Here is a 55,461-nt window from a genome sequence, read left to right on the forward strand (position 1 = left end):
GGCGCGGGCGCTCGGTTATCCGGTGCTGCACAAGCCGGTGAGGCCGGCCGCGTTGCGTGCGCTGTTGACCGCCCTGCTGCGCCGCTAGTCGGGGAGTCAGCCTTCGCCGTCGGGCAGCGCCGGCATGCTGCCCTGGTCGACCGCCAGCTGGCTGGCGAGCAGCGCGACCTGGGTGCGGTTGTTGACCCCGAGCTTGCGCATGATCGCGGTCATGTGCGCCTTCACGGTGGCCTCGGAGACGCCGAGTTCCCACGCGATCTGCTTGTTCAGCAGGCCCTCGGCAATCATCGTCATCACGCGGAACTGCTGCGGCGTCAGCGCGGCGATCTGCGCGGCGGCGGCGGCTTCGTCGGGCCGGAGTTCGCCGGGGGCGCCGAGCAGGGCCGGCGGCAGCCAGACGTCGCCGTCGAGCACGGCGCGGATCGCCGCGACGATGCTTTCGCCCGAGCTGGATTTCGGAATGTACGCCGAGGCGCCATGCCCCAGCGCGCGGCGCGCCACCTGCGCCTCTTCGTGACCGGACACCACGATGGTCGGCAGTCCGGGGTATTGCCCGCGGATATGCGCCAGCGCGGAGTAGCCGCGCGCACCCGGCATGTGCAGGTCGAGCAGCAGCAGCTCGGCGTCGGGGAATTGTTCGATCAGGCCGAGCAGCGTGTGCACGCTGTCCGCGCTGTGCACGCGCGCCTGCGGCAACGCGGTCAGCACCGCCCGCTGCAGGGCGTCGCGGAACAGCGGATGGTCGTCGGCGATCAGGATGTCGGGCATAAGGCGAGTAGTGAGTGGTGAGGAGCGAGAAACGAGAGACAGCGTAGTCGGCATTTACTCACTTCTCACGCTTCTTCACTCACTCCTGCTCACTTGATCAGCCGCTCGTCGACCAGGTTCTTCACCACGCTGGGATCGGCCAGGGTGGTGATGTCGCCGAGCTGGTCGGGGAGGTTCTCGCCGATCTTGCGCAGGATCCGGCGCATGATCTTGCCGGAGCGGGTCTTCGGCAGGCCGGGCGCCCACTGCAGGTAGTCCGGCGTGGCGATCGGGCCGATCTCCTTGCGCACCCAGGCGATGAGTTCCTTGCGCAGCGCGTCGCTGCCGGTTTCGCCGGCGATCAGCGTGACGTAGGCGTAGATGCCCTGGCCCTTGATCTCGTGCGGGCAGCCGACCACGGCGGCCTCGGCCACCTTCGGGTGCGATACCAGCGCGCTCTCCACCTCGGCGGTGCCCAGGCGGTGGCCGCTGACGTTGATCACGTCGTCGACGCGGCCGGTGATCCAGTAGTAGCCGTCCTCGTCGCGGCGCGCGCCGTCGCCGCTGAAGTAGTTGCCGGGGTAGGCGCTGAAGTAGGTTTCGATGAAGCGCTGGTGGTCGCCGTAGATGGTGCGCACCTGGCCCGGCCAGGAGTCGGTGATCAGCAGGTTGCCCTCGGCCACGCCCTCCTGCACGGTGCCTTCGGCGTCGACGATCGCCGGCTTGATGCCGAAGAACGGCAGCGTGGCCGAGCCCGGCTTGGTACCGATCGCGCCGGGCAGCGGCGAGATCATGATGCCGCCGGTTTCGGTCTGCCACCAGGTGTCGACGATCGGGCAGCGCTCGTCGCCGACCACGCGGTAGTACCACTCCCACGCTTCCGGGTTGATCGGCTCGCCGACTGAACCGAGCACCCGCAGTGAGGCGCGCGAGCAGGCCTTCACCGGGCCCTCGCCCTCGCGCATCAGCGCGCGGATCGCGGTGGGCGCCGTGTAGAACAGGCTCACCTGGTGCTTGTCGATCACCTGCCAGAAGCGGCGGTAGTCCGGGTAGTTGGGCACGCCATCGAACATCACCGTGGTGGCGCCGTTGGCCAGCGGCCCGTACACCACGTAGCTGTGGCCGGTGACCCAGCCGACGTCGGCGGTGCACCAGTAGACGTCGTCTTCGCGCAGGTCGAACACCAGTTCATGGGTGTAGCTGGCATACACCAGATAGCCGCCGGAGGTGTGCAGTACGCCCTTCGGCTTGCCGGTGGAGCCGGAGGTGTAGAGGATGAACAGCGGATGCTCGGCCTCGACCGGCTCGGGCGGGCAGTCGACGCTCTGACCATCCATCAGCACGTGCCAGTAGCGGTCGCGCGGGGACTGCATGGGCACTGCGGTACCGGTGCGGCGCACCACCACCACAGTCTCCACGCTGTTGGTGCCGGGACGCTCCAGCGCGGCGTCGACGTTGGTTTTCAGCGCGATCTTCTTGCCGCCACGCACGCCCTCGTCAGCGGTAATCACGACCTTGCACTGCGAGTCGGCGATGCGTCCGGCCAGAGAATCGGGTGAGAAACCGCCGAACACCACCGAATGCACCGCGCCAATGCGCGCGCAGGCGAGCATCGCCATCGCCGCCTCGGGAATCATCGGCAGGTAGATCGCCACGCGGTCGCCTTTCTGCACGCCCAGGTGCTTGAGCGTGTTGGCGAACTTGCACACTTCGCCATGCAGCTCGCGGTAGCTGATGTGGCGCGACTCGTTCGGGTCGTCGCCCTCGAAGATGATCGCGGTCTTGTCGCCGCGCTCGGCGAGATGTCGGTCCAGGCAGTTGGCGGCCACGTTGAGCTGGCCGTCCTCGTACCAGCGGATGTGCAGGTCGGCCGGGTCGAACGAGGTGTCCTTGATCCTGGTCGGCGCCTTCATCCACGCCAGCCGCTGGCCAACACGGCCCCAGAAGGCCGCCGGATCCTTCACGGACTCGGCGTAGGTGCGCGTGTAGTCGTCCCGGCCCACGCGCGCGCGGGCGGCGACTTCGGGTTTGACCGGATACAGCTTGGACATGGCGTGCTCCTCGGGTTCGGTAGGCGCGGGGTTCGGTGGGCGCGGCGGACCGGGGCAGGCGGTCGGCTGCCAGCGCCCGGGGGCTGGCGAGTCATCGACGGTCGAGTGTAGTCGCGCGGGAGGCGATGCACCGGAGCCGGTGCGCTTCGACTTTGGTCGATTCTCGACCAAAGCCGTATAGCTGCGCGCGACCCAACATCCCCATGCTCCGAGCGTCTTCCGGCACGCAAGTACGTGCGCTTCGCAGCGTGCATGGCGGGAGGCGAGGCAAATCGGTGCACTGGCGGCACCAGCCAGTGTCGACGACGCGGGACCCGGGCCGGGGGGCGGCCAAGTCCGAACGTTCTGACCGCGGTGACGCGGTACCTGCTCCGCCGATGTGCGGAGTAAACCGAAAAACTTTGAGGGGAGTGACAGCATGGCCACCACCGGCATCGATGCGACCAGCGCACTCGACGTCAGCCACAAGCGGGTGATTTTCGCATCCAGCCTGGGCACCGTCTTCGAGTGGTACGACTTCTACCTTTACGGCTCGCTCGCGGCGATCATCGCCAAGCAGTTCTTTTCCGGCCTCAACGAGGCGTCCGGTTTCGTGTTCGCGCTGCTGGCCTTCGCTGCCGGCTTCGCGGTGCGTCCGTTCGGTGCGATCGTGTTCGGCCGCATCGGCGACCTGGTGGGACGCAAGTACACCTTCCTGATCACCATCCTGATCATGGGCCTGTCGACCTTCCTGGTCGGCGTGTTGCCGAGCTACGGCTCCATCGGCGTGGCTGCGCCGGTGATCCTGATCGCGCTGCGCCTGCTGCAGGGCCTTGCGCTCGGCGGCGAGTACGGCGGTGCGGCCACCTATGTGGCCGAACATGCGCCCCACGGCAAGCGCGGCCTGTACACCAGCTTCATCCAGATCACCGCGACCTTCGGCCTGTTCCTGTCGCTGCTGATCATCCTGGGCTGCAAGGCAATGCTGGGTCCGAAGTTCGACACCTGGGGCTGGCGCATCCCGTTCCTGCTGTCCTCGGTGCTGCTCGCCGTGTCGGTATACATCCGCCTGCAGCTCTCCGAGTCGCCGGTGTTCCAGCAGATGAAGGCGGAGGGCAAGCACTCCAAGGCGCCGCTGACGGAGTCGTTCGCGCGTTGGGGCAACCTCAAGATCGTCATCCTGGCCCTGCTCGGCGCAACCGCTGGCCAGGCCGTGGTGTGGTACGCGGGCCAGTTCTACGCGATGTACTTCCTGGGCACGACGCTGAAGATCGAGGCGACCACGACCCAGCTGATGATCGCGGCCGCCCTGCTGCTGGGCACGCCGTTCTTCGTGCTCTTCGGCTGGCTGTCGGACAAGGTGGGGCGCAAGCCGGTGGTGCTGGCCGGCTGCCTGCTCGCGGCGCTGACCTACTTCCCGATCTTCAAGGGCCTGACGCACTACGGCAATCCGGCGATCGAGGCGGCCAGCGTGTCGGCACCGATCCGCGTCACCGCCGATCCGCAGGACTGCAACGTGCAGATCGACCTGATCGGCAAAAAGGTGTTCACCAGCTCCTGCGACGTGGCCAAGAGCTTCCTGGCCAAGCGCGGCGTGCCGTACGAGAACGTCTCGGCGGCGCCGGGCACGGTCGCGGTGATCTCGGTGGGCGGCAAGGACTTCACCTCGTTCGACGGTAGTGCGATGGCCAAACCGGACTTCACCGCACGTAGCACCGCGTTCGCCGAGGCCGTTGGTGCCGCAGTGAACGAGGCGGGCTATCCGGCCAAGGCCGATCCGGCCACCATCAACAAGCCGATGGTGATCCTGTTGCTGTGGATCCTGGTGATCTACGTGACCATGGTCTATGGCCCGATCGCGGCCTGGCTGGTGGAGATGTTCCCCACCCGCATCCGCTACACCTCGATGAGCTTGCCGTACCACATCGGCAACGGCTGGTTCGGCGGCTTCCTGCCTTCGGTGTCGTTCGGCATCGTGGCGGCCACCGGCAATTTCTACGCGGGCTTGTGGTACCCGATCATCATCGCCGCGATGACGTTCGTGATCGGCGCCCTGTTCGTCAAGGAAACCAAGGACGTCGACATCAACGCCTGACCTCGAGCGGACTCTGCCTCGCCTCCTGACGGCCGTGCCGCAGGAGGCGAGGGTTCGCCGGCCGAACGTGCGGGCGGGCTCGAGCACTCGCGGCAGGGACGACCAAAGTCTTAGGGCTAAAGCCGAGAAATCGCTATCTACCCGCTTTAACGCTCTTGTAATCTTTCAGACATATCCGAACGACGGCCCTTGAGGCGCTTGCAGCCACTGCGTGGCCTCGCTGTCGGCGGTCTTACCACCGGGGAAAAAGCCATGAAACGTAACCCTATGTTCTTCGCCGTGGCGGCAGCGCTGGGCCTGGCGATGGCCGGACCGTCGTTCGCCGCGACCAAGCAGACCGACGTCAAGGCGTTGCAGGCGCTGATCGAAAAGCAGCAGGCGCAGCTCGACCAGCAGCAGAAAGAACTGCAGGCACTGCGTGACAACCTGCAGCAGATCGCCGGCAACCAGCAGGCGCAGCAGCAGCAGATCGAGAAGGTGGCCGCTGCGCCGGCCCCGGCGCCGGCCGCCGCACCCGTGTTCAGCAGCGCGCCGGGCGTGACGGTGGCCCTGCACGGTTTCGTCAACGCCACCGCATTCTCGCAGGACAAGGCCTTCACCTTCGGCAACGGCCAGAACGCCGAATTCCCGAACGCGGGCACGCATGGGCGCAACACCGGCGTGGATATCCGCAACACCCGCTTCTGGCTCGACTTCGCCGGCGCCAAGTTCAACGACAACTGGTCCGGTGGCGGCCGCATCGAGATGGACTTCTTCGGCGGCTTCAACGGCACCGGCGCCTTCTCGGTGTCGCAGCCGACCCCGCGCCTGCGCCAGGCCTACATGGACCTGAAGAACGTCTCCTCCGGCAGCACGGTGCGCATCGGCCAGCAGTGGGACCTGCTGTTCCCGCTGGACAACGTGCCGGCCTCGGTCACCCACGTGGCGTTCCCGCTCGGCTACGGCACCGGCATGATCGGCTGGCGCTTTCCGGGCGTGGTGTGGATGCAGGACCTCAACCAAGGTGCGGACGGCCCGAAGTGGCGGCTTGACCTGGGTGGCTTCAACGGCAACTGGAGCGGCCCGGGCGACAACGTCAACTACCTGACCGCCGGCAACGCCGGGTTCCGTCCGCAGCTGCAGGCCCGCCTGCACGTGCAGGACAAGGACTGGCTGGCTTACTTCGTGGCGCACTACGCGCAGATCGACCTGCGCGGGGTGGACGGCACCGGCGCCGTGCCGGTCGCCTCGACCATCGACAGCGAGGGCTTCGAAGTGGGCGGCAACTGGCATCCGGGCAACTGGATGTTCAAGGGCAACATCTACAGCGGCAAGGGCCTGGGCCAGGTGTTCGGCGGGCTGATCCAGTTCGGCGACATCCAGGAGACCGGCGGCTACCTGCAGGCGGGCTACAAGTTCACCCCGAACTGGAGCGCCAACGTGTTCTACGCCTCCAGCAAGCCCAAGCGCAGCGACGTGGTCGAGTGGCTGGGCCGCGGTTCGGTCGGGCGCCTGAAGAACGACCAGGCGGCGATCAACCTGATCTACACCTCCGGTGCGTACGAGCTCGGTGCGGAATACCTGTACTCCAAGCTCGACACGACCTCGGCGGCGGATACCACTGCCACCACCAGCACCAAGGGCAGCCAGGTGTCGCTCAGCGCCAAGTACAACTTCTGATCACGCACCCGGCGGCCGTCGTGCCGCCGGGCCGGATCCGGAGTGCAGAAAAGCCACGCCGCACGGCGTGGCTTTTTCTTTGGCACGATTTCCCTGGCACGAACCTGGATGCTCAGCGATCCAGCGGCGGCTTGCCTTCGCGCAGGCGCTGCAGATCGTAGGGGGACAGCGATTCGTCACGCGCGCGGGACGCGATACGCGCCTGCGCAAACGCCAGCGCGGTGGCCAGCAGGCCCACCAGTCCCAGCAGCAGCCAGATCAACATGGCGCCGCCGCTGTGGCGGGTAAAGCACAGCAAGAAAGCCAGCACCGTTCCGGTCAGCATCAGCCAGCGCATGAGGTCTCGCCAAAAAGGTCGCCGCCCCGTCGGCAGCGCGACCGATCATAAACCGGCGCCGCGGTGGCCGGCATGCCACGGGACGTGACGTCGTTCATGCTCCGGCTACGGGCCGGTCGCGGCGCCTGAGATGGCCACGCGCTACGCTCCCGCGCATGTCCACGTCGCATGATCCATCTGCTCCACGGGCCCACAAGGGTCGAGGGGCGGCGTCCAACCCCGAGGGTCGCTTCGAATCGATCCGCCACCATGCCGAGGACGATGGCTGGCAAAGCGCGCTGCTGGAGGAGGACGCGCCCCGACCGCGCACCGAGGTCACCGAGGAGCGCGCGCGCAACGTGATCACGCGCAACGACTCGCCGGACATCCACTTCAGCCAAGCACTGAACCCGTACCGGGGCTGCGAGCACGGCTGCATCTATTGCTTCGCGCGGCCCTCGCACAGCTATCTCAACCTTTCGCCGGGGCTCGATTTCGAAACCAGGCTGCGTGCCAAGGGCAACCTCGCCGAGGTGCTGCGCCACGAGCTGTCGCGCCCCGGCTACCGGGTCGAGCCGATCAACATCGGCAGCAACACCGATCCCTACCAGCCGATCGAGAAGCGCTGGCGCCTGACCCGCGCCGCGCTGGAATTGCTGGCCGAGTGCGCGCACCCGTGCACGATCGTGACCAAGAACGCGATGGTGGAGCGCGACCTCGACCTGCTGGCGCCGATGGCGAAGGCCGGGCTGGTGCAGGTGCTCGTGTCGGTCAACTCGCTGGACAACCATCTCGCGGCGAAACTGGAGCCTCGCGCCAGCGCCCCGCACCGGCGCATCCAGGCGATCGGCGCACTGGCCGAAGCAGGCGTGCCGGTCGGCGTGCTGGTGGCACCGGTCATCCCGGCGCTCAACGACCGCGACATGGAGGCGGTGCTCGAGCAGGCCGCCGCTGCCGGTGCGCGCTGCGCCGGCTACACCGTGGTGCGCCTGCCGCACGAGCTGAAAACGCTTTTTCGCGAATGGCTCGCGCTGCACGCACCCGAGCGCGCCGCCCACGTGATGAGCCTGATCCAGCAGATGAACGGCGGTCGCGACTACGACAGCGATTTCCGCACCCGCATGCGCGGCCAGGGCGTGTTCGCCGACCTGCTCAGGCGCCGCTTCGAGATCGCCTGCCGCAGGCACGGGTTCGGCCGGGCGCGCGAGCTCGAGCTGGACACGTCGCGGTTCGTGCCGCCGCGCAAGCCGTCGCCGCAGGGGCAGTTGTTCTGATCCATGCCGCCTCGGCGCGGCGCGGGGGTTGAACGCCTCCGCCGCAGGTTCACGCCGCGCCCACTCCGCTCCGCGTCTGCTTGCCCGCTGATGTATGCCGCGCCGGCGGCGCGGTCCCTGCACTGCAAGGAGGTGCCCGTGTCCTCATTCGCGATCTACCTGATCGGCATGCTGCTGGTGATCGGCGGCCTGGCCTACGTCGCCTGGATGCTGCACACGCCGCTGCCCTGGCTGATTGCCGGCGTGGTGGTACTACTCGGCGTGGGCGTGATGGGTGCGGTCAAGAGCACCCGCCGCCGCGACCCACCGGAGTCCTGACCCACTCACGCATCGGGCGAAGCCGGCGCCAACGCGTTTCGGGAGCGGGCGCCGTCCCGGTCAGCTGCCCGCCGGTAGGTATTTGCCGAACCAGCGCAGTGCCCGTTCCAGCACGTCGCGCTGATGGTCGGGATCCTCGAAGTGATGGCCTTCACCGGGATAGACCACCAGCGAGGTCGGCACGCCCTGGGCGCGCAGCGCGTGCCACATCTCGAACGACTGTGGCGCCGGGCACTCGGCGTCGCGGTCGCCGACCACGATCAGCATCGGCGTCTTCACCTGCTTGATGTAGTTGATCGCCGAGCTCTTCGCATACACCGCCGGATCGTCGTACACCGACGCGCCGAAGAACGGGATCATCCACTGGTCGATCAGGTTCTGGCCGTAGTAGCTCTGCCAGTTGCTGATGCCGGCACCGGCGACCACGGCGTGGAAGCGGTCGGTCTGCGTGGGTGCGAACATGCTCATGAAGCCGCCGTAGCTCCAGCCGGTGAGTCCCAGCCGCTTGTCGTCCACCGGCAACTTCTTCTCGATGGCGTCGACGCCGGCGAGGACGTCACGCAGGTCGCCGTGGCCGAAGTCCTTGCGGTTGGCCTGCACGTAGGCTTCGCCCTGGCCGTAGCTGCCACGCGGGTTAGGCATGAACACGAAATAGCCCAGCGGCGAGAACGGCACGCCGCCAAAGCCCACCGACGGCCAGCGCGGCAGCACGGCGCTGGCCGGGCCGCCGTGCACCATCACGATCATCGGGTAACTGCGGGTCGCGTCGTAATTGGCCGGGTACAGTAGCCAGCCCTGCACGTGGCGGCCTTCGTTGTCCCATTCCACCGACTCGGCCCGGCCCCACGACGGCTTCAGCGCCGCGTTGATCGTGGTGACCGCCGGCGGCGCGGTAGTGCCGAGCGCGCCGACGTGCACTTCCGGAGCCTGCGCGTAGGAGCTGCGCGCATAGGCAACCCGCGCATGATCGCGCGACAGCGACAGCCCCATCGCGGCAATGCCGTCACCGAGGCTGGCGGCGTCCGAGAACAGCGGCGCCTGCGCGGTGGCGTGCGCGGCATCGATCGCATACGGCACCACTTCGCTGCGACCATCGTGGATCTGCGCCACCAGCAGTCGATCTGCGCCGGTCCAGGCAAACCACACGGGCGTGACCTTGATCTTGGGCGTCAGCAGCGTCACCGCACCGCCGCCCGCCGGCACGCCGTACAGATCACCGCCAGTGGCGCCCTGGTCGCTCATCAGGCCGCCGATGAAGACGATCCGCCGGCCGTCCGGCGACCAGCGCGGCAGGGCCATCTGCAGCCCGCGCAGCGGACCGCTGACGGCGCGCGGGTCGACCAGTTCGCGTGCGTTGGCGCCGGCGCTGGCCTGCTGTGCATACAGCCGGGCGATCCACCAGTTGTTGTCGCCCGGGGCCGAGGCCGCGACGTATGCGAGCTGGCGGCTGTCCGGCGACCAGGCGAATTCGTAGACGTAGCTCGCCGCCGGCGTGAGCATTTGCAGCGCCCCGCCCGCCGCCGGCACGGCGGCGACGCGCTGCACCTCCAGCCCGTCCACGCCTATTTCCCCTGCTGCCGGCTTGGCCGCGGCCACCGCGCTGGCCGCGCGCGTGGCGCCGTCGACATAGAGGAAGCCGATGCGCCGGCCGTCGGCCGACCAGGCCAGGTCATGCGCATAGCCGTGCAGCACGGCAAGACGCATCGGGGTCGATGCGCCGGTGGTGTCGGCGAGCAGCAGATCCTTCTGGCCCACCGTCGCGCCCGCACCGGGGCAATCGGACAGAAACGCGAGCTGGCGCGAGTCCGGTGCCCAGGCGATGTCCGTCTCGCTGCACGTGCCGGCCCGCTCGCGCGGGCTCAGTCGGTGGGCGTCACGGCCGTCCGCGCCAGCCAGCATGATCGCCGGCTTGCCCCCGGTCTGCACCACCCACGCCAACTGCCGGCCGTCCGGCGACAGCTGCACCGCCTCGATGCTGCGTACCTTGCCCAGCTCGGTCAGCAGGTGATCGATGCGCGGGTCGACCGGCGCGGTGCGTGCAAGGAGCGCTGGGGCGAGCGCGCTGGCGAGCAGGGCCAACGGCAGGCGGAGCAGGAATCGGGACATGAGGTTTCTCGCAGCTGACAGGCCTGCGACGCTAGCAGCGCGCGATGGGGTCCTCCAAGTGCGTCGTGCCGATGGCCGCTTCAGTCGGCCGGCGCGGCCGCGATGCGCGCTTGCCGGGCGGCGGCAATTCGCGCGCGGATCGCGGGCATCGCCGCCAGCGCCGCCCGCTCGCCCTCGAGGATCGCCTGGTTCTTCTGCGCAAAATCGGTGGCGCCGATCTCGCTCACGTGCGGCCGGATCACCACGTCGGCGCGGGCCAGCTCCTGCGCACCGAGCGTCTGGCCCATGATGCTGATCGACTGGTTGACGATGCCCACCATGCCGTCCGGATTGCGCCCGTTGGCCCGGCTGGAGATGTCCACTGCGATCACGAGGTCGGCGCCCAGCTGGCGCGCGGCGTCCACCGGCACCGGGCTGGTGACGCCGCCGTCGACATAGTGCAGCAGGCCGATCGCGACCGGCTCGAACACGCCGGGAATGCTGCACGAGGCGCGCACCGCTTCGCCGGTGTTGCCGCGGGTGAACACGGTGCGGCGACCATTTTCGAGCTCGGTGGCCACGGCGGCGAACGGCTTCTTCAGACGCTCGATCGGCGTGTGGTCCAGCTGCGTGTTGATGTAGTCCTGCAATGCCTGGCCACGCACGAGGCCACCGGAGAACAGCCGCACGTCGCGCAGGCGAGACTCGTCCAGCGCCAGCGCGGCCTGCTGCAGGGCGAACCCGTCCATGCCGCCGGCGTACAGGGCGCCGACCACGCTGCCGGCGCTGGTGCCGGCCACCACGTCGATGGCGATGCCGTTGGCCTGCAGCATCTTGATCACGCCGATATGCGCGAAACCCTTGGCCGCACCGCCGCCCAGCGCCAGCCCGATCCGCAGCCTTGCTGCGGGCGGCGAGGGAGCGGCCGGACGCGGCGCCTGACCGGCGCAGGCAGCGAGCGCGAGGCAGGCGAACAGCAGCCGGAGCAGGCGGCGGGGCGACATCAGCGGCGCCCAGGCGGACGTGGCAACGACATCGCTCAGCCGGTCGCGCCGTCGGCGGCGAGGTGGTAGCGGGTGGCGATCTCCACTTCCTGCTTCGAGCCCAGGAACACCGGCACGCGCTGGTGCAGCGCGGTCGGCTGCAACTCCAGGATGCGTGCGCGTCCGGTGGTGGCGGCACCGCCGGCCTGTTCCACGATGAACGCCATCGGGTTGGCCTCGTACATCACGCGCAACTTGCCGCCCTTGGCCCGGATCTTGGCGTCCAGCGGATAGAAGAACACGCCGCCGCGGGTGATGATGCGGTGCACGTCGGCCACCATCGAGGCGACCCAGCGCATGTTGAAGTCCTTGCCGCGCGGGCCCTCGGTGCCGGCCAGCAACTCGCCCACGTAGCGCTGCATCGGTGCCTCCCAATGGCGCTGGTTGGACATGTTGACGGCGAACTCGGCGGTCTCCTCGGGGATGCGGATGTCACGCCGGCTCAGCACGAAGCTGCCGACCTCGCGATCCAGCGTGAACTCGTGCGTGCCGTGGCCGAAGGTCAGCACCAGCACGGTAGCCGGGCCGTACACCACGTAACCCGCCGCCAACTGTTCGGTGCCCGGCTGCAGGAAATGCTCGGCCTTGGGCACGGTGACGCCGTCGGGGCAGCGAAGGATCGAGAAGATCGTGCCCACCGAGATGTTCACATCGATGTTCGAGCTGCCGTCCAGCGGATCGAACAGCAGCAGGTGATTGCCTTTCGGGTACATGTCCGGAATCTGCTGCGGATCTTCCATCTCTTCCGAGGCGCAGGCGGCCAGCTGGCCGCCCCAGGCGTTGGCCTCCAGCAGGATCTCGTTGGAGATCACGTCCAGCTTCTTCTGCGCCTCACCCTGCACGTTGATGCTCTGCGCGCCGTCGCTGCCGGCCATGCCGAGCACGCCGCCCAGCGCGCCCTTGTTGGTGGCCACCGCAATGCGCTTGCAGGCCCGCGCCACCACCTCGATCAGCAGCGACAGCTCGGCGTTGACGTGGCCGGCGCGGCGTTCCTCGATCAGGAACTGGATCAGCGAAACGGGCTTCATGGCATCTCCATGGCAAGAGGGATCCGCCATTCTCCCGGCTGCCGCCAGGAGACGCCAGCGCAGACGCGAGCCAGCCCTCGGTCTGCCCGCCTGCTGACAGCACGGTGTCAGCAGCCCGGCGGCATGCTTGGCCTTCATCCACGGAGGGCATGCCCATGCGCGATACGGTCTACGTTCTGGTGTTCGACGGTTTTGCCGACTGGCAGGCGGCGCTGGCGCTGTGCGAGGTGCGCCGGCCTGGCGACTGGCAGGTACGGACGCTGGGCTTCAGCGGCGCGCCGGTGGTCTCGATGGGCGGGCTCACGGTGCAGCCGGATGCATCGCTGGCCGAGCTGGCGCCGGATCGCGCGGTGTTGTTGATCGTGCCCGGCGGCCACCTTTGGCTGCGCGGCGAGGGTGCGGTGGCGGTGCAGCGCCTGCGTCAGGCGCATGCCGCCGGCGCCACCGTGGCGGGTATCGACACCGGCGTCGTGCCGCTGGCGCGTGCCGGGCTGCTCGACCACGTGCGCCATACCGGCAACTGGCCCGGTCAGCTGAATGAGGTAGCAGGCTATGCCGGTGAAGAGCAGTACGACGCCGACGTGCTGGCGGCCAACGACGGTGGCGTGATCACCGCCAGTCACCTTGGCAGCGTGGAATTTGCCCGCGAGGTGATCCGCACGCTCGATCTGTACGGTCCCGCCGATCGCGAGGACTGGTTCCGCCTGTTCAAGCACGCCCAGCTGCCATCGTGGTGCACGGGCGAATCGCCGGCCGGGGCGGTCGTGTGAGCACGCGCCTGGATCGCCTGCTGCGGGCATATCGGCCGCTCTACCTGCGCGGCACGCTGATCGAGGGCGCCGTGCCGCCGCTCGTTCGGGCAGCGCACACCGCGGAGCGGCCGACGCGACTCAGCCTGCTGGCCTGGGTCGCGCTGGTGCTGCCGCGCCGCAGCCGGGGCTTGCGGTGAGCGCGCGGGCGGTGCCCCATGCGGGCGTGCTTGAGCTGCGGCAGTACACGTTGCGGCCAGGGCAGCGCGAGCGGCTGGTCGCGCTGTTCGAGCGTGCCTTCGTCGAGTCGCAGGAAGCGCTCGGGATCGTGCTGCCCGGGCAGTTCATCGATGCCGGCGACGCCGATCGCTTCGTCTGGCTGCGTGGCTTGGGTGATCTGGCCTCGCGCGCCAAGGCGCTCGCTTCGTTCTACGACGGCCCGGTGTGGCACGCCCATCGCGACGAAGCCAACGCCACCATGATCGACTCGGACGACGTGCTGCTGCTGCGTCCGCTGCGGCCGCTCGAACTGGGCGGCCCGGTGCGCCCGCCAGCGGGCACGTCGGCGGCCGCGGGCCGGGTAGGGGTGATGATCTGCCCGCTGCGCGCCGGCACTGCCCGTGCGGTGGCACGCGCCTTCGAGACCGGTCCCGGCCCGCGGCTGGAGGCTCACGGAGCACGCGTGCTGGGCACCTACGTGACCGAGCCGGGGCAAAACGATTTTCCGCGCCTGCCGGTGCGCGAGGGCGAGCCGGTGTTCGTGTGGTTCGCCGGGTTCGAGGATGCGCCAGCGTGCCATCGCTGGCAGCACGCGATCGCGACCGACGAGGCCACCGCCACAGCGTTTGCGCAGTGGCAGCGCCGGCTCGACGGCCCGCCGCAGTATCTGGATCTCATCCCCACGCCGCGCTCGCTGCTGCGCGGTGGATGTTCCGCGGCCGCGACGGGCGGCATGCCGGACAGTTCCGCCACCGTGTGAAACCATCCGTCTTCCATCCAACGAGGGAACGAACCATGACTGCAGTGCCCCGCGTCACTTTTTTCTACGCTCCCCAGACCCGCGCTGGCGGCACGCTGGCCCTGTTCGAGGAGCTGGGCGTCGATTTCGACCTGCATCTGCTCAGCCTCAAGGACGGCACGCAACGCGCGCCGGAGTACCTGGCGATCAATCCCATGGGCAAGGTGCCGGCGATCGTGCACGACGGCGCGCTGGTGGCGGAGCAGCCGGCGGTGTTCATCTACCTCGCCGACTTGTATGCCGACAAGGGTCTCGCGCCGGCGATCGGCGACCCGCTGCGCGGGCCCTACCTGCGCTGGATGGTGTTCTATGGCTCGTGCTTCGAGCCGGCGGTGGTGGACCGGGCCATGAAGCGCGAGCCGGCGGCACCGTCCACCTCGCCCTACGGCACCTGGGAGCAGGTGCTCGGCGCGCTCACCGCGCAGCTGTCTTACGGGCCCTACCTGCTGGGCGAACGTTTCACCGCGGCGGATGTGCTGTGGGGCACGGCGCTCAACTGGACGACCAAGTTCCAGCTGGTTCCGGAGTCGCCGGTAATCCGCGGCTACATTGACCGCGTGCTGGCCCGCCCCGCGATGCAGCGCGCCATGGCCAAGGATGCCGAGTTCGCGGCGCAGCAGTCGCCCTGAGGGTGGGGTTGCCGCCGCGCGCCCGGTCACAGCCGCGCGGGCGCCGAGCGGCGCCGGCGCACCCGCATGACCTGTGTCGCAAGCGCTGGGACGGCGCTGCCGGCATCATGCGCGGATGCGCCGCGCCGACCGCCTGTTCCTCATCATCCACGCCTTGCGCGGGCGCCGTACCGCGCTGCAGGCGCGCTCGCTGGCCGAGACGCTGGGCGTCTCGTTGCGCACCGTCTACCGCGACGTGGCCGACCTGCAGCGCTCCGGCGTGCCGATCGAGGGCGAGGCCGGAGTCGGTTACGTGCTGCGCAAGGGCGCGGACATCCCGCCGCTGATGTTCACGGCCGATGAGCTGGAGTCACTGGTGGTGGGCACGCGCTTCGTGCGCGCGTTCGCCGGCGATCGCCTGGCCGGCGGAGCGCAGGCCGCGCTGATGAAGATAGAGGCGGTGCTGCCGCCGGAGCTGCGCGAGCGTTCCTCGCGCACGCGCATCTATGCGCCGGTGTGGCGCGACGCCCATCAGGCCGCCTTCGCCGCACGCATCGACCAGCTGCACGCGGCGATCGAGGAGCGGCGCGTGCTGCGCCTGACCTACCGCGACGAATCCGGCCGCGCCAGCAACCGCGAGATCGAGCCGCTGTGCCTGGCGTTCTGGGGCGGCGCCTGGACGCTCGGCACCTGGTGCCGGCTGCGTGCGGACTTCCGCAACTTCCGCCCCGACCGCATCGACGCGGTGTCCGACACCGGCCAATGTTTCACCGAGCGACCGGCGACCAACCTCGACGCCTACCTCACGGCCATGCGCTCCTACTACGCCGGCATGGATTGAGACTGGCAACGGGCGCAATCTCTGCCAAGATCATCGGCTGATCCTGCGGAGGGAACGCATCAATGAAGTACCTGCTGGGCGGCCTGCTGGCCGCGGCACTGAGCTTTGCCGCCAGCGCGGCGCCGACGAGCAATGCGGACGGCCGGTTTCGCGACATCTACACCCAGGAGTGGGCCTGGCGAAGCGGACAGAGCGGGATCAGCAGTTCCGGCGAAAGCCAGCCGGGCGATGGCCGGCTGGACAGTGTCGACCCCCTCGCGCAGCAGGCGCGGCTGGAGAAGTGGCAGGCGGTGCTGGACCAGCTGGACGCGATCGAGCCGGCGGCGCTGTCGCCCGGGGCGCGCGTGAACTACGCCATCTACCACGCGCAAATCGCCAACCTGCTTGCCGCGCAGCAGTTCAAGACGTGGCAGATGCCGTTCAACAGCGACTCGTCGTTCTGGGGCGACATCGGCTACCAGCTGCACGGCGACCAGCTGCGCAGCGCGGCCGACTACCAGCGTTATCTGGACCGGCTGGGCCAGATCCCCGCGTATTTCGATCAGCAGATCGACAACATGCGCGCCGGCCTGAAGCGCGGCTTCAGCGTGCCGCGGGCGGTGCTCGACGGACGCGATGTCTCGATCGCCGCGGTAGCGACCCTTGCCGATCCCACCGACAGCACGTTCTATGCGCCGTTCAAGCAGCTGCCGGCCGGCTTCACCGCCGAGCAGGCCCAGGCGCTGCAGGGCGAGGCGCTGCGGCGCGTGCGGGACGACGTGATCCCGGCCTACCAGCGTCTGCTCGCCTTCTTCCGCGACGAATACGTGCCGCAGGCGCGCACGACCCTGGCCGCCGAGGCGTTGCCGGACGGGCGCGCCTTCTACCGCCAGCAGATCCGCGAGTACACCACGCTCGACCTCGACCCCGAGGCGATCCACCAGACCGGCCTGGAGCAGGTGGCGAAGATCCACGCGCGGATGCTCCAGACGATGCACGACACCGGCTTCAAGGGCAGCTTCGCGCAGTTCCTGCACTTCCTGCGTACCGATCCCCGGTTCTACGCCAGGACGCCCGAGGAACTGCTGATGCGCACGGCGTGGGTGGCCAAGCAGGTGGACGGCCAGCTCGGCAAGTTCTTCGGCCGGCTTCCGCGCCAGCGCTTCGCGATTGTGCCGGTACCGGCGGACATCGCGCCGTACTACACCTCCGGCCGGGGCGGCGCCGATGCCTACCTGGTCAACACCTACGATTTGCCGTCGCGCCCGCTGTACAACATGCCGGCACTCACCCTGCACGAGTCCGCCCCCGGCCATGCGCTGCAGCTGGCGCTGGCGGCCGAGCAGAGCGGGCAGCCGCCGTTCCGGCGCAACAGCTACATCTCCGCCTATGGCGAGGGCTGGGGACTGTACGCGGAGTACCTGGGCAACGAAATGGGCATCTACGCCACGCCTTACCAGCGCTTCGGCTACCTCACCTACCAGATGTGGCGTGCGGCGCGACTGGTGGTGGATACCGGCATCCACCACGATGGCTGGACGCGCCAGCAGGCGATCGACTACCTGACCCAGAACACCGCGCTGTCCGACCGCGAGATCGCCAACGAAGTCGACCGCTACATCAGCTGGCCCGGGCAAGCGCTGTCCTACGAGATCGGTTACCTGAAGATCCTGGAGCTGCGTCGCAGGGCCGAGCAGGCACTGGGCGACCGCTTCGACCTGCGTGCCTTCCACGACACCGTGCTGCAGCTCGGCTCGGTGCCGCTGCCGGTGCTGGATAAGCGCATCGATCGCTTCATCGCCGACGGCGGTCCTGAGCCGGATTTCAACTGCGATTGCAAGGGCCGACCGGCCGGCTGAAACTCAGCGGGGCGCAACTGGAACGTACTGACCGCGCTCGCCGTACCGCCTGCCGCGGGTCTCGACGTTCGCGCACAGGCGCCCGCCGCACAGGGTGACGTCGGCGCGGTTGTAGGCCTGCAGCAACTCCGCCGGCAGTCGGTTCTGCTCGATAACCCCCGCGTAGTGCAGCGACAGCCAGGCGCCGCCGGCCAGCAGCAGCGCCAGGCAGACCGCCACGGCAGCCACTGTCTTCCACAGCAACAGCCGGTGCAGTCGCTGCAGCCGGTCGATCTGGCTACCAAGCCTGAGCGCGGCTGTCTCCAGCTCGTTGCCGGCACGCTGCAGTCGTTGCTGGTATTCCTGCACCGGCCGCTCAAGGCCGCCGCCCAGCCGGTCCATCACCAGCCCCGGCAGCGCGTGCAGCGAGCCGTCGGCCGACTGCCGCACGATCGCCGGCACCTGCTGGCTGAGCCGCTCCAGCTCGCCCGAGTGCGTGCGCAGGCGCAGTTCGATCTCCCCGCAGCGGCGGTCAAACTGCTCCATCAGGACGGCGGTCTTGCTGATCAGGCTGGCCAGCTCCGCCGGCTGCATCGCGCCCGACACGGAGGCGCTCATCGCTGCCAACCCTGCACTGGTGCGGTCGGCAGATCGGGCCGCTGCGGCGGCAACTCCCGTGTCTGCGTCTGGTTGTCCACGGCAGTACGAGTCTCCTGCCGCAGTGCCTGGCCCGGATCCATCGCCGCGAAGCGTTCAGTGCCCTGCCGGAACGCCGACCACTCGTTGGTGCGCGCGGCTGCGAGCATGCGGTCGACTTCGGCGGAGATGGACCGCGACAGCGGATCGACCGTAGCCGCAGGTAGGCCGGGTACCGGGCCATCCGGCATCGCCTGCCGCGCATAGCCGGCATTGAGCGCCTCGTCCCGCGCCTCGTTGTTGAACGGGTCGGCAACCTTCCCAACATTGCGGCGAGGCACGAGCAGCTCGCGATAGCCTTCGGACTTGAGCCGGTCGACCTTTGGCGTGACGCGGTAGATGAACATGCCTTCCTCGGAGCGATGGACCACGTTGAGGCGTGGATCGTCCGGTTCGGGTTGCTTGGTCAGGAACGGCTGGTCGCTGAGGCCGTTGAGATAGTCGATGACCAGATTGCCGGCCCGGTTGGAGAGGCCGTTGCGGTGATAGCTTCCACCGACATCCGAGTGTGCGCCCGGGACGTAGATGCCGGCGAGTCGTCCATCCGGCGTAATGCCCGGGTCGATGATGTGGTCGGACTTGAATAGCCAGCGATGTTCGTCCGTGGAAGTCAGCTGGATACCGGAGATCACCGACGGCGGCAGCCGACGATCGTCGTTGCGGACCTCGCTGCCGGTTCCCACTGGATCCATCAGCGCGACCGCCTGTGCGACCTGGCCGGGTGCTATCAGCGGAGGCAGGGTGTACTCGACGTGCTTCACCAGCCCGTCGGAGGTGTAGGTGTACTTCGCGCCAGCCGGATCCTGGAGACCGCGTTCATGCACCAGGCGCGCGAAGATGGCGGCCTCATCGGCTCCGCGACTGAAGCCGACTGAAGCGACGGAGACACGGGCATTCGGATCAGCCTCACGCCACTCCTTGGCCTGCTCGATGAATTTCTTGTACATCAGCTCGGCGCGTTCTTCGCAGGTGTAGCCATCTGCACCATCAACAGCGCGTTTCAACGCGCTGCTCTGGGTTCCCGCGCCAGCTACGTAGTCAACCTGAATGTTCGGATGCTCGTGTGTGCGCGCTGCGATCGCCTGCCTTATCCGACCTACATTCGTCGCGTGCTCGGGATCTCTGTTGACGTCATTACCCGTTCCATCGAGCGCCGCAACGAAGAGGTATTCGTGAGGATTCCCGGCATGGATAAGCACGGGCTCATCGAATTGGGTCAGCTGCTCCCGTGCCCGCTCGTACATGGCCAACCGCGTACTGTTGGCTGGATAGAAGGTGACCCCGTCACCGAGAACACCATCCGACTGCATTTGATGCTTCTCTGCCATCCTTTGGCACTCCCGTCAGTTCAGTACGTGTGAGTCCAGGCGAGTATCAAATCGTGTCTGGTGTTGCTGTTTTTGTTCCCGGGAATCTGAAGGTGCTTGGTGGGAATCATTGCCTTCATGTACACGCTGATCGTCCGGTCGTTCACCTCGACGAAAATGCCCGGATCGAGATAGAGACCCTGTGGATACATGCCGTCCGGAATTTCTTCATCCGGCACGCGATGCAGTATCTCCTCGCCCTTGAAGATCTCCGCCAGATCGATCGACGCGTGGTGGTCTTGCCCATCCAGCGAGGTCCAGGTCACCTCGACCGGGCTCGGGAAGTTTCGGATGCCGCTGTAGGAGCCAAAACCCCAGGTTGAGCGGTAGTCACCCTCGGGGGGCGGACCGGAGGGCGTCTCGGCGTCCTGTGCCGTGAAGTCCTCGTTGAAGTAGATGACCTTGCACTTCAGCGTATTGAATGCATACGCCGAAAAGCTGTGGATCTTGAACTGCAACGGCAGCAGATTGCCGTTGACCATGTGTCGTGCGACCGGCGTTTTGGTCATGGCTTGGATGCACCCGGACAAGGGGAGAAGGGCAAAGCATGCGGCAAGTAGACGCGCGAGGTTTATTGAGCGGCTTGGCCGGCTCCCGGCTTGCGTCGATGCTCGGGAAGAAAGCAAGCGGGGCGGGAGGTCGTCAGATCCGTGTGCCAGTCCTGACAAAAGCGAGGAGGGTTGGACCGGCACGCATGTACGCCGCGCGTGAATCGAAGCCGAGCCCGGGCCCGCCCCAATCTCTTCCTCGGACAGGCAGGTGCGCGAGTCGCAATCTGCACGATGTCGTACTGCCACGGATCTCGCCCGAGTGGTCGCGGCCAATGGCGACCCTGCAAAACAGACAAGCTTCACGTGCCCTCCTCCTCCGAGCGATGCACCACATTCATCCGCTCCTCGTCCGGCTCGGGCTGCTCGCCGAGGAGCGGCGTGGTGCTGAGCCGATTGATGTATTGCACGAGCAGGTTCGCCGCGCGCGTGGAGAGTCCATTCAAACGGTAGCCGCCGCAGACGTCCGAAAGCGACCCGGGGACCGACAGACTGAGGAAACGTCCGTCGCTCGAGCGGCCACGACCGAGGATCGGCAGCGACTGGAAATCAGGACCCCTCGTCAGTCGCACTGAGCTGGAAGCCTGAGATGACTGAGGAGGGCAAGCGCAGCTCCGGCGGCAGATAGCCGGTCGGGGCCAGCAGGGCAAGAGCCTGCTCCGTCCGGTGCGGTGGCACGAGGACTTCCCCCGTGGCGGAGCGCAGCCCCAGGACATCCACCATCACCGCGAACTCGGCACCTTGCAGTCCACCCCAGCTGCCACCAACGATCAGCAGACTGATTCGGGCAGCGGGATCCTGCCGCCGCCAGGCCGCGAACTGCGCGGCGAGTTGCTTGTACATTGCGGCAAGACGGGTTCCGGCAAACTGTTCCCCATGGTCCTTCGCGGTCAGCCAGTTGTCGCGGGCACAGTCGGTCGTCACGTAACCGGTGGCAGTGCCTGCAGGCAAGGATCCCTGACTGAGCTGCTGATGAATCCAGGCGACCGTCGTGGGCCCGGCAGGTCCGCCTCGCGCATGCTTCCAGCTGCAATCGAACAGGGCGATGAAGAGGCGTCCATGGGCAGCCTGCTCCGATCCGACCAGTGATTCGGCAAAGCCGCCACTGCTGAGCGTTGCCGTATCGGACCGCAGTGGGGGAGACATCCAGGCGGTAATGACCAATAGGGCGACAAGACCCGCTCGCATCGTCCTTTGCATGACATCTTCCTTGTATCCACGCATCCACTCAGCGCCGGGCCGACGCCAGAGCACGGATGATAGGCATCAACAATGATTCTGGCTGTGAGCGCAAGCCTGTTTCCGGGTCATTGTCGGGCTCGCCGGAGTCGCTGCGCCGATAAAGAGGTGCCACTGCATGCTGTCAATAGCTTTCCCTGTGTAGTAAATTGCATGAAAGCTTTATACATGGATAAAGCATGACAGCCTTCCCACAAACAGCAACCACCTCCATTCCCGATCTCGGCGGTCCCGCCCTGCGCAGCTTTTTCCGGCTGGCCGAGGCGTGGCAATTGCGCGGGGCGGAGCAGCGGCGACTGCTGGGTGATCCGCCGGAGTCCACGTTCTACAAGTGGAAGCGCGAGCAGGACGGTGCACCTGGTCGCGACGTGATCGAGCGCATCAGCTACCTGCTGGGTATCTTCAAGGCGCTGCAGATCCTGTTTCCCGATCCGGCCCAGGCCGATGGCTGGCTGCGCCGGCCGAACCAGGCCGCATTGTTCGGTGGCCAGTCGGCGCTCGAGCGCATGCTCTCGGGTAACGTGGCCGATCTGTTCGTGGTGCGTCAGTACCTCGACGCGCAGCGCGGCTGAGCGACCGCGTGGCGCCGATCGCGGTGGACGAGACGACGGCGCGTGACACTGCAAATCCGAGTTGTTGCCGATCCCAACGGCGCGCGCACAGGGGAGCGCGCCTCGCCCGCGGCCGCGCCGCACTTCGCTGACTGCCGACGCCGCCGTACTCATGGAACTACCCCCGACCAAGCGCATCCGCTGGACCCACGCCTACCGCATCGTGCCGAGTCGTTTCCCGCCGGTGGGGCTGTTCGATCGCATCGCGGATCCGGCGGATCTGGAGGCGGTCTTTGCGATCGAGGCGTTGACCAATCCACGCCTGCGCGAGGAGGCGGATGCGCTGAAGCAGGTGCCGAAAGCCCGCCGCATCAGCGGCCCCGGCAGCACTCCCGTCATGGCCGCCTTTACCCATCTCAACCCGGAAGGCAGTCGCTTCTCCGACGGTAGCTGGGGCGTGTTCTACGCGGCCCACAGCGTGGCCACCGCGGTGGAAGAGACGGTGTACCACCGCGAGCGGTTCATGGCCGCGACCCGCGAACCACCGTGCGACATACCGATGCGCTGTTATCGCACCAGCATCAACGGCCGGCTGCACGATCTGCGTGGTGCATGGCCGGCCGAACACGACCCGGCCAGCTACGCCGCCAGCGTGGCGCTGGCCCGCCGACTGCGCGAAGGCGGCTCCAACGGCATCGTGTACGACAGCGTCCGCCACGCGGGCGGCGAGTGCGCCGCGGTGTTCTACCCCGATCTGCTGGCGCCTTGCGTGCAGTCGGAGCATCTCGTGTATCGCTGGAACGGCCAGCGCATCGCCATGGTGCTGCGGGTGTCGGAACTGCCGCGTCCGCGCTGAAGCGCGCGCCGCCGACCGCTGGCGGCCCTCGTGCACCGTGACGACCTGTTGAACCTCGCCGCTGCAGGATGACGGCCCTTGCCGGAGATGCCTGCTCCGGCTACCCCCTTGCCAGCATCGGCAGGGGCCTGTTTCCCCGACCGAGAGCACCGATGACCCGCTGGATCCTGCTGACGCTGTCCCTGCTGTTGCCCATGTTGGCGATCGCCCGCAAGCACGACCGCCCGAACGACCACGACCAGTGGGCGAACGAGCTCGCCGTGTTCGCGGCCGCCGATCGCGCGCATCCGCCGGCGCCCGGCGCAGTGCTGTTCGTCGGCAGCTCGTCGATCCGCCTGTGGGCCACGCTGGCGGAGGATTTTCCGATCTGGCGCACCGTCAACCGCGGCTTCGGCGGCTCGGAGATCGACGACGCCACGTACTACGCCGATCGCCTCGTGACGCCTCACCGTCCGAGCGCGATCGTGATGTACGCCGGTGACAACGACATCGCCGATGGCGACAGTCCGGAGCACGTGCTGGCCGACTTCCAGGCCTTCGTACGCGTGGCCCGGAACGACGCGCCGGGCGCGCCGATCGCCTTCATCGCGATCAAGCCGAGCGTGGCGCGGCGCGCGCTGCTACCGAAGATCCGCGCGGCGAACGCTGCGATCCGCCAATGGGCGGCGAGCCAGCCGGACGTGAGCTACCTGGATGTCTTCACGCCCATGCTTGGGCCGGACGGCCAACCGCTGCCGGACTGGTTCGGCCCGGATGGCCTGCACATGAATCGCCGCGGCTACGCCTTGTGGGCGCGCATCGTGACGCCGTGGCTGCGCGACCACGCGCCGGCCGCGCGCCGACGCTGAGGGCTCAGGTATCGGCGCCGGCGGCCCAGCCTTCGCGGGTGCCGTAGTTGAACACCCGGTCGCTGGCATCGATCACGTCGCCCGCAGCGTGCGGAGCACGCTCGGCGAGCCGCGCGTAGATCGGCGTGAAGTCCGGCGTGGTGGCCTCGAACAGTTGCTCGAAACCATCGATCACGAAGTAGGTCTGCTGGTAGGTGTCGATGCGATAGCGCGTGCTCATCACGCGCTCCAGGTCGAAACCGATGCGGTTGGGTGCTTCGGAATCCAGGCAGTAGATCGACTCGCCCTTGGAGCTGACGATACCGGCGCCGTAGATGCGCAGGCCGTCGGGTGTGTCGATCAGGCCGAACTCCACCGTGTACCAGTACAGCCGCGTGAGGTTCATCAGCGCCTCGGGGCCGATGGCGGACGCCTTCATGCCGCCGCGGCCGTAGGCCTGCATGTAGTCGGCGAACACCGGGTTGAGCAGCAGCGGCACGTGGCCGAACAGGTCATGGAACAGATCCGGCTCGCTGAGGTAGTCGAGCTGGTCGGGCTTGCGGATCCACCAGCTCACCGGAAACCGGCGGTTGGCCAGATGATCGAAAAACACCTCGTCCGGCAGCAGGCCTTCCACCGCCACGATCTGCCAGCCGGTGGCCCCGGCGAGCACTTCGTTGAGTTCGGAAAACTTCGGAATGCCCTTTTCGCCCATGCCGAAACGCGCCAGGCCATCGAGGAACTCCTGGCAGGCACGACCGGGCAGCAGCTCGCACTGCCGTGCATACAACGTGTTCCAGACCTCGTGATCGGTGGCGCTGTAGCTGTCCCACGGCTGCTCGACCACCCCGGTGGCGTACACCGGTACGTAACCGCGATCAGTCTGCTGATGCTCGACCCGGCGGGGCGTGGCGTTTTCCATGGGGAGACTCCGAGGATCAGGGGATAGCGAACAGAATACGGGCAAGCACGCGCACGGAACGTGTTTTCTTGCTGAACCTCGGGCTTTACATGCAATATCCAACCAACCAAAAGCAAAAATGACGAAGAATCGTGCATGAGCAGCCTTGACCGCACTGATCTGCGCCTGCTTGCCGAACTGCAGGCCAGCGGCCGCATCACCAACGCCGAACTGGCCGAACGGGTCAGCCTGTCGCCATCGGCCTGTCTGCGCCGGGTGCAGCGGCTGGAGGCGGACGGAGTGATCAGCGGCTACGCCGCCCAGGTGGATCCGCAGGCCGTGGGGCTGGGGCTGCAGGCATTCGTGCGGGTGCAGCTGGCCAAGCACGAGGCCGATGCGATCGAGCGCTTCGTGGCTGATGTGAGCGGCTGGGAAGAAGTGGTCGCCTGCCACGCGCTCACCGGCGACATGGATTACCTGATGCACGTCTACGTGGCTGATCTGGAACACTTCTCGCGGTTCCTGCTCGATCGCCTGCTCAATGCCTCGGGCGTGGCCGACGTCAACTCGAGCTTCGTGCTGCGTACGGTGAAGCGCTCGCCCTCGCTGCCGCTCGGGCAATTGGCCGGCTGAACCGGCGCAGCAGCCCCTGCCATGCGTCGCATGTCGTTGCGACCGACTAACGCTAAACTAACCGGCTGATGAACATGGACACCGTCACCGCCCCCGACCGCGCGCCCTGGCAGCCGATCCGCTACCTGTGGCGGGTGCCGCTGCTGCTGGCGCACATCGTGCTGGGCATCGGTCTGTGTTCGCTGATCCTGAGCTGGAACCAGCACCGGGTGATGAAGAATGGGCGCGCGCCGTTTGCCCATCGCATGATCAACTGGTGGTCGCGCATGCTGATGCGCATTTTCGGCCTGCGCTCGGTGCGGATCGGCGAGCCCTTGCCGGACCCGGTGCTGTTCGTCGCCAACCACACCTCGTGGATCGACATCGAGCTGCTGCACAGCCAGCGCGCCGCGTGCTTCGTGGCCAAGGCGGAGATCGCGCGCTGGCCGCTGGTCGGCTGGATGGCGGCCACCGGCGGCACCATCTTCCATCGCCGCGGCTCCAACCACTCGCTGGCCTCGGTGATGGCGGTGATGGTGGAGCGCCTGCGCGGTGGCCGCTCGGTGGCGGTATTCCCCGAGGGCGGCAGCGGCTACAACGGCGTGCTCAAGGTATTCCACGCGCGCATCTTCCAGGCGGCGCTCGACGCCGACGTGCCGGTGCAACCGGTGGCGCTGCGCTTCGCCCGCCACGGCCGCCGCGTGATCGACGCGGGCTTCCGCGAGCACGAGAGCTTCATGGGCAACTTCCTGCGGCTGCTCGGCAGCGCGCCGCTGGATGCCGAGGTGCACTTCCTCGAGCCGGTGCCGTCCACGCCGGACGCGCGCCGGCGCATGGCGGAGACTTCGCGCGAGCGGATCGACGCGGCGCTGCAAGACCCCACGCCGGACAAGGCGGGCGCATGACCCTGCCGCAAGGACGCGACTTCCAGCCGCCGTGGCCCCTGCGCAGTGGCCATATCCAGACCATGCTTTCCTCCAGTGGCGTGCGACGCGTGCTGCTGCCCAAGGCCGCGCGCACGGTCGTCGATGGCGCCGAGCACGTCATGGTCAGCGGCGGCCCCGGCGTGCGCCTCAGCGGTGCATACACGGCGCAGAGCGGCCGGCCGCAGGCGCGCGGACTGGCGGTGCTTTTCCACGGCTGGGAAGGCAGCGTCGACTCCACCTACGTATTGCAGACCGGCAGCCGGTTGCTGGCCGAGGGCTGGGACGTGTTCCGGCTCAACTTCCGCGATCACGGCGACAGCCATCCGTTGAACGAGGCGCTGTTCCACTCGTGCCGCATCGACGAGGTGATGCACGCCCTGGCCGAGATCGCCCGGCGCTGGCCGGCCCGGCCGATCGCACTGGCCGGTTTCTCGCTCGGCGGCAACTTCGCGCTGCGGGCGGCGATGGCGGCGGCGCGCTACGAGGTGCCGCTGAGCTACGCGCTGGCGGTGTGCCCGATCATCGACCCCGCCGAAGGCCTGTTCTCGCTGGAGAAGCAGGCGCCGTGGTTCTACCAGGCCTACTTCATGCAGAAGTGGCGCCATTCGCTGCGGACCAAGCAGGCGGCGTTTCCGCAGCACCAGTATTTCGAGCTGGCCGAGTTGAAGCAGAACCTGCGTGGGCTGACCGAGTCGCTGGTGCTGCGGCACACCGACTTCGGCTCGCTGGAGGCGTATCTGGACGGCTATTCGGTCGCCGGCGACGCACTGCAGGCGCTGCAGATCCCCGCCACCATCCTCACCGCCCGCGACGACCCGGTGATCCCGGTCAATGCATTCGAGCAGCTGCGCCTGCCGGACCATGTGGAGCTGGACATCGCCCGCCACGGCGGCCACTGCGGCTTCATTCGCGGCTGGGACATGACCAGTTTTACCGACGACTACATCGCGGCGCGCTTCAACGCGATCGCCGACGCCTCCTGAGTTTCCGGCTCAGGGCAGGGCGTTCGCCTCACGCCGGCGCATCCAGCAGGCGATGCTCATGCGCTCGCGCGTGGCCGGAAGCACCTCGTGTTCGAAGCGGTCGGACAGGAACAGCACCAGCGTGCCGGCCTGCGGCAGCACGTCGTGGCTGCGGCCATCGTCCAGGTACAGACGCAACGCGCCGCCGTCGTCCGGGTCCCACGCCTGGTTGAGGTAGTAGACCGCCGACACCGCCCGCGCATCGCTGTGGCGCAGGCGGTCCAGATGACGCCCATAGCGTGCGCCCGCTGCGTACACCGCGTAGTGCGCCTCGCTTTCCACCAGGCCGAGCATCAGGCTGCGGTTGAGCGCCTGCCGCAGTGCGTCGAGTGTCTCGACGAACGGCTGCTGTGCCTCGCTCAGCGCGGTCATCTCGAACCAGCGCGTGTGATCGCCCCGCAGCGCCGTGGCAGTGCGCGCCGCACCCACGCGCGCCGGCGTCATGCGATGCGCCGCGTGCATCGCGGCGCACTCCCGGGCCAGCGCCGTGGTGATTTCCTCCGGCAGTGTCCGTGGCAGCACGCACCAGCCGGCCGTGGCGAGGGCATCGGCGGCCGCATCGAATCGCGACGACAGGGAATCCATGGAGACGTGCACCAGCGAGGGGGCGGAACCGGCCCGCGGCGGCGGGCGGTAAAGCATACGCTGCCCGGGGCGCCACGCGTGCCGCCTCAGCGCAGCGGATCGAGCAGCCCGCGCAGGCCGTTGTGGTCCAGCTCCAGCGACAGCGCCAGCAGCCGGCCGAGCTGTCCCGGCGGAAAGTCCTTGCGCGCGAACCAGGCCAGGTAGGCGCCGGGCAGGTCGCCGATCAGCCGCCCCTGGTACTTGCCGTAGGGCATGCGCACAGCCACCAGCCGCTTGAGGTCTTCCGCTTCCACCCCGGCTACTTCGCGAACAGCCGCGAGCGGTCGGCGAACGCCTTGAACTCCAGCGCGTTGCCGCACGGATCGCGCAGGAACATGGTCGCCTGCTCGCCGGGCTGGCCGACGAAGCGCACGTGCGGCTCGATCACGAAGCGGGTGCCCGCGGCGGTCAGCCGGTCGGCCAGCGCCTGCCAAGCGTCCATGTCCAGCACCAGTCCGAAGTGGCGCACCGGCACCGCGTCGCCGTCCACATCGTGGGCGGTGACAGCGCCGGCTTCCTCGGGCGCCAGGTGGGCCACGATCTGATGGCCGTGGAAATCGAAGTCGACCCAGCTGTCGCTGCTGCGACCCTCCGGGCAACCGAGCAGATCGCCGTAGAAAGCGCGCGCGTGGGCCAGCGAGGTGACCGGGAAGGCGAGGTGGAATGGAGCGAGTGGCTGCGTCATGGGCATGAAAGGTGAGAGTGATCTGCGGCGCGGGCGCGCACGAGACACGGATCGTGACAGATCGGCCGAGCGCGGTCTGGCCCGTACCACGCCCGCGCGCCGGTGCGACGCTTTGCGCTGCGGCCATCGGGCATCGCCGGCCATCGCCCCCCTGACGATCCCGCCTGAGGTGTTCCGCAACGCCCGACTATTGCGCTCGTTCGCCATCACCGCCAGCGCGGCGCGTCGCGGCGCCCGGCCGGAAGCGCTGCACCCGTCGCCCGCAGAGCGGTACACCGGGCCGAGGGCGACGCGGGGTGCGCCGCAGCCGTGCAGCACCGCCCGCAGCATCGGCGCGAGCAGGCGGACCGATCGGCTCGTCGGGTTTCGCCGGTGTCGGCGCGCGTAGTCTAATCGGCCGATGAAACACATCGTGATCGCCACCGTGGGTTCGCTGGGCGACCTGTTCCCGTTCCTTGCGGTCGGTCAGGAGCTGCGCCGGCGCGGCCACCGCGTGACGGTCGCCACGCATGCGGTGCATCGCGACATGGTGGTGCAGGCCGGGCTGGCGTTCCACGATGCCAGCGGCATCCCCGAGCCGGAGGATCGCGAGGCGTTCACCGCGCGGGCGTTCCACCCGTGGCGCGGGCCGGCTTTCGTGGTGCGCGACTTCGCCGCGGCCGACGTGCACGCCAGCTACCGGCGGCTGCTCCCGCTGTGCACCGCGGCGGACGTGCTCGTCACCAGCACGCTGGCGTTCGCCGGACAGATCCTGGGTGAAACGCTGGAAGCCGCTGGCCGCCTGCACTGGCGGTCGGCGCTGTTGGCACCGGCGGGTTTCCTGTCGGTGCACGACATGCCGGCGACCGGGTTGGCCGTGGTGGACCGGGCAGTGCGTGCGTCCCCGCGTGCCGCCCGCGTGTTGCAGTGGCTGGCCCGCCGCGTGACCCACGGCTGGACGGCCCCGGTGCGCCAGTTCCGCCGCGAGCTGGGGCTGGCGCCGGTGTCGCCGTGGGGGGATCCATTCCATACCGGTCAGCATGCCCCGGGCGGGGTGCTGGCGCTTTACCCGGAGCTGCTCGGCGCGCCGCAGCCGGACTGGCCGCCGAACGCGCACGTATGCGGCTTCGCCCGCTACGCGCAGCCCGCTCAGCTGCCCGCGGCACTGCAGGCATTTCTCGATGCCGGGCCGCCGCCGCTGGTGTTCTCGCTCGGCTCCACCGCGGTGCATGCCGGCGAGGCGTTCCTGCGCGAGAGCCTGCACGCGGCGCTGTCGCTGGGGCAGCGTGCGGTGCTGTTCACCGGTTCGCCCGCCATGCGTGCGCGCCTGCCGCCGGTACTGCCCGAAACCATCTTCTGCGTCGACTACGCGCCCCACGCGGCGCTGTTTCCGCGCGCCGCGGTGGTGGTCCATCACGGCGGTATCGGTACCAGCGCGGAGGCCCTGCGCGCCGGCGTGCCGATGCTGGTGGTGCCGCACGGTTTCGACCAGCCGGACAATGCCGCGCGGCTGGAGCGTCTGGGCGTGGCCAAGATCCTGCCGGTGTCGCGCTACCGCGCCGCGCCGGCGGCAGCGCGCCTGCAACGCCTGCTGCAACCGCCGTATGCGGCCCGGGCCGCGGCTTGCGCCGAACGCCTGCGGGAGGATGGCGCCGCGCGCGCGGCCGACGTGATCGAGGCCGCCTGGGTCGCGCCACTGCCGCCCGCGGGCTAGAGCTGCGAGGCGGTCTGCGCGGCGAGCCAGTCCACGACCCGCTGGCGCCACGGCCGCTGCTGCCACTGCGCGTAGCTCAGCGGCCGGGCGTGGCGCAGGTCCGCGTCGATCACGTCGGTCATGTGGGCGGCGAAGTTGGCGTCGTAGATGTTGATGTTGGCTTCGTCGTTGAGCTGGAACGAGCGGTTGTCGAAGTTGGCCGAGCCGGCCAGCGTGAGGTAGTGGTCCACCACCATCAGCTTGTTGTGCAGCAGCGATGGCTGCCAGCGATAGATCCGGGCACCGCCCGCCAGCACCGGGCCCCACTGCGCCTGCGAGGCGTTCACCACCACGTCGCTGTCGACATACGGCCCCGGCACCAGCAGGCGGATGCGCACGCCGCGCTTGAGTGCGCGACGCAGCGCGCTGAGGGTGAGCTGGTCGGGTACGAAGTAGGCCGCCTCCAGGTCGATGCTCTCGCGCGCACCGTCGATTGCCATCAGGTACATCAGCTGCATGTTGCGGCTGCCACCCTCGGGCGAGCTGGCAAATGCCTGCACCGCCAGCTCACCGGCGGTGTGCACCGGCGGGTAGTAATCCTCGCCCAGCAGTGCCTCGCCGGTGGTGGTGAGCCAGTTGTCCTCGAAGATCGCCTGCATCTGCTGCGCGGCCGGCCCCTCCACCCGGAACTGCATGTCGCGCCAGTGGGTGGGGTCGTCGCCATGGCCGTCCCAGGAGTCGGCGATGCCGACGCCACCGTTGAACGCCACCTCGCCGTCCACGATCAGCAGCTTGCGATGGGTGCGGTTGTTGATACGGTCCAGGCTGTACCACTTGAGCGGGTGGAAGTACTCGAAGCGCACGCCGCCGGCGCGCAATGCGTCCACCGCGTTGGACTCCATGCGGGTGGAGCCGGCCCAGTCGGCGAGCACGTGCACCTTCACCCCGGCGCGGGCGCGTTCGGTGAGCGCGGCGATGAACTCTTCGGAGATATCGCCCGACCAGTAGATGTAGGTTTCCAGGTTCACGCTGCGCCGGGCGCCGCGGATCGCTGCAAGCATTGCCGGAAAGATCTCGGCGCCGTTCTGGTAGTCGGTGACCGCATTGCCGTCGACGATCGGCGGCCCGAGCAGCGTACCGACCTCGCGCCGGAACGCCTCGCTGCGCACGGCGCTGACCGGCCCCAGCCGGTACTGCAACGTCTGCACCTTCGGCCACAGGTTGAGTGCAAGGATGCCTGCCAGCGCCGCGCCCAGCGCGCCGGCACCGATCCAGATCACGCGTCGTTTCCAGCGGCGTGCATCGGCCACGTGCCATCTCCCGGAGTCAGTTCGCCAAAAGGGGGCGCGGCGAGCGACCCGCCAGCACCGAACCGGGCCGGAGCGTCTCAGCGTGCGGGTGACGAGAGCGTGGGCGTGGCTGCGCCGGCTCAGTCCGCGGGCACGCAGCGATCGCGGGCCCAGGCGCGCAGGCCGTCCACCTGTTCGCGCATCAGCACCGACAGGGGACGGGTCTGCGCCAGCGCCTCGAGCAGGGTGGGCTGGTCGAGCACGCCGGGGCCGGCGGCTGCGTCGTACAGGGCGCTGACGATCGCCTGCTCGATCTCGGCTCCGGAGAAGCCGTCGCTCGCGGCCGACAGCGCCCCGGTGTCGAACGCGTCCAGCGGCAGCTGGTGTCGGGCCAGGTGCAGCGCGAAGATCTGCTCGCGCACCGCCGGTGCCGGCAGGTCGACGAAGAAGATCTCGTCGAAGCGACCCTTGCGCAGCAGCTCGGCCGGCAGCTCGTGCACCGCGTTGGCCGTGGCCACCACGAACACCTTGGCCTTGCGCTCGGCCATCCAGGTCAGCAGGTAGCCCAGCACGCGGCGCGACACGCCGCCGTCTTCGCCGCCGCCGGCCAGGCCCTTCTCGATCTCGTCGATCCACAGCACGCAGGGGCTCAGCAGCTCGGTGCTGGCCAGCGCCTCGCGCAGGTTCTTTTCCGTTTCGCCCTGGTACTTGTTGTACAGCGTGCCGAAGTCCAGTCGCACCAGCGGCACGCCGAAACCCCCGGCGATCGCCTTGGCCGCCAGGCTCTTGCCGCAACCCTGCACGCCGAGCAGCAGCACGCCCCTGGGTGGATCCAGCGTTGGCGTCGCTTCGGGGGAGAGGAACACCGTGCGCCGCCGCTGCACCCACTCGCGCACGCGCTGCACGCCGGCGATGTCGGCGAAACTGGCGGTGGCGTATTCGAAATGCAGCAGGCCGGAGCGGTTGAGCAGTTCGAACTTCGATTGCATCAGCTCGGGCAGGTCGGCGTGGCCGAGTGCGCCGTCGTTGTAGATCAGCTTGCGCACGATGCGCCGCGCGTCCGGCGCCGACAGTCCCAGCAGGTTGCGCACGATGATCCGCGCGGCCTCGCCGTCGACCTCCACCCGCCGACCCTGCTCGCGCTGCCAGGCGGCCGCCTCGCCGCGCATGATGCCGGCCAGTTCCTTGATGTCCGGCAGCGCCAGCGGCACGCGTAGGGCCAGCGCCTCCAGTTCGTCCGGCAGCTCCACCTTTGCTCCCACCAGCACCATGGTGTGGGCCGCCGAGCGCTGCCGCTGCACGATCTCGCGCAGCATCCGCAGGCTCATCGCGTAGCGGACGAACGGGTGGAAATCGAACAGCAGAAACACGCCGGCATCGGCGGCCTGGCGGATCGCCTCGAGCGTGGCAGTGGCATCGGGCGCCGCGGCCTCGGCGCGCTGGACGAAGTCCAGCCGGGTCAGTCCGTCGGTCAGTGTCCAGCGCCACAGCGGGCGCAGCGACTGCGAAATCACGTGGCGGAAGCAGTCGATCACGCGCTGCTCGTCCACCGTCTCGATCACCAGCAGCGGCGTCGCGGCACGCACCAGCGTGGTGAGGTCTTGCAACTCGCCCATGAGTTCCCCCGGATGAGCTGCAACGGTATCAGAGAGCATGGCGTGATCCCTTCGCCGCGCGCGCCCGCCCGGAGCCAGGAGCGCCCGCAGCCTGGGTGCAAGCCCAGGCCCGGGGACTGATGCTCCGCCACGTGGGGTGGCGTCACCGCCCCGGCGCAGCCACGGCGGCGGCGCGATGATCTCCCGGCGCAGGGTCTGTCACGCGTGAGCAGCGAAACCAGGGCGGGCGCGCCAGCGCAACCGGCGCTGAACTGCGCGGCGGGCGTGGGCCGGTGCGGATGCGCCCTTCACGTGGGCAAGGCGCCGCATGTGGGTGAATGGCGTCGTCAGGCCGGGCAGGGACCCGACCGGCGGCACCCTTTCCGTCCTTACGAGGAATTCGTCATGCTTCACTACGCTCTGGTTTTTCTGGTTATCGCGATCATCGCTGCGGTACTGGGATTCGGCGGGCTGGCTGGGGCGGCCGCAGGCATCGCCAAGATCCTGTTCGTGGTGTTTCTGGTGCTCGCGCTGATCGCCTTCTTCCGCCGCGCGGCCAAATAGCCGCCGCAGTTCCAGCATGTCCTTTCTCCGTTCCGGCACCTCGCACGGCCGGATCCACTACCGATCCACTGCTCCGGAGTTATCGCAATGAACAACCCTGATATCGCCAGCAACAACCCCACCGGCACCCCGGCCACCAACAATCCTGCCGGCCGTAACCCCGCCGATCGCAGCCCGCTGGACCAGCCCAAGGCGCACCAGCGCATCGAGGAAAGCGCCGACCGCGTCAAGCAGGCCACCTCGCATGCCGTGGCCGGCACCAAGGATGCGGTGGACCGCGCCGCCGACCGCGTCGAGGAAGGCCTTCATCGCGCCACCGACAAGGCCGCCGGCGCTGCCAGCCGTGCCAGCGACAAGGCCGCCGAGTACGGCGAGCGCGGCCGCGAAGCCTACGGCCACGCGATGGACCGTGCCGATGACTGGACCGAGCAGGCACGTGCCTATGTCCGCGAGAAGCCGCTGCAGTCCGTAGCCATCGCCGTTGGTGCCGGCTGGCTGCTCGGCCGCCTGCTGCGTCGTTGAAGCGGCCCACCGGAGGGCTAGCCCATGGATGAGACGCCTCACGCAGGTTACGGCGCCGGCGACGGACCTGCGGGCGACCCGCCCCCGGGCGCAAAAGCCGCCGATGCACATGCCGCATCGGCGGCTTCGTCGCGCTTCCTGGCCGAATTGAGCCAACTGGGCAAGGCCCTCAAGCACCTGTTCGGCGCACAGTGGCATCTGTTTGTCGCCGAGTTGTCGCTGGCGCGCGGGGCGGTGTCGCTCTTGTTCGCCGCAGGACTCGCGGCCACGGTGCTGGGGGTCGGGCTGAGTCTGACCACGCTGGCCCTGATCGGAGTGGCGCTGGCGCGATGGTTTGGCTCGTGGCTGTGGGCGCTGGGCGCGTTGGCGGCTTTCCAGGGCCTGCTGCTGATCGTCGCGATCACCTACTTTCGCCGCGGCCTGCACTGGATGAGCCTGCCGGCGACGCGCGACGAGTTCGGTGCGATGATTCGCGATACCAAGGCCAAGGCCAGCGCCGACGCGGCGCCCGCCTCTGACGTGCCTTCCCCGGTTGCTTCCAGGAGTTCCGTGTCATGACGCTCTCGCGCAAGCTCGCTGCGGTTCGCCTGTCCCAGGCCGAGGTACGCGCCGCACGTGCCGAAGTGGGCGTGCCGGTTGATGCCCTGCTCGCTCGCGTGCGCAGCCACCCGCTCACCAGCGTGGGCGCGGCCGCCGGCGTGGGCCTGGCGCTGTCGCAGATGAACTTCCATCCGATGCGGGTCCCGGGTGCCACCGGCTTGCTCACCAGTGGCGTGTTCGAACTGGTGTCCCATGGCATGAGCATGTTTTCCGACAGCGGCTTCGGCGGCTTCGGTAATGCAGGGGCCGAGGCGGCAAGTTCGCCCGGCCAATGAGCACCCCCGAGGTCCTGCCCGGCGACACGGCGGCTGACGCCGATTTCAGCGACCCCGCGCCAGCGCCCCCGCGCGAGGTGGCGCCAGCGCCGGCGCGCGTGGCGCCCGGCTATCCGCCGCGCCGGCTCGCGCACGGGCTGCAGACTGCGCGCGGCCTGCGCCGGCACATCCGCGGCATCCGCCTGGTGCTCAACGGCATGCTGCTGCTGGCGGTGCTCTACACGATCACCCTGATCAAGGCGCTGCTGATTCCGCTGGTGCTGGCGGCATTCCTCGGCGTGGCGCTGAACCCGATCGTGGCGTTCAGCGCACGGCGGCGAGTGCCGCGCTGGCTCAGCGCGAGCGTGCTGATGATCTCGCTGGTGGCCGGCATCGGCTTCGGCGTCACCCAGCTCGCGCAGCCCGCGATGGGCTGGTTTCACGATGCGCCGGCGGCGCTTAAGAGCTTCGTGCCCAAGCTCAAGGGCATCACCCAGCCACTAGAGGCGGCCAGCCGGGCGACGCAGAGCCTGGTCGGCGGGCAGGAGGTGCGGGTGCAGCCGCCGCGCCAGGCAACCGTCGCGCTGACCGCGTGGGACGTGTTGTCGAATGCGCCCAAGGTGCTCGCGGCGGTGCTGACGGTGATGCTGCTGGTGTTCTTCTTTCTGATCTACGGCGACGATCTGTTGCGACGGCTGGTCGAGATCGTGCCCAACTTCCGCCACAAGAAGCACGCGGTGTCGATCGTGCGCAGCATCCAGACCGAGGTGTCGCACTACATCCTCACCACCGCGGTGATCAACATGTGCCTGGGCGCCGTCACCGCCACCATGCTGTGGCTGCTGCACGTGCCCGATCCGCTGCTGTGGGGGAGCATTGCGATGATCGCGAACTTCATCCCGTACGTGGGCGCGATCACCACCACCACCGTGCTGCTGCTGGTCGGCCTGATGAATTTCCGCGAGATCGGCCACGCCGTGCTGCCCGCACTGGCGTTCGCATCGATCACCGTGGTGGAAGGCAACATGATCACGCCGATGATCCTGGGCCGCCGCATGCGGGTGAGCCCGGTGGCGATCCTGCTGTGGCTGCTGCTGTGGGGGTTCCTCTGGGGCATCCCCGGCGCACTGCTGGCGGTGCCCATGCTGACCAGCGCCAAGCTGATCTCCGAGCGCGTGCGTGGCTGGCAGTGGTTCGCCCTGATGGTTCAACGCTGACCCGAGCGCGGTTTGCACTACCGAGGCCACGGCCCGCGCCCACGGGCGCGCGGGCCATTTCCACTCGCCGCGAAAGTGCGGGCGCTCAGTTGGCCTTCGCCACCGCGCTGCACTGCGCGTCGCCGCAGGCCTGCCAGCCGCCGCCGAGCGCCTTGTACAGCGCAATCGCCTGCAGGTTGATGCCGGTCTCGGCTTCGGCCAGCTGGTCCTCGGCGGCGAGCTGGGTGCGTTGCGCGTCCAGCAGTTCCAGGTAATCGGTGGCACCGGCGTCGTAGCGGACCTTCGCCAGCGTGGCCGCCCGTTCGCTCTGGTGCGCCTGTTCCACCAGGTGCTGCACGCGTTCGCGCTGCTGGTTGAAGCCGACCAGCGCGTTGTCGACGTCTTCGAGCGCGCGCAGCACGGTGCGCTGGTAGTTCGCCCGGGCCTCGTCGGCGCGCGCCTCGCTGGCCTTCACGCCCGAACGCACGCGCTGCACGTTGAGGCCGGACCAGCTGATGCTCGGGGCGATCGACCAGGCCCGCGTGGCCGGGCTGCCGAAGTCGTTGCTGCGCCCGGTCAGGAAGCCGACGAAGCCGCCCAGCGACACGTGCGGGAACCAGTCGGCCTTGGCCACGCCGATGCGCGCGCTCGCGGCGGCGAGTTCGCGCTCGGCCACGCGGACGTCCGGCCGGCGGGCCAGCACGTCATCGGCATGGCCGATCGGCAGCGTCACGTCGATCGGGGTGAAGCTCTGCGCCGATAGATCCACATCCAGCGCGCCGGGGCGTTCGCCCAGCAGCACGGCCAGATGGAACTGGTCCGCGCTGATCCGGGTGGCCAGCAGCGGCAGCTGCGCCTGCACCGCGGCGAGCCGGGCGCGGGCGCTGGCGACGTCCTGGTCCGAACCGGTGCCGATCTCGGCGCGGCTGGCGATCAGCTTCAGGGCGGCCTGCTGGTTGGCGATGTCGCGCGTGGCGACGTCCTGGCGCAGCTGGGTGCCGCGCAGGTCGAAGTAGTAGCGCGCGACCTCGGCGAACAGGCTGACCTGCGCGTCCTGCAACGCCGCTTCGCCGGCCTCGCTGTCGGCGCGAGCGGCCTCCACCGAGCGGCGCACGCCGCCGAACAGGTCCAGCTCCCAGCTGGCATCGAAACCGGCCTGGTAGCTGGTGAAGGTACTGCGCCGATCGCTGAAGCCGGGCTGCTGCTGGCGGCTGCGGGTGTAGCTGGCCTGCGTCTCGATATCCGGCCACTGCTGCGACTGCGCCGTGCCGAGCAGGGCGCGCGATGCCTTCAACCGGGCCACGGCGATCTGCAGGTCCGGGCTGTTCTTCGCCGCGCGGATGATCAACGTGTCCAGGGTCGGGTCGTTGAACTGCTTCCACCACGCGGCCTGGAACTGCGTGTTCGATTGCTGCGCCGTGTCGACGCCCTGCAGCGCCACCGGCTTTTCGGCCGGGCGGTGGTAGTCCGGCCCCACGCTGATGCAGCCGGCCAGCAGCAGGGCGCCGGCGAGTGCGCTCCAACGGATCAGATGATTCATCTCAATGCTCCTCGAAAGCCGGCGCGGGCAGCTGCGCGGCACGGGCGGCCTGGCGGGCGGCGCGACGCTCGGCGCTGCGCTCGCTCCAGCCGCGGATCAATACGTAGAACAGCGGGGTGAAGGCCAGCCCGAAAAAGGTGACGCCGAGCATGCCGGAGAACACCGCCACGCCCATCGCGTGACGCATCTCCGCGCCGGCGCCGTGCGACAGCACCAGCGGCACCACGCCCATGATGAAGGCGAACGAGGTCATCAGGATCGGGCGCAGTCGCAGCCGTGCCGCCTCCAGCACCGCCTGCACGCGGTCCATGCCTTCCAGGATCTGCGCCTCGCGGGCGAACTCCACGATCAGGATCGCGTTCTTGCACGCCAGGCCCACCAGCACGATCAGGCCGATCTGGGTGAAGATGTTGTTGTCGCCACCGCTCAGCCACACACCGGCGATCGCAGACAGCAGCACCATCGGCACGATCAGGATGACCGCCAGCGGCAGCGTCACGCTCTCGTACAGCGAGGCCAGCACCAGGAACACCAGCAGCACGCACAGCGGGAACACCAGCACCGCGGTATTGCCGGCGAGGATCTGCTGGTAGGTCAGCTCGGTCCATTCGAACGTCATGCCGTTGGGCAGGGTCTTGTGCGCCAGCCGTTCGATCGCCGCCTGCGCCTGGCCCGAGCTGTAGCCCGGTGCCGGGCCGCCGTTGATCTCGGCGGTCGGGTAGCCGTTGTAGTGCATCACGCGCTCGGGGCCGACTGTCTGGCTGACCGTGACGAACGAGCCCAGCGGCACCATCTGGCCGGCCGCGTTGCGGGTCTTCAGCTGGGTGACGTCCTGCGGCTCGCGACGGAAGCCCGGCTCGGCCGACAGGTTCACCTGGTAGGTGCGCCCGAAGCGGTTGAAGTCGTTCACGTACAGCGAGCCGAGGTAGGCCTGCATGGTCTGGTAGACGTCGGCCAGATCCACGCCTTCGGCCTTGGCCTTCTCGCGATCCACCTCGGCGTCGATCTGCGGCACGCTTACCTGGTAGCTGGAGAACAGCCCGGCCAGCGCCGGCTCCTTCTGGCTCGCCGCAATCAGGTTCTGTGTCTGCTTGTAGAGCTCCTGGTAGCCCCGGTCGCTGCGGTCTTCCACCTGCAGGCGGAAGCCGCCGATCGTGCCCAGCCCCTGTACCGGCGGCGGTGGGAAGATCGCGATGTAGGCGTCCTGGATCGCCGCGAACTTCTGGTTCAGCGCCCCGGCGATCGCCCCGGCCGAAAGCGACGGATCGCGCCGCTGCTCGAACGGCTTCAGCGTCACGAACACGATGCCGGAGTTGGTCGAGTTGGTGAAGCCGTTGATCGACAGGCCCGGGAACGCCACCGCGTTCTCCACGCCCGGCTGCTTCAGCGCGATCTCGCTCATGCGGCGGATCACGTCCTCGGAGCGATCCAGCGAGGCGGCATCGGGCAGCTGCGCGAATGACACCAGGTACTGCTTGTCCTGCGGCGGCACGAAGCCGGTCGGCACCTTGGCGAAGCCGAACAGGCCCAACAGCACCAGGCCGCCGTAGACCAGCAGCGCGATCGAGCCCTTGCCCAGCACGCGCTTCACGCCGCCCACGTAGCCGTCCGCGCTGCGCACGAAGAAGCGGTTGAACGGGCGGAACAGCCAGCCGAAGCCACGGTCGATGGCCAGGCTGAGCTTGTCCTTCGGCGCGTTGCGATCCTTGAGCAGCAGCGCGGAGAGCGCCGGGCTCAGGGTCAGCGAGTTGAACGCCGAGATCACCGTGGAGATCGCGATGGTCAGCGCGAACTGCCGATAGAACTCGCCGGTCAGGCCGCTGATGAACGCGGCCGGCACGAACACCGCGCACAGCACCAGCGCCGTGGCCACGATCGGCCCGGTCACTTCCTTCATCGCCTGGCGGGTGGCATCGCGCGGCGTCATGCCGTGCTCGATGTGCCGTTCGACGTTCTCCACCACCACGATCGCGTCGTCCACCACGATGCCGATCGCCAGCACCAGGCCGAACAGGCTCAGCGCGTTGAGCGAGAAGCCGGCGATGTGCATCACCGCGAACGTGCCCACCAGCGATACCGGCACCGCCACCAGCGGGATGATCGAGGCGCGCCAGGTCTGCAGGAACAGGATCACCACCAGCACCACCAGCGCGATCGCCTCGAACAGCGTATGCACCACCGCCTCGATCGAGCCGCGCACGAACACGGTGGGGTCGTAGACGATGCGGTAGTCGACGCCCTGCGGGAAGTCCTGCTTCAGGTCCTTCATCAACGTGCGGACTTCGTTGGAGATCTGGATCGCGTTGGAGCCGGGACGGGCGAAGATCGGCAGTGCCACCGCCGGCTTGTTGTCCAGCAGACTGCGCAGCGCGTAGTTGTTGGAGCCGAGCTCCACCCGCGCCACGTCGCGCAGGTGGGTCACCGCACCGTTCTTGTCGGTGCGCACCACGATGTTGAGGAAGTCGTCCTCGCTGATCAGGCGGCCGCGCGTGTTGATGTTGAGCTGGAACGCGGCATTGCCGCGACCGGGCGGCGCGTTCAGCGCACCGGCGGCCACTTCCACGTTCTGCTCGCGGATCGCGCGGGCGACGTCGCCGGTGGTCAGGCCGCGCTGGGCCATGCGGTCCGGGTTCATCCACACCCGCATGCTGTATTCGCCGGCGCCGAACACCTGCACGTCGCCGACGCCGTCCAGACGGGCCAGCTGGTCCTTGATGTGCAATCGCGCGTAGTTGGACAGATACAGCATGTCGTAACGCTGATCGGGCGAGATCAGGTGCACCACCATGGTGAGGTCGGGCGAGCTCTTCTGGGTGGTCACGCCAAGCCGCTGCACTTCCTCGGGCAGCCGCGGCAGCGCCTGCGCCACGCGGTTCTGCACCTGCACCTGGGCGTCGTCCAGGTTGGTGCCCAGCGCGAAGGTCACGGTCAGCGTCATGGCGCCGTCGCTGGTGGCCTGCGAGGCGGTGTAGAGCATGCCCTCGACGCCGTTGATCTGGGTTTCCAGCGGCGTGGCCACCGTCTCGGCGATCACCTTGGGGTTGGCGCCCGGATAGCTGGCGCGCACCACCACGGTGGGCGGCACCACTTCCGGGTACTCGCCGATCGGCAGCTGGAACAGCGAGATCGCGCCGGCGATCAGGATCAGCACCGACAGCACGCCGGCGAGGATCGGTCGATCCACGAAATATTGCGCAAGTTTCATGAGCGTTAGTCCTGGGCGCTGGTCAGCGCCTGGCCCTGGCGGGGGTTGCCGCCGCCGCGGGCGAGTTGGGTATCCGGGTCGAGGCTGCGGGTTTCCATCGCCACACGCGTCGGGTTCACCTGCATGCCCGGCCGCACGTGCTGCAGGCCGTTCACCACCACCACGTCACGGGCGTCGAGGCCGTCCTCGATCACTCGCAGGCCGTCCAGCAGCGGGCCGGTGGTGACCTTGCGGTAGGTCACCTTCTGGTCCTTGTCGAGCACGTAGACGAACTTGTTGCCGAGGTCGGTGCCGACGGCGCGGTCGTCGATCAGCGCGCGCGGGGTGGCGCTGTCGGTGCGCAGCTGCAAGCGCACGTACAGGCCCGGCGTGTAGCGGCCGTCGGCGTTGTCGAACACGGCGCGCAGGCGGATCGTGCCGCTGCCGGTGCTGAGCTGGTTGTCGACGAAGTCGATGCTGCCGCGGTGCGGGAAACCCGATTCGTCGGCCAGCGCCATCGTCACCTTCGGCACGGTGTGGTGCTCGCGGCGCAGGCGATCGAGCTCGAGGTAGCTGTGCTCGTCCACGTCGAAGTAGGCGTACACCGGATTCACGCTGACCACGCGCGTCAAGACGTCGGCGGGGCTCACCAGGTTGCCGGCGGTCACCATCGCGTTGCTGACGCGCCCGTCGATCGGCGCGCGCACCTCGGTGAACTCGCGGTTCAGCCGCGCCGCTTCCAGCGCGGCGGTGGTCGCGGCGATCTGCGCTCCGGCGCTGGCGGCGGCGGTATCGAGGCGGTCGGCCTCCTCCCGCGAGATGGCGTGCGCGGCCAGCAGGTTTGTTCCGCGGGCGGCGTTGGCGCGGGCGAGCTTCTGCTCGGCACGGGCCTGCTCGAGATTGGCCGAGAGCCGGTCCACTTCGGCCTGGTACGGACGCGGGTCGATGCGGAACAGCAGCTGGCCCTTGTGCACCAGCGCGCCCTCCTTGAACTGCACCGCATCGATGACGCCGCTCACGCGCGGATGCACCTGCACCGTGTCGACGGCCTGCAAGTGGCCGGTGAACGCGGCGGTGTCGCTGACTGCACGCACCAGCGTCTGTGCCACGGTGACCGCGGGCGGCGGCGGCGCGGCCTGGCTCTGGTTGCCATGGGCATGGCGAAGCACGGCCCAGCTGCCGGCCACGAGTACCGCGGCGAGCCCGATGAAGATCCAGCGTTTCTGCATGACGCACTCCCTGAACAACCGATGCCGCTCAAAGGCAAGCGGCGAAGGCCCGGGAGAATAGGTATACTTGTCGGTACAGAAAACCGTCTTTTGATGCAATGCAATAGTGACCTCGAGTCACCAATCCCGCAGGAACCCAGGCAATGGAAGACTTCTCGGCAATATCGGTATTCGTCCGCGTGGTCGAAGCCAACAGCTTCGCCGCCGCCGCCGCCCAGCTCGGCATGACCCCGTCCGGAGTCAGCCGCGCGGTGTCACGGCTGGAGGCGCGGCTGGGTGCGCGCCTGCTGTTCCGCTCCACCCGCTCGCTGCGGCTGACCGACGACGGCGCGGCGTTCCACGCCCGCTGCAAGGAGATCCTCGCTGATCTGGCCGAGGCCACCGACGCGCTGGGCGAAGCCCATCGCGAGCCGGCCGGCAAGCTGCGCGTGGGGGTGTCGCTCGCGGTGGGCCGCGCCGCGCTGATTCCTCGGCTGGCCGAGTTCGAGCAGCGCTACCCCGGTATCCGGCTGGAGCTGTCGATGACCGACCTGCCCAACGATCTCAATGGCGAAGGCATCGACTGCGCCATCCGTGTGGGTCAGCTGGAGGACTCCAGCCATATCGCGCACAAGATCGGTTACCTGCACAACGTGGTGGTCGCTGCGCCGGATTATCTGAAGCGGCACGGTGCGCCGCGAAGCATCGCCGACCTGAAGAACCACCGCTGCATCAACTACGTCTATCCCAACGGGCGCCAGCGGCAGTGGCAGTTCGACGGTCCGGGCGGGCAGGTGGCGGTGGATATCGACGCCCATCTGCTGATCAACGACGGCGAGTCCGTGATCCAGGCGGTGGCGGCCGGGCTGGGCATCACCCAGGCGCCGCACATGCTGGCCTCGTGCCTGCTGAGCAAGGGCATGCTGGAGCTGGTGATGACCGACGTCAGCTCCACCGGCAAGCCGGTGTGGATCGTCTATCCGCAGAAGCGCCACCTGTCCGCCCGCGTGCGCGCGTTCATCGGTTGGGTGCGCGAGCTGTTCGAGCAGACCAACGAGCCGGACCTGCGCAAACGCGCCGCCGGTGCGCCGATGGCAGTGCACGAGGCGCCGCCCGCGGGCCGCCCCGCCACGGCCGCGGCCGACGCCGCGCGGCTTCAGCCGCCGGCGGGCATCAGCAGCAACAGGGCCGCCCCCAGCGCGATCCGGTAGATCGAGAACACGGTGAAGCGGTGGCTGCGGATGTAGCCGAGCAGCCACTTCACCGCCGCGAACGCGACCACCGCCGACACCACGAAGCCGACACCCAGGGCCGTCCAGTCCTCATGGGCGGCGCCGCCGTGGTGGATCACCTTCAGCAACTCGTAGCCGCTCGCCGCGTACATCGTCGGGATACCCACCAGGAAGGCGAACTCGGTTGCCGCGGCGCGGTCGCCGGTGCCGGCCAGCAGGGCGGTGAAGATGGTCGCCGAGGAGCGCGAGGTGCCGGGGAAGATCCCCGCCACCATCTGCGCGATGCCGACCAGGATCGCCACCGGCCAGGTGATCGTGCTGCTCGGCGGACGCCGCGCCGCCAGCTGTTCGGCAGCGAGCATCCACAGGCCGCCGATGACCAGCGCCCAGGCCACCGGGGTCACCGTCTCGGGCAGCTTGAAACCCATCTTCACCGCGATCAGGCCGAGCACGGCAGTGATCCCGAACGCCACCGCCAGCTTGAGCAGGTAGTCGCGGTTGCGTGGATCGCGCCAGCCGGTGAACAGCTGCCAGATCCGCTTCCAGTAGATCAGCGTCACCGCCAGGATCGCGCCCGCCTGGATACCCACGTTGAACAGCTCCGAGCGCGCGCCGAGGCCGAGCTTCTCGGCAATCAGCAGGTGGCCGGTACTGGAGATCGGGAGAAACTCGGTGATGCCTTCGATGATGCCGAGCAGGATGACGCGGAGCAGATCGATCACGTGATGCAGATCCTGGAAAGCGCGGCCGCCGTGGCCGCTGGAAGGGGCGACAGCATACGGGCAGAGCAGGTGAAACCGACGACAGGCCATGGCACGTGCCGGTCGTTGACCTGCCCGCCCGGTTCACTCTGCGCTCTTCCGACCGCGCCGTGCTGCGGCGCAGCGCGCTTGTGACGAATGGTGATAAGGCAGGGCGCGTCACCATATTGCAACGCAGCAATGCATGGGGCAGGATCGAACTGCAGCAAAGGTTTCGATCCTTGCCGCGCGGCAGCCTTCCGCTCGCGCCCGCGGCTTGCCCGGATCGACCGATCGGGGGATCAGCACCGGCTGACGCGCGACATCCGCGCCGCCGCGCTACCGCCTCCATCGCCTTTGCTCCCGCTGCGCGCCGCCTCCCGTGCGGCCCGCCCGTTCTGCGTCGGTCGCCTGCGGCCGGCTCGACCCGCTACACACCGCCTCTTCCATTGCGCGCCCAACGCCGCGGTGACGGAGCCGGCTGCGCCCTCGCTGGCGCGGGTGATCGCTTGGTTCCAGCGTGCCGTGCATGGACGTCCAGACGTCCACACGCGGCACGTTCACTCTGGCGTGGGAGGGTCGCAATGAAACGACGCATACGAGCGATGGCGTGGGGCGTGGCATGGTGCGTGGCGAGCGTCGCCATGCCGGCAATGGCGGACGAGGCGCCGAGCAGCACGGTGGCCGGCAGCGTGGCGGTGGTCAACGACTACCTGTTCCGCGGCCTGTCGCAGACCAACTGGAAACCGGCGGTGCAGCCGGGTGTCGAGTACGACCACGCAAGCGGCTGGTACGCCGGTGCGTGGGGCAGCAACATCAGCTGGTTGTCCGACGCATCCACCGATGCGGCGCACATCTCCTCCAGCGTGGAGTTGGACTTCTACACCGGCTTCCGCGGCAGCTTCGCGGGTGACGTCAGCTACGACGTCGGCCTCTACGAGTACTACTACCCGGGCACCTACCCAACAGGCTTCACCCGGCCGTACACCACCGAGGTCTACGGCGCGCTGGGCTACAAGGGCGTGACGCTGAAGTACTCGCACGCACTGACCAACCTGTTCGGCTTTGCCGACTCCAAGCACTCCGGGTACCTCGATCTCTCCTACAACGTGGAGTTCAGCCCAGGCTGGACGCTGAACCTGCACGCCGGTCGCCAGAAGGTGCGGCACGTCGCGGGCGCTTCCTACAGCGACTGGAAGGTCGGCGTCACCAAGGCGTTCGACCACGGCTACTCGCTGTCGCTGGGCTACTACGACACCAGCGCAGCGCGCAGCGTCTACACCAACGCCGACGGCCATTTCGTCGGCCGCGCCACCGGCATTCTCACGTTAGCCAAGGCGTTCTGATCGGACATCGCATCGCGGTGGCCGCTGCGCCGCCGCGCCACACGGGGAGACAGGCATGAGGGGGAGCCAGCCATGAAATTGATCAGTTGCATCATCCGGCCATACAAGCTCGACGAGGTGCGCGACGCGCTCACCGCCGCGGGCGTGAGCGGCATCACCGTCAGCGAGGTACGCGGCTTCGGCCGGCAGAAGGGCCACACCGAGCTGTATCGCGGGGCGGAGTACGTGGTGGACTTCCTGCCCAAGCTCCAGGTCGACGTGGTCGTCACCGAGGAGCAGCTCGACGGCGTGCTGGAAGCGATCCAGCAGTCCGCCAAGACCGGCAGCGTGGGTGACGGCAAGATCTTCGTCAGCCCGGTGGAGCAGGTCATCCGCATCCGCACCGGCGAACTCGACGCCGATGCCCTTTAACCCGCCCGCGAGGTTTTCCATGAAAGAGATCGTGCTTTCCCGCCCCGCGCGCGCGCTGCCCGCGTGGGTGCTTGCCCTTATGCTGCTGTGCCTGCTGGCGCTTTCGCCGGCGTCCCATGCCGCCGATGCCACGCCGGTGGTCGACAAGGGCGATGTGGCCTGGATGCTCACCTCCACCTTGCTGGTGCTGCTGATGACGGTGCCCGGGCTGGCGCTGTTCTACGGCGGCCTGGTGCGTTCGAAGAACGTGCTGTCGGTGCTGATGCAGGTGATGACGGTGTTCTCGGTGATCGTGGTGCTGTGGGTGATCTACGGCTACACGCTGGCCTTCAACGGCGGCAACGCCTTCATCGGCAACCTGGACAAGCTGTTCCTGAAGGGCGTCAACAAGGACAGTCTGGCAGCCACATTCACTGCGGGCGTCGCGCTGCCCGAGTACGTGTTCGTGGTGTTCCAGTCCACCTTCGCCGGCATCACCGGCGCGTTGATCGTGGGCGCGTTCGCCGAGCGCATGCGCTTTCGCGCGGTGCTGGTGTTCTGCGCGCTGTGGTTCACCTTCGCCTACCTGCCGATCGCGCACATGGTCTGGTACGGGCCGGACGGTTTCCTGTTCGCCCGCGGCGCGCTGGATTTCGCCGGCGGCACCGTGGTGCACATCAATGCGGGCGTGGCGGGGCTGGTCGGTGCCTACATGGTCGGGCCGCGGCTGGGCATCGGCCACCAGTCGATGAAGCCGCACAACGTCACCTTCACCATGGTCGGCGCGGCGATCCTGTGGGTGGGCTGGTTCGGCTTCAACGCCGGCTCCAACCTGGAGTCCAACGCCGGCGCGGCGCTGGCCTTCATCAACACCATGCTGGCGACGGCGGCCGCGGTACTCGCCTGGTTGCTGATCGAGGCGGTGCTCAAGGGCCGGCCGTCGATGGTCGGTGGTGCCTCGGGCGCGGTGGCCGGGCTGGTGGCGATCACGCCCGCCTGCGGCACCGTCGGGCCGATGGGCGCACTGGTGATCGGCGCACTGGCCAGCGTGGCCTGCGTGTGGGGCGTCACCGGGCTGAAGAAGATCCTGCGCGCGGACGACGCGCTGGACGTGTTCGGCGTGCACGGCGTGGGCGGCATCCTCGGCGCCCTGCTCACCGGCGTGTTCACCGCGCCCTCGCTCGGCGGCACCGGCGGCGCGGATTTTTCGATTGGCCATCAGGTGGGCGTGCAGGCACTGAGCGTGGGCATCACCTTGCTATGGAGCGGCGTGGTGTCGGTGATTGCGTTCTTCCTCGTCAAGGCGATCTTCGGCCTGCGGGTGAGCGCCGATGCGGAGCGCGAGGGCCTGGACATCACCTCGCACGGCGAGAGCGCCTACGAGAGCTGATTCGCACGAGTTTGGTGCAATAGGGGCCACAGGTTGCCCATGTATGATGCGGGCGGCGTCCTTCCAGGCGCCGCTCCGCCTTGTTCCATGCCGGGCGCGGCGCGTCTTCTGCGTGGCATGACGCTTGCTAAATCACGCTGGCCATTCACACCCGAGGTTTTCCATGTCCGTCGCAAAAGTGCTTGACCTGTTCCAGGAGCATGACGTCGAGTTCGTCGATCTCCGCTTCGTCGACATGCTGGGCAAGCAGCATCACGTCACCTTCCCCGCGCACGCCATCGACGAGAGCACCTTCGAGGACGGCAAGATGTTCGACGGCTCGTCGATCGCCGGCTGGAAGGGCATCAACGAGTCGGACATGGTGCTGATGCCCGACCCGGACACCGCCTACCTCGATCCGTTCAGCTCGCACACGCAGGTGGTGCTGCATTGCGACGTGCTCGAGCCGAGCACGATGCAGGCCTACGGCCGCGACCCGCGCTCGATCGCCAAGCGCGGCGAGGCGTTCCTCAAGTCCACCGGCCTGGCCGACACCGCGTTCTTCGGCCCGGAGCCGGAGTTCTTCATCTTCGACTCGGTGCGCTGGCAGAACGACATGGGCCGCGTGTTCTACGAGATCGGCTCCGAAGAGGCCGCCTGGTCCTCGCGTTACAAGTACGACGGCGACAACACCGGCCACCGTCCGGGCGTGAAGGGCGGCTATTTCCCGGTCAGCCCGGTCGACACCCTGGGCGACCTGCGCGCGGACATGTGCAAGGTGCTGGAGTCGCTCGGCCAGGTGGTGGAAGTGCACCACCACGAAGTGGCCAATGCCGGCCAGTGCGAGATCGGCGTCAAGTTCAACACGCTGGTGAAGAAGGCCGACGAGCTGATCACCATGAAGTACGTGGTGAAGAACGTCGCCCACCAGAACGGCAAGACCGTCACCTTCATGCCCAAGCCGATCGTCGGCGACAACGGCAGCGGCATGCACGTGCACCAGTCGCTGTCCAAGGGCGGCGAGAACCTGTTTGCGGGCGACCTTTACGGCGGCCTGAGCCAGACCGCGCTGTGGTACATCGGCGGTATCTTCAAGCACGCCAAGGCGATCAACGCCTTCGCCAACTCCACCACCAACAGCTACAAGCGCCTGGTGCCGGGCTTCGAGGCGCCGGTGATGCTGGCCTACTCGGCCCGCAACCGTTCGGCCAGCTGCCGCATTCCGTATGTGTCCAGCCCCAAGGGCCGCCGCATCGAGGTGCGCTTCCCCGATCCGATGCAGTCGGGCTACCTCACCTTCACCGCGCTGATGATGGCCGGTCTGGACGGCATCCTGAACAAGATCGACCCGGGTGCGCCGTCGGACAAGGATCTGTACGACCTTCCGCCGGAAGAAGAGAAGAACATCCCGCAGGTGTGCTCCAGCCTCGACGCCGCGCTGGACGCGCTGGACAAGGACCGCGAGTTCCTCAAGGCCGGCGGCGTGTTCACCGACGACTTCATCGATGCCTACATCGAGCTGAAGATGCAGGAAGTCACCAAGTACCGCGCCAGCACGCATCCGCTGGAGTTCCAGATGTACTACGCGCTCTGATCGCATCCGCCCGGCGCAGCGAAGAAGGGAGCCGCGAGGCTCCCTTTTTTTTTCACCGGCGACACGTGGTGCGACTCAGCCGGAGGTGCGTTTCACCCGCAGCGCGAGCGCCGCGGCCACCACCAGCCCCGCACCGGCCAGCCGGATCACGTTGGCCGGGTTGTCGCCGAGCACGCGGTGGTAGAGCAGCGGAATGGTGAGGATCTGCAGCAGCATCGGCAGCACGATGAAGCCGTTGAAGATGCCCATGTACACGCCCGCGCGCTCGGCCGGGATACAGCCGGCCAGCATCGCGTAGGGGTTACCCATCATGCTGGCCCAGGTCAGGCCCAGCCCCAGCATCGGCAGCAGCAGCCACCACGGATCGTGGATCAGCGGCAGCGCGATCAGCCCCGCACCGCCCAGGGTCAGGCAGATTGCGTGCAGCGCCTCCGGGCCCATCCGCCGCGCCAGCGGCACCATCGCCACCGCGGCAACGAAAGCGATGAAGTTGTAGAAGCCGCCGATGCGTCCGGTGATCAGCACCGCCTCGCCAAAGCCCGGCGTGGCCGCGTCGGTGCTGCCGTACAGCGTGTGTGCCAGCGACAGCGTGATGTATTCCCAGTAGCAGAACATCGCGTACCACTGGAACAGCATCATCACCGCCAGCTGGCGCATAGTCGCGGGCATCTGCCGCACGGCATCGGCGATCTCCCGCACGGTGGCGGCGGCCGAGCGCGGCTGTGCCCGCATGTGGGCACGCTCGGCGTCCGACAGCGGCAGCTCCGGCGTGGTCCACGCCGACCAGCCGATCGACACCACCGAGAACACTGCGCCGATCACGAACGCGGTAACCACCGCATACGGAATGCCGTGCGCGTTGGTCGAGGTGATATCCATGCCCACGATCACCAGCAGCGACGGCGTGAGGTAGGCCAGCGTCTGCGACAACCCGGTGAACGCACTCTGGGTAAGGAACCCGGCGCTGTGCTGGCTTTCGTCCAGCCGGTCGCTGACGAAGGCGCGGTATGGCTCCATCGTCACGTTGTTGGCCGCGTCGAGAATCCACAGCAGGCTCGCCGCCACCCACAGCGCGGGACTGAACGGCATCGCCAGCAGGCACGCGCTGCAGATCAGCGCGCCGATCAGGAAGTACGGCGTGCGCCGCCCGAGCCGGCTGTCGGTGCGGTCGCTCATGGCGCCGATCAGCGGCTGCACGATCAGGCCCGTGATCGGGCCGGCCAGCCACAGGTACGGCAAGCTGCCGTCGGCGGCGCCAAGGTACTTGTAGATCGGGCTCATGTTGCTCTGCTGCAGGCCGAAACTGAACTGGATGCCGAAGAACCCCACGTTCATGTTGAGGATCTGCCAGAACCCCAGCCGTGGCTTGCGCAGCCTCACGCCGCCGAATCCGCCACGCGCGCCAGCGTGCATTGCCACGGCCGGTACAACGCCATCTGCGCCGGCAGCGCGCCGCGCCAGCCGCAGCTGAGGCTGGCGAACGCCACCGCCTGGCCCAGCATGTAGGCCAGCGGATGGCCGAGCGCGAGCCCGGCCAGCATCATCGCGCTGAAGGCATCGCCCGCGCCCACCGTGTCCATCACCTGCGGCACCGGTGGCGCCGCGGCGCGAGCCACGCAGCGCCCCTCGCCGTTCCACGCGGCGGCGCCATCGGCACCGTGGCTGACCAACACGTGGCGCGCGCCGGTACGTGTGCACAGCGCGCGCATCGAGGCGTGCTCGTCGTCGATGGCGGGCAGCCCGGGCATCGGCGCCAGCGCGAGCCAGTGCAGCAGCATCGCCAGCTCGGCGTCGCTCAGCTTCAGCACGTGCACGTCGCGCAGCAGCTCGAGGATCGCCGCCGGCTGCGGCCCGGCCTCGCGCCAGTTCAGATCCACGAACGCGCGATGCGGCATCGCTGCGCGCACCGCCGCCAGCGCCGCCCGCGAAGCCGGGGCGCGCAGCGCCAGCGTGCCGAAATAAATCCACGACGGTGCCGCGCCGGCCGCGGGCATGGCCGCCACCGCCTGCGCTGCGTCGATGCGGTCGAACGCCTGCGCCGGCGGAATCTCGAACACGTGCCCACCGTCGCGTTCGTGCACCAGCACGCGCGCGGTGTGCTCGTCGTGCTGCACCGAGTCCAGCGACAGTCCACAACGCGCGGCCGCCGCGCGCAGCGTGCTGCCGGCGTCGTCCTCGCCCAGCCGCGTGATCAGCCGCGGCGACAGGCCCAGCGCGGCCAGGTGGCAGGCCACGTTGAACGGCGCGCCACCGGGCACCGGACCATCGGCGAATGCATCCACCAGCGCCTCGCCGAACACGATTACCTGTGCGTCGCTCATCTCGCTCACTCCCGGTTGCGGAACCGCCACAGTGTCGCCCACGGTGCCAACGTGCGGACAGCGCCGCCGGCCGCCGCGCCGCTGGCGAAGGCGTCGTTCCAGCCGTTGCCGGCGTCCAGTGCGGCCAGATCCAGCGGCACCTCGTCGCGCCCGAAATGGAATACGCCCAGCGCATCGTCGCCGCGACGCAGGATCAGCAGTGCCGGATCGGGGTGCTCCACCAGCGTCGGTGCCGTGGCGGCCGCCCAGCGCGGATCGCGCCGCACCGTCATCAGCGCACGCAGCACGCCGACCGTTGCCGCAGGCACGCCGCGCTGTTGCGCCAGCAGGGCCAGCGCAGTGGTGGACAGCTGCGGACGCTGCAGCCAGCGGCCGTCCGCGGCGATGCGCGCAGCATCGGCCGGATCGGCATTGTTCGGTTGGCCCAGTTCGTCGCCCATGTACAGCAGCGGCACCGCGCCCACCCACAGCGCCAGCGCGTGCAGCAGCGCGTAGCGACGCAGCGCGGCGGGATCGATCGGCGCCAGCGGATCGTCCGGCAGGCCCAGCAGCGAGGCAGTCATGCCGTTGCTGCCGTGCACGCTGTGCTCGTCATGCGCCTGGAACGCCGCGCCGCGCGCGAAGCTGCCCGCCACGCGTCCTTCGAGGAACGCCGCGGCGCCGCCGATACGCTGCGCGAAGTCTCCGCCATGCGCTTCCACCAGCGGCCGCAGCACGCCCCACACAATGTCGTCGTGGCAGCGCACGTAGGTGATCCAGCCGGTGTCCGGCGGTGGCGCGGGCGTCTGCGCCAGCAGCCGGCGCGGCAGCGCCGCGCTGCCTTCGGCCAGTGCTGCCCAGGCGCCGGCCATCAGCCCGCTGTGATACGCCAGCTGGCACTCGCGCCCGCGCAGCTCGCCTTCGCCAAAGTACGGCAGCACCTGGGCGGCCGGCACGATCGCCTCGGCCTTCAGCAGTACGCCCGGCGCCACCAGCGCGGTGCAGGCGCGCAGTGCGGCCAGCACCGTGTGCACCTCCGGCTGGTTGAGGCAGGTGGTGCCCAGCCGCTTCCACAGGAACGGCGCCGAGTCGAGCCGGAACACCTCCACGCCGCGGTTGGCCAGTTGCAGCATCGCGTGCGCCATGGCCGCGAACACCGGCGGATGCGCGTAGTTGAGATCCCACTGGAACGGGTAGAACGTGGTCCACACCCAGCCGTCCAGCGCCGGCACGTGGGTGAAGTTGCCGGGCGCTGCCTGCGGGAACACCTCGCCCAGCGTCGCCTCGTACGCGTCGGGCAGGGCGCGCTCGGCAAACACGTGGAAGAACGCGCGCTTGTCTGCGTCGCCGGCCATCGCTGCGCGGGCCCAGGCGTGGTCGTCGGCAACGTGGTTGAGCACCAGATCGGCGCACAAGCTGATGCCCGCCTCGCGCAGCCGGGTGGTCAGCTGTTCCAGCTCGGCCATGCTGCCCAGCGCGGGCTCGATCTCCTCGAAGCTCGACACCGCGAAACCGCCGTCGCTCTCGCCCGCGCGGGCGCGCAGGAACGGCAGCAGGTGCAGGTAGTCCACGCCCAGCGCACGAAGGTGGTCGATGCGCCCGGCCACCCCTGCCAGCGTGCCGCCGAAGCGGTCGACGTAGGCGGAGTAGCCGAGCATCCGTTGGCGCACGAACCAGTCCGGCTGCGCCTCGCGTGCCGCATCGAGTGCCGCCAGCGGCTCGGGGCGTACGGCGGCCAGCTGTCCGAGCCCTGCGCACAGCCCGAGCAGCCAGCGGTCGGCGTCCGGTGCATGGCCGTACAGCGCCTCCAGCGCACCCACCAGTACCGCCCCGGCGCGGTCGAAGCGCTGCTCGCCAACGCGGCGCCGGGCTGGCGGCAGCGCCTCGACAAACGCCTGCCGCGCAGCCGCGATGCGCGCCGGGTGCGGCGTGCGCAGCGGCGGCGCGGGCACGTCCGGTTCGGTCACAGGCGATAGCGCCAGCTGGCGAAGACGGTGCGCCCCAGGATCGAGCGGGCAGTGTTGAGGCCGCTCGCGGTGACGGTGCCCGGACTCTGGTCGATCTCGGTCAGGCCGGTGGCGTTGAACAGGTTGTCCGCCTGCAGCGTGACGGCGCTGCGATCGCTGACGTTGTAGCGCACGAACGCATTGACCTGAGTGTAGCCCGGCATCACCAGGCCGTTCGGGTTGCCGGCGTAGGACTTGCTGGTGCCCAGCACCGTCGCGCCCAGGTCGAAGTCGCCGATGCGGTAGCTCGGGCTCAGCTGGTACACCCAGTCCGCCTGGCGCTGCGGCACGTCACCGACATTGGCCGGCGTGATCGCGTCCTTGGTGATGCGCGAGTGGGTCCAGGTGACGCCGCCACGCATGCTGAAGTCGCCGTAGTCCAGCGAACCTTCCACCTCCACGCCGTGCGATTTGTAGTTGCGGCTGATCAGGAACTGGGTCGGCGAGGTGACGTCCTGGTTCTGCTCCTGCGTAGTGGCGTAGAAGCCGGTGACGAACAGGCTGGTGTGCCGCGTGCTCCACTTCACGCCGCCTTCGTACTGCTTGACCGTGTTGATCGCCACCCCGTCCGGTGCGGTGCCGTCAGCGAGCAGGCCGCCGCCGAACAGCAGGCGATCGGCGTTGAAGCGCGCGCCGCGGCTGGCCCGGGCGAACAGCGCCACGTCGGTGCTGAGCAGGTAGTTGGCGCCGAACGAATACTCCAGATGGTGCTTGTCGTAGTTCACCGGCTGCGCGTTGGCGTTGTTCACCACCTGCACGTTCTGCTCCGGCACCGAGATCGCGCCGTCGCCGTTGACGTCCAGGGTGGTGCCGCTGGCGGCCGCGTAGCTGCCGCGCGCCTTCATGTGGTCGTAGCGCACGCCGGCGTCGAACTGCCAGCTGCCCGGCTGCCAGCTCAGCGACACGTACGGCGAGTCCATCGTGTAGTTGGCGTCATACGAGCGCGTGCAGCAGTTGCCGAAGATCGGCTGGCCGTAGGCTTCCAGCCCGCCCTCGGTGACCGGCACGCCATTGGCGTCGATCACGTCCAGCAGCACCGCGTCCTTGCCCTGCACGCTCTGCACGTACTGGTTCCAGTGCCAGTCCTGCTGGATGTCCTGGCGCGAGTGGTAATAGCCCAGCAGCAGCGTCATCGGGCCACTGGCGAGGTCGAAGTCGCGCTTGAGCTTGAGGTCGTTGGTGGTGTTGTCCATCGACGGCAGCGACACGTTGAACAGCAAGGTGCGCTGGGCCAGCCCGTTGCCGCCGACGCTGGACGCGTCCACCGCCTGGCCGGCCATCGGTCCGTTGGCATAGCGCAGCGTGGCGCCCGGGCCGCCGACTTCCTCGGCCAGTGCCGCGGCGGTGTTCACCTCGGCCGAGTACGGCCCGGTGAACGAGCCGGAGTTGGACGCGATGCGGAACTGCTCGTGCAGCGTCCAGCCCTCGCCAAGGGTGAACTGCCCCTCGCCACCGAACGCCTGCACCTTGGAGTGGTAGCCGTCGCCCAGGTCGGTGACGCGGCGGTTGCCGCTGGCGTCGATCGCCAGGTCGCGCTGCCAGTACGGCGTGAGCTGGGTGCCGTTGTGCAGGTCGAAGCCCGGCAGCGAGCTGACGTGCGGATTGCTGTTGCTGCCGGTGATCGACACCGGTACCGGCAGGTACGCCGGTGCGCGATCATCCAGCAGCTGCACGCTGGCGCGCAGGTAGCCGCCGTCGATGTCGTGGGTGAGGTTGCCCATCAGCTGGCCGCCGCGCTGGGTGGTGAAGCCGGCGGTCTTGGGGCCTTCGCCGTCGCGCAGGAACCCGCCGACGTGGAAGCGCGTGCTGTCGCTGACCGGCTGGCCGTAGTCGAAGTCCAGCCGCTTGCTGTCGTAGTTCAGGCCAGTGGTGAGCCCGATGTTGCCGCCCCTGTCCTGGCCGGTCTTGGTGATGAAGTTGAGCACCGCGCCCGGCGCGTTGCTGGCGAACACCGACGAGGAACCGCCACGCACCACCTCGACGTGGTCGATGTTGAAGTCCGGCCGCAGGAAGGTATCGGGCGTGGCGAACGCGATGTCTCCGAACTCCAGCACCGGCATGCCGTCGACCTGGAACTGCGCGAACTTGGCGCCACCGGAGGCCACCGGCAGGCCGCGCACGGAGATGTTGGCATTGCCCTCGCCACCGGAGGACTCGGCGCGTATGCCGGGCACGTCGCGCAGGATGTCCGCCGCGCCCAGTGCGCCGCTGTCGGTGAGCTGGTCCGCTTCCAGCGTGCTCACCGAGATGCTCGAGCCCATCTTGGTCAGCGCCGCCGGCGAGGCGGTGACCACCATCTGATCGAGGTTCACGGCCTTCTTGCCGGTGCCGTCGTCCTGGCGGCTGGCGTCGGGCCTGGATGGCGCATCGTCCTGGGC

Annotated in this window: 51 protein-coding genes (1 of these 51 only partly in view); 27 read left to right on the forward strand and 24 right to left on the reverse strand. The window is 68.6% G+C overall.

Annotation, left to right across the window (positions count from 1 at the left end):
- Window positions 1-96: 96 nt before the first annotated feature.
- Window positions 97-768, reverse strand: coding sequence for a response regulator transcription factor (locus VFG40_RS05280; RefSeq protein ID WP_324895643.1), 672 nt, complete (start codon window positions 766-768; stop codon window positions 97-99).
- Window positions 769-857: 89 nt separating this feature from the next.
- A complete protein-coding gene (gene acs / locus VFG40_RS05285) occupies window positions 858-2,798 on the reverse strand; it encodes an acetate--CoA ligase (protein WP_324895645.1) in 1,941 nt (646 codons plus the stop codon).
- Window positions 2,799-3,216: 418 nt separating this feature from the next.
- Here acs and VFG40_RS05290 point away from each other — a divergent pair, with 418 nt between their 5' ends.
- Together VFG40_RS05290 and VFG40_RS05295 are read left to right on the forward strand one after the other, a co-directional pair.
- Window positions 3,217-4,872: an MFS transporter gene (locus VFG40_RS05290; RefSeq protein ID WP_324895648.1), complete on the forward strand. Its 1,656-nt coding sequence runs from the start codon at window positions 3,217-3,219 to the stop codon at window positions 4,870-4,872.
- 252 nt (window positions 4,873-5,124) lie between these two features.
- Window positions 5,125-6,531: a putative porin gene (locus VFG40_RS05295; RefSeq protein WP_324895650.1), complete on the forward strand. Its 1,407-nt coding sequence runs from the start codon at window positions 5,125-5,127 to the stop codon at window positions 6,529-6,531.
- Between the two features lie 112 nt (window positions 6,532-6,643).
- On the opposite strand, the gene VFG40_RS05300 is transcribed toward VFG40_RS05295, so the two are convergent.
- Entirely contained in the window at window positions 6,644-6,868 is a 225-nt protein-coding gene (locus VFG40_RS05300; protein ID WP_324895652.1) for a hypothetical protein, read from the reverse strand.
- Between the two features lie 155 nt (window positions 6,869-7,023).
- Between VFG40_RS05300 and VFG40_RS05305 the strand changes: the two genes are divergently transcribed.
- Together VFG40_RS05305 and VFG40_RS05310 are read left to right on the forward strand one after the other, a co-directional pair.
- Window positions 7,024-8,121: a PA0069 family radical SAM protein gene (locus VFG40_RS05305; RefSeq protein WP_324895654.1), complete on the forward strand. Its 1,098-nt coding sequence runs from the start codon at window positions 7,024-7,026 to the stop codon at window positions 8,119-8,121.
- Between the two features lie 138 nt (window positions 8,122-8,259).
- Window positions 8,260-8,439, forward strand: coding sequence for a hypothetical protein (locus VFG40_RS05310; protein ID WP_324895656.1), 180 nt, complete (start codon window positions 8,260-8,262; stop codon window positions 8,437-8,439).
- 60 nt (window positions 8,440-8,499) lie between these two features.
- On the opposite strand, the gene VFG40_RS05315 is transcribed toward VFG40_RS05310, so the two are convergent.
- The 3 genes from VFG40_RS05315 to VFG40_RS05325 all read right to left on the reverse strand — a co-directional run bounded on the left by VFG40_RS05315 (window position 8,500) and on the right by VFG40_RS05325 (window position 12,595).
- Window positions 8,500-10,545, reverse strand: a complete 2,046-nt coding sequence (locus VFG40_RS05315; RefSeq protein ID WP_324895658.1) for an alpha/beta hydrolase family protein — start codon at window positions 10,543-10,545, stop codon at window positions 8,500-8,502.
- Window positions 10,546-10,625: 80 nt separating this feature from the next.
- Window positions 10,626-11,528 (reverse strand): patatin-like phospholipase family protein, encoded by a 903-nt coding sequence (locus tag VFG40_RS05320; protein ID WP_324895660.1) that lies wholly within the window; start codon window positions 11,526-11,528, stop codon window positions 10,626-10,628.
- Window positions 11,529-11,563: 35 nt separating this feature from the next.
- On the reverse strand, window positions 11,564-12,595 hold the full coding sequence (locus tag VFG40_RS05325; RefSeq protein WP_324895662.1) for a class 1 fructose-bisphosphatase: 1,032 nt from the start codon (window positions 12,593-12,595) through the stop codon (window positions 11,564-11,566).
- A gap of 155 nt (window positions 12,596-12,750) precedes the next feature.
- On the opposite strand from VFG40_RS05325, the gene VFG40_RS05330 reads away from it, so the two are divergent.
- The 6 genes from VFG40_RS05330 (at window position 12,751) to VFG40_RS05355 (ending at window position 17,649) form a co-directional block, all read left to right on the forward strand.
- Entirely contained in the window at window positions 12,751-13,365 is a 615-nt protein-coding gene (locus VFG40_RS05330) for a DJ-1/PfpI family protein (protein ID WP_324895664.1), read from the forward strand.
- Window positions 13,362-13,544, forward strand: coding sequence for a hypothetical protein (locus VFG40_RS05335; RefSeq protein WP_324895666.1), 183 nt, complete (start codon window positions 13,362-13,364; stop codon window positions 13,542-13,544). The genes VFG40_RS05330 and VFG40_RS05335 overlap by 4 nt, the downstream gene beginning before the upstream one ends.
- Before the next feature lie 26 nt (window positions 13,545-13,570).
- On the forward strand, window positions 13,571-14,323 hold the full coding sequence (locus VFG40_RS05340) for an NIPSNAP family protein (RefSeq protein WP_324895668.1): 753 nt from the start codon (window positions 13,571-13,573) through the stop codon (window positions 14,321-14,323).
- Between the two features lie 35 nt (window positions 14,324-14,358).
- Window positions 14,359-14,991 carry a glutathione S-transferase family protein gene (locus tag VFG40_RS05345; protein WP_324895670.1) on the forward strand — a complete coding sequence of 211 codons (633 nt, stop codon included), beginning with the start codon at window positions 14,359-14,361 and terminating at the stop codon, window positions 14,989-14,991.
- A 115-nt stretch (window positions 14,992-15,106) separates the two neighbouring features.
- Entirely contained in the window at window positions 15,107-15,811 is a 705-nt protein-coding gene (locus tag VFG40_RS05350; protein WP_324895672.1) for a helix-turn-helix transcriptional regulator, read from the forward strand.
- A gap of 62 nt (window positions 15,812-15,873) precedes the next feature.
- Window positions 15,874-17,649 carry a DUF885 domain-containing protein gene (locus VFG40_RS05355; RefSeq protein ID WP_324895674.1) on the forward strand — a complete coding sequence of 592 codons (1,776 nt, stop codon included), beginning with the start codon at window positions 15,874-15,876 and terminating at the stop codon, window positions 17,647-17,649.
- A gap of 3 nt (window positions 17,650-17,652) precedes the next feature.
- Here the strand turns inward: VFG40_RS05355 and VFG40_RS05360 are convergent, their stop codons facing one another.
- From VFG40_RS05360 to VFG40_RS05375, 4 genes are all read right to left on the reverse strand, one after another.
- Window positions 17,653-18,246 carry a relaxation protein gene (locus VFG40_RS05360; RefSeq protein WP_324895676.1) on the reverse strand — a complete coding sequence of 198 codons (594 nt, stop codon included), beginning with the start codon at window positions 18,244-18,246 and terminating at the stop codon, window positions 17,653-17,655.
- Window positions 18,243-19,652, reverse strand: a complete 1,410-nt coding sequence (locus VFG40_RS05365) for a phospholipase effector Tle1 domain-containing protein (protein ID WP_324895678.1) — start codon at window positions 19,650-19,652, stop codon at window positions 18,243-18,245. The genes VFG40_RS05360 and VFG40_RS05365 overlap by 4 nt, the downstream gene beginning before the upstream one ends.
- 20 nt (window positions 19,653-19,672) lie before the next feature.
- The gene (locus VFG40_RS05370) at window positions 19,673-20,200 is read right to left on the reverse strand and encodes a hypothetical protein (RefSeq protein WP_324895680.1); all 528 of its coding nucleotides are present in this window, start codon (window positions 20,198-20,200) and stop codon (window positions 19,673-19,675) included.
- A gap of 588 nt (window positions 20,201-20,788) precedes the next feature.
- Window positions 20,789-21,439, reverse strand: a complete 651-nt coding sequence (locus VFG40_RS05375; RefSeq protein WP_324895682.1) for a hypothetical protein — start codon at window positions 21,437-21,439, stop codon at window positions 20,789-20,791.
- Window positions 21,440-21,657: 218 nt separating this feature from the next.
- On the opposite strand from VFG40_RS05375, the gene VFG40_RS05380 reads away from it, so the two are divergent.
- The 3 genes from VFG40_RS05380 to VFG40_RS05390 all read left to right on the forward strand — a co-directional run bounded on the left by VFG40_RS05380 (window position 21,658) and on the right by VFG40_RS05390 (window position 23,733).
- Window positions 21,658-22,050, forward strand: a complete 393-nt coding sequence (locus VFG40_RS05380) for an MbcA/ParS/Xre antitoxin family protein (RefSeq protein ID WP_324895684.1) — start codon at window positions 21,658-21,660, stop codon at window positions 22,048-22,050.
- 151 nt (window positions 22,051-22,201) lie between these two features.
- The gene (locus VFG40_RS05385) at window positions 22,202-22,885 is read left to right on the forward strand and encodes an RES family NAD+ phosphorylase (protein ID WP_324895686.1); all 684 of its coding nucleotides are present in this window, start codon (window positions 22,202-22,204) and stop codon (window positions 22,883-22,885) included.
- Window positions 22,886-23,037: 152 nt separating this feature from the next.
- Window positions 23,038-23,733, forward strand: coding sequence for an SGNH/GDSL hydrolase family protein (locus VFG40_RS05390; RefSeq protein WP_324895688.1), 696 nt, complete (start codon window positions 23,038-23,040; stop codon window positions 23,731-23,733).
- Between the two features lie 4 nt (window positions 23,734-23,737).
- On the opposite strand, the gene phhA is transcribed toward VFG40_RS05390, so the two are convergent.
- The gene (phhA, locus tag VFG40_RS05395; protein WP_324895690.1) at window positions 23,738-24,634 is read right to left on the reverse strand and encodes a phenylalanine 4-monooxygenase; all 897 of its coding nucleotides are present in this window, start codon (window positions 24,632-24,634) and stop codon (window positions 23,738-23,740) included.
- A gap of 135 nt (window positions 24,635-24,769) precedes the next feature.
- On the opposite strand from phhA, the gene VFG40_RS05400 reads away from it, so the two are divergent.
- The 3 genes from VFG40_RS05400 (at window position 24,770) to VFG40_RS05410 (ending at window position 27,134) form a co-directional block, all read left to right on the forward strand.
- Window positions 24,770-25,246: an Lrp/AsnC family transcriptional regulator gene (locus VFG40_RS05400; protein ID WP_324895692.1), complete on the forward strand. Its 477-nt coding sequence runs from the start codon at window positions 24,770-24,772 to the stop codon at window positions 25,244-25,246.
- 68 nt (window positions 25,247-25,314) lie between these two features.
- Complete coding sequence (locus VFG40_RS05405) at window positions 25,315-26,130, forward strand: lysophospholipid acyltransferase family protein (RefSeq protein ID WP_324895693.1); 816 nt, start codon at window positions 25,315-25,317, stop codon at window positions 26,128-26,130.
- Complete coding sequence (locus VFG40_RS05410) at window positions 26,127-27,134, forward strand: YheT family hydrolase (RefSeq protein WP_324895695.1); 1,008 nt, start codon at window positions 26,127-26,129, stop codon at window positions 27,132-27,134. Before VFG40_RS05405 ends, VFG40_RS05410 begins: the two co-directional genes overlap by 4 nt.
- Before the next feature lie 9 nt (window positions 27,135-27,143).
- On the opposite strand, the gene VFG40_RS05415 is transcribed toward VFG40_RS05410, so the two are convergent.
- The 3 genes from VFG40_RS05415 to VFG40_RS05425 form a co-directional block, all read right to left on the reverse strand.
- A complete protein-coding gene (locus VFG40_RS05415) occupies window positions 27,144-27,758 on the reverse strand; it encodes a 2OG-Fe(II) oxygenase (protein WP_324895697.1) in 615 nt (204 codons plus the stop codon).
- Between the two features lie 86 nt (window positions 27,759-27,844).
- The gene (locus VFG40_RS05420) at window positions 27,845-28,051 is read right to left on the reverse strand and encodes a DUF3820 family protein (RefSeq protein WP_324895699.1); all 207 of its coding nucleotides are present in this window, start codon (window positions 28,049-28,051) and stop codon (window positions 27,845-27,847) included.
- Between the two features lie 5 nt (window positions 28,052-28,056).
- Window positions 28,057-28,482 carry a VOC family protein gene (locus VFG40_RS05425; protein WP_324895701.1) on the reverse strand — a complete coding sequence of 142 codons (426 nt, stop codon included), beginning with the start codon at window positions 28,480-28,482 and terminating at the stop codon, window positions 28,057-28,059.
- A gap of 400 nt (window positions 28,483-28,882) precedes the next feature.
- On the opposite strand from VFG40_RS05425, the gene VFG40_RS05430 reads away from it, so the two are divergent.
- Window positions 28,883-30,175, forward strand: coding sequence for a glycosyltransferase (locus VFG40_RS05430; RefSeq protein ID WP_324895703.1), 1,293 nt, complete (start codon window positions 28,883-28,885; stop codon window positions 30,173-30,175).
- Here VFG40_RS05430 and VFG40_RS05435 read toward each other — a convergent pair.
- Both VFG40_RS05435 and VFG40_RS05440 read right to left on the reverse strand, forming a co-directional pair.
- On the reverse strand, window positions 30,172-31,434 hold the full coding sequence (locus VFG40_RS05435) for a phospholipase D-like domain-containing protein (RefSeq protein WP_414649252.1): 1,263 nt from the start codon (window positions 31,432-31,434) through the stop codon (window positions 30,172-30,174). The two genes, VFG40_RS05430 and VFG40_RS05435, sit on opposite strands and share 4 nt — an antisense overlap.
- Before the next feature lie 149 nt (window positions 31,435-31,583).
- A complete protein-coding gene (locus tag VFG40_RS05440; protein ID WP_324895755.1) occupies window positions 31,584-33,059 on the reverse strand; it encodes a Ycf46 family AAA ATPase in 1,476 nt (491 codons plus the stop codon).
- Between the two features lie 384 nt (window positions 33,060-33,443).
- Between VFG40_RS05440 and VFG40_RS05445 the strand changes: the two genes are divergently transcribed.
- The 5 genes from VFG40_RS05445 to VFG40_RS05465 all read left to right on the forward strand — a co-directional run bounded on the left by VFG40_RS05445 (window position 33,444) and on the right by VFG40_RS05465 (window position 36,195).
- Entirely contained in the window at window positions 33,444-33,602 is a 159-nt protein-coding gene (locus VFG40_RS05445; protein WP_324895758.1) for a DUF1328 domain-containing protein, read from the forward strand.
- 87 nt (window positions 33,603-33,689) lie between these two features.
- Window positions 33,690-34,124, forward strand: coding sequence for an ElaB/YgaM/YqjD family protein (locus VFG40_RS05450; RefSeq protein ID WP_324895707.1), 435 nt, complete (start codon window positions 33,690-33,692; stop codon window positions 34,122-34,124).
- 24 nt (window positions 34,125-34,148) lie between these two features.
- On the forward strand, window positions 34,149-34,682 hold the full coding sequence (locus tag VFG40_RS05455) for an ABC transporter ATP-binding protein (protein ID WP_324895709.1): 534 nt from the start codon (window positions 34,149-34,151) through the stop codon (window positions 34,680-34,682).
- Complete coding sequence (locus VFG40_RS05460; protein WP_324895711.1) at window positions 34,679-34,999, forward strand: hypothetical protein; 321 nt, start codon at window positions 34,679-34,681, stop codon at window positions 34,997-34,999. Before VFG40_RS05455 ends, VFG40_RS05460 begins: the two co-directional genes overlap by 4 nt.
- Complete coding sequence (locus VFG40_RS05465; RefSeq protein WP_324895713.1) at window positions 34,996-36,195, forward strand: AI-2E family transporter; 1,200 nt, start codon at window positions 34,996-34,998, stop codon at window positions 36,193-36,195. Before VFG40_RS05460 ends, VFG40_RS05465 begins: the two co-directional genes overlap by 4 nt.
- Window positions 36,196-36,280: 85 nt before the next feature.
- Here the strand turns inward: VFG40_RS05465 and VFG40_RS05470 are convergent, their stop codons facing one another.
- The 3 genes from VFG40_RS05470 to VFG40_RS05480 are packed head-to-tail and all read right to left on the reverse strand — an operon-like array spanning window position 36,281 to window position 42,127.
- On the reverse strand, window positions 36,281-37,714 hold the full coding sequence (locus VFG40_RS05470) for an efflux transporter outer membrane subunit (RefSeq protein ID WP_324895715.1): 1,434 nt from the start codon (window positions 37,712-37,714) through the stop codon (window positions 36,281-36,283).
- A 1-nt stretch (window position 37,715) separates the two neighbouring features.
- Window positions 37,716-40,919, reverse strand: a complete 3,204-nt coding sequence (locus VFG40_RS05475; protein WP_324895717.1) for an efflux RND transporter permease subunit — start codon at window positions 40,917-40,919, stop codon at window positions 37,716-37,718.
- Between the two features lie 5 nt (window positions 40,920-40,924).
- The gene (locus VFG40_RS05480; protein ID WP_324895719.1) at window positions 40,925-42,127 is read right to left on the reverse strand and encodes an efflux RND transporter periplasmic adaptor subunit; all 1,203 of its coding nucleotides are present in this window, start codon (window positions 42,125-42,127) and stop codon (window positions 40,925-40,927) included.
- 143 nt (window positions 42,128-42,270) lie between these two features.
- Between VFG40_RS05480 and VFG40_RS05485 the strand changes: the two genes are divergently transcribed.
- Window positions 42,271-43,317: a LysR family transcriptional regulator gene (locus tag VFG40_RS05485; RefSeq protein WP_324895721.1), complete on the forward strand. Its 1,047-nt coding sequence runs from the start codon at window positions 42,271-42,273 to the stop codon at window positions 43,315-43,317.
- On the opposite strand, the gene VFG40_RS05490 is transcribed toward VFG40_RS05485, so the two are convergent.
- Window positions 43,263-44,060: an undecaprenyl-diphosphate phosphatase gene (locus tag VFG40_RS05490; RefSeq protein ID WP_324895723.1), complete on the reverse strand. Its 798-nt coding sequence runs from the start codon at window positions 44,058-44,060 to the stop codon at window positions 43,263-43,265. The two genes, VFG40_RS05485 and VFG40_RS05490, sit on opposite strands and share 55 nt — an antisense overlap.
- A 602-nt stretch (window positions 44,061-44,662) precedes the next feature.
- Here VFG40_RS05490 and VFG40_RS05495 point away from each other — a divergent pair.
- From VFG40_RS05495 to glnA, 4 genes are all read left to right on the forward strand, one after another.
- Entirely contained in the window at window positions 44,663-45,424 is a 762-nt protein-coding gene (locus VFG40_RS05495; protein ID WP_324895725.1) for a TorF family putative porin, read from the forward strand.
- A 72-nt stretch (window positions 45,425-45,496) separates the two neighbouring features.
- Entirely contained in the window at window positions 45,497-45,835 is a 339-nt protein-coding gene (locus VFG40_RS05500; RefSeq protein WP_324895727.1) for a P-II family nitrogen regulator, read from the forward strand.
- The gene (locus tag VFG40_RS05505) at window positions 45,825-47,204 is read left to right on the forward strand and encodes an ammonium transporter (RefSeq protein WP_414649249.1); all 1,380 of its coding nucleotides are present in this window, start codon (window positions 45,825-45,827) and stop codon (window positions 47,202-47,204) included. The genes VFG40_RS05500 and VFG40_RS05505 overlap by 11 nt, the downstream gene beginning before the upstream one ends.
- A gap of 163 nt (window positions 47,205-47,367) precedes the next feature.
- A complete protein-coding gene (gene glnA / locus VFG40_RS05510) occupies window positions 47,368-48,777 on the forward strand; it encodes a type I glutamate--ammonia ligase (RefSeq protein ID WP_324895728.1) in 1,410 nt (469 codons plus the stop codon).
- A gap of 75 nt (window positions 48,778-48,852) precedes the next feature.
- Here glnA and VFG40_RS05515 read toward each other — a convergent pair whose 3' ends face one another.
- The 4 genes in view from VFG40_RS05515 to VFG40_RS05530 are tightly spaced (at most 11 nt apart) and all read right to left on the reverse strand, a layout consistent with a single transcriptional unit that may run on beyond the window.
- Entirely contained in the window at window positions 48,853-50,190 is a 1,338-nt protein-coding gene (locus VFG40_RS05515; RefSeq protein ID WP_414649250.1) for an MFS transporter, read from the reverse strand.
- A complete protein-coding gene (locus tag VFG40_RS05520) occupies window positions 50,154-51,098 on the reverse strand; it encodes a PfkB family carbohydrate kinase (RefSeq protein ID WP_324895730.1) in 945 nt (314 codons plus the stop codon). Before VFG40_RS05520 ends, VFG40_RS05515 begins: the two co-directional genes overlap by 37 nt.
- 5 nt (window positions 51,099-51,103) lie before the next feature.
- Window positions 51,104-53,029, reverse strand: a complete 1,926-nt coding sequence (locus VFG40_RS05525) for an alpha-amylase family glycosyl hydrolase (RefSeq protein WP_324895732.1) — start codon at window positions 53,027-53,029, stop codon at window positions 51,104-51,106.
- Between the two features lie 11 nt (window positions 53,030-53,040).
- A protein-coding gene (locus VFG40_RS05530; protein WP_324895734.1) for a TonB-dependent receptor crosses the window boundary here: on the reverse strand, window positions 53,041-55,461 show its 3' portion. The gene runs 75 nt beyond the window's last position; 2,421 of the gene's 2,496 nt are visible here — the last part of the coding sequence; the start codon falls outside the window, past its right edge; the stop codon is at window positions 53,041-53,043.

This window comes from Dyella sp. (genome assembly GCF_035685805.1).
Classification (GTDB): Bacteria; Pseudomonadota; Gammaproteobacteria; order Xanthomonadales; family Rhodanobacteraceae; genus Dyella_A.

What these genes read in the sequence shown, in the direction of transcription:
- VFG40_RS05280 (WP_324895643.1), bottom strand. Translation starts at nt 768, where the DNA reads ATGCCCGACATCCTGATCGCCGACGACCATCCGCTGTTCCGCGACGCC.
- acs (WP_324895645.1), bottom strand. Translation starts at nt 2,798, where the DNA reads ATGTCCAAGCTGTATCCGGTCAAACCCGAAGTCGCCGCCCGCGCGCGC.
- VFG40_RS05290 (WP_324895648.1), top strand. Translation starts at nt 3,217, where the DNA reads ATGGCCACCACCGGCATCGATGCGACCAGCGCACTCGACGTCAGCCAC.
- VFG40_RS05295 (WP_324895650.1), top strand. Translation starts at nt 5,125, where the DNA reads ATGAAACGTAACCCTATGTTCTTCGCCGTGGCGGCAGCGCTGGGCCTG.
- VFG40_RS05300 (WP_324895652.1), bottom strand. Translation starts at nt 6,868, where the DNA reads ATGCGCTGGCTGATGCTGACCGGAACGGTGCTGGCTTTCTTGCTGTGC.
- VFG40_RS05305 (WP_324895654.1), top strand. Translation starts at nt 7,024, where the DNA reads ATGTCCACGTCGCATGATCCATCTGCTCCACGGGCCCACAAGGGTCGA.
- VFG40_RS05315 (WP_324895658.1), bottom strand. Translation starts at nt 10,545, where the DNA reads ATGTCCCGATTCCTGCTCCGCCTGCCGTTGGCCCTGCTCGCCAGCGCG.
- VFG40_RS05320 (WP_324895660.1), bottom strand. Translation starts at nt 11,528, where the DNA reads ATGTCGCCCCGCCGCCTGCTCCGGCTGCTGTTCGCCTGCCTCGCGCTC.
- VFG40_RS05325 (WP_324895662.1), bottom strand. Translation starts at nt 12,595, where the DNA reads ATGAAGCCCGTTTCGCTGATCCAGTTCCTGATCGAGGAACGCCGCGCC.
- VFG40_RS05330 (WP_324895664.1), top strand. Translation starts at nt 12,751, where the DNA reads ATGCGCGATACGGTCTACGTTCTGGTGTTCGACGGTTTTGCCGACTGG.
- VFG40_RS05345 (WP_324895670.1), top strand. Translation starts at nt 14,359, where the DNA reads ATGACTGCAGTGCCCCGCGTCACTTTTTTCTACGCTCCCCAGACCCGC.
- VFG40_RS05350 (WP_324895672.1), top strand. Translation starts at nt 15,107, where the DNA reads ATGCGCCGCGCCGACCGCCTGTTCCTCATCATCCACGCCTTGCGCGGG.
- VFG40_RS05355 (WP_324895674.1), top strand. Translation starts at nt 15,874, where the DNA reads ATGAAGTACCTGCTGGGCGGCCTGCTGGCCGCGGCACTGAGCTTTGCC.
- VFG40_RS05360 (WP_324895676.1), bottom strand. Translation starts at nt 18,246, where the DNA reads ATGAGCGCCTCCGTGTCGGGCGCGATGCAGCCGGCGGAGCTGGCCAGC.
- VFG40_RS05365 (WP_324895678.1), bottom strand. Translation starts at nt 19,652, where the DNA reads ATGGCAGAGAAGCATCAAATGCAGTCGGATGGTGTTCTCGGTGACGGG.
- VFG40_RS05370 (WP_324895680.1), bottom strand. Translation starts at nt 20,200, where the DNA reads ATGACCAAAACGCCGGTCGCACGACACATGGTCAACGGCAATCTGCTG.
- VFG40_RS05375 (WP_324895682.1), bottom strand. Translation starts at nt 21,439, where the DNA reads ATGCAAAGGACGATGCGAGCGGGTCTTGTCGCCCTATTGGTCATTACC.
- VFG40_RS05380 (WP_324895684.1), top strand. Translation starts at nt 21,658, where the DNA reads ATGACAGCCTTCCCACAAACAGCAACCACCTCCATTCCCGATCTCGGC.
- VFG40_RS05385 (WP_324895686.1), top strand. Translation starts at nt 22,202, where the DNA reads ATGGAACTACCCCCGACCAAGCGCATCCGCTGGACCCACGCCTACCGC.
- VFG40_RS05390 (WP_324895688.1), top strand. Translation starts at nt 23,038, where the DNA reads ATGACCCGCTGGATCCTGCTGACGCTGTCCCTGCTGTTGCCCATGTTG.
- phhA (WP_324895690.1), bottom strand. Translation starts at nt 24,634, where the DNA reads ATGGAAAACGCCACGCCCCGCCGGGTCGAGCATCAGCAGACTGATCGC.
- VFG40_RS05400 (WP_324895692.1), top strand. Translation starts at nt 24,770, where the DNA reads ATGAGCAGCCTTGACCGCACTGATCTGCGCCTGCTTGCCGAACTGCAG.
- VFG40_RS05405 (WP_324895693.1), top strand. Translation starts at nt 25,315, where the DNA reads ATGAACATGGACACCGTCACCGCCCCCGACCGCGCGCCCTGGCAGCCG.
- VFG40_RS05410 (WP_324895695.1), top strand. Translation starts at nt 26,127, where the DNA reads ATGACCCTGCCGCAAGGACGCGACTTCCAGCCGCCGTGGCCCCTGCGC.
- VFG40_RS05415 (WP_324895697.1), bottom strand. Translation starts at nt 27,758, where the DNA reads ATGGATTCCCTGTCGTCGCGATTCGATGCGGCCGCCGATGCCCTCGCC.
- VFG40_RS05425 (WP_324895701.1), bottom strand. Translation starts at nt 28,482, where the DNA reads ATGACGCAGCCACTCGCTCCATTCCACCTCGCCTTCCCGGTCACCTCG.
- VFG40_RS05430 (WP_324895703.1), top strand. Translation starts at nt 28,883, where the DNA reads ATGAAACACATCGTGATCGCCACCGTGGGTTCGCTGGGCGACCTGTTC.
- VFG40_RS05440 (WP_324895755.1), bottom strand. Translation starts at nt 33,059, where the DNA reads ATGGGCGAGTTGCAAGACCTCACCACGCTGGTGCGTGCCGCGACGCCG.
- VFG40_RS05445 (WP_324895758.1), top strand. Translation starts at nt 33,444, where the DNA reads ATGCTTCACTACGCTCTGGTTTTTCTGGTTATCGCGATCATCGCTGCG.
- VFG40_RS05450 (WP_324895707.1), top strand. Translation starts at nt 33,690, where the DNA reads ATGAACAACCCTGATATCGCCAGCAACAACCCCACCGGCACCCCGGCC.
- VFG40_RS05455 (WP_324895709.1), top strand. Translation starts at nt 34,149, where the DNA reads ATGGATGAGACGCCTCACGCAGGTTACGGCGCCGGCGACGGACCTGCG.
- VFG40_RS05460 (WP_324895711.1), top strand. Translation starts at nt 34,679, where the DNA reads ATGACGCTCTCGCGCAAGCTCGCTGCGGTTCGCCTGTCCCAGGCCGAG.
- VFG40_RS05465 (WP_324895713.1), top strand. Translation starts at nt 34,996, where the DNA reads ATGAGCACCCCCGAGGTCCTGCCCGGCGACACGGCGGCTGACGCCGAT.
- VFG40_RS05470 (WP_324895715.1), bottom strand. Translation starts at nt 37,714, where the DNA reads ATGAATCATCTGATCCGTTGGAGCGCACTCGCCGGCGCCCTGCTGCTG.
- VFG40_RS05475 (WP_324895717.1), bottom strand. Translation starts at nt 40,919, where the DNA reads ATGAAACTTGCGCAATATTTCGTGGATCGACCGATCCTCGCCGGCGTG.
- VFG40_RS05480 (WP_324895719.1), bottom strand. Translation starts at nt 42,127, where the DNA reads ATGCAGAAACGCTGGATCTTCATCGGGCTCGCCGCGGTACTCGTGGCC.
- VFG40_RS05485 (WP_324895721.1), top strand. Translation starts at nt 42,271, where the DNA reads ATGGAAGACTTCTCGGCAATATCGGTATTCGTCCGCGTGGTCGAAGCC.
- VFG40_RS05495 (WP_324895725.1), top strand. Translation starts at nt 44,663, where the DNA reads ATGAAACGACGCATACGAGCGATGGCGTGGGGCGTGGCATGGTGCGTG.
- VFG40_RS05500 (WP_324895727.1), top strand. Translation starts at nt 45,497, where the DNA reads ATGAAATTGATCAGTTGCATCATCCGGCCATACAAGCTCGACGAGGTG.
- VFG40_RS05505 (WP_414649249.1), top strand. Translation starts at nt 45,825, where the DNA reads ATGCCCTTTAACCCGCCCGCGAGGTTTTCCATGAAAGAGATCGTGCTT.
- glnA (WP_324895728.1), top strand. Translation starts at nt 47,368, where the DNA reads ATGTCCGTCGCAAAAGTGCTTGACCTGTTCCAGGAGCATGACGTCGAG.
- VFG40_RS05515 (WP_414649250.1), bottom strand. Translation starts at nt 50,190, where the DNA reads ATGCACGCTGGCGCGCGTGGCGGATTCGGCGGCGTGAGGCTGCGCAAG.
- VFG40_RS05520 (WP_324895730.1), bottom strand. Translation starts at nt 51,098, where the DNA reads ATGAGCGACGCACAGGTAATCGTGTTCGGCGAGGCGCTGGTGGATGCA.